Origin of the sequence: Enterovibrio calviensis DSM 14347, assembly GCF_000621165.1 — a bacterium.
GTDB classification, from domain to species: Bacteria; Pseudomonadota; Gammaproteobacteria; order Enterobacterales; family Vibrionaceae; genus Enterovibrio; species Enterovibrio calviensis.
On sequence record NZ_JHZA01000016.1, the window covers coordinates 115,344 to 158,001 of the forward strand.

Here is a 42,658-nt window from a genome sequence, read left to right on the forward strand (position 1 = left end):
AGAGCAAGTGATGAACTTCTTTAAAGGCCTTGCCGAAGAAGTGCGTGAGCTGATGGCAGAGCTTGGCGTTGAGAAACTCACCGATTTGATTGGTCGAACTGACCTACTGGAAGCGGTTGACGGTTTCACGGCCAAGCAGCTTAAACTCGATTTGAGCAGCATCCTTGAATCACCAACACCGGCGGCGGGTAAATCCGTTTATTGGACAGAACCAAACCCACCGTTTGATAAAGCCTTGCTGAACCAAACACTCATGGGCACGTTTGCCGATTCCATCGAAAAACGTCAGCCCGCGAGTACGTACCTCAACGTGAAAAACACCGACCGCTCCATCGGCGCGACCTTGTCCGGTGCCATCGCGAAACGTTACGGCAACCAAGGTATGGCGGGCACACCGCTCAATATCCAGTTGCAGGGCACTGCGGGACAATCCCTCGGCGTTTGGAATGCGGGTGGCGTGCACATCACGCTCACGGGCGATGCCAATGACTATGTCGGTAAAGGCATGGCAGGCGGCAGGATCATCATCAAGCCGCCAGTGGGTTCCGCGTTCCGTTCACACGAATCTACCATCATCGGTAACACCTGTTTGTATGGCGCAACGGGCGGTAAATTGTTTGCTGCTGGCACGGCGGGTGAACGTTTTGCGGTGCGTAACTCCGGCTCTTTAGCCCTGGTGGAAGGCGCTGGTGACAATGCCTGCGAATACATGACAGGTGGCATCGTTGCCATCCTCGGTCATTGCGGCGTCAACTTCGGTGCAGGCATGACGGGCGGTTTTGCCTACGTGCTGGATGAAACAGGTGATTTTGCAGGCCGTGTAAACCCTGAACTGGTGGAAGCGCTGTCACTCGATGACTTAACGATTCATCAAGAACACCTCCGTGGTCTCATTGATCAACATCTGGAACTCACCGGTTCCAGCCGTGCGCAGGAAATCCTCGCCGACTTTGAACAATGGATCAGTAAATTCTATCTGGTGAAACCTAAAGCCGCAGACGTTCGCTCTCTGCTTGGTCACCAAAGCCGAAGCGCAGCAGAGCTGCGTGTTCAGGCGCAGTAACGGAGGACCTTATGAGCCAGAACGTTTACCAATTTATCGACGTGCAACGTATCGACCCACGTAAGAAGCCGATCAAGACACGTAAAACAGAGTTCGTTGAAATTTACGAACCCTTCACGGGTACACAAGCATCTGCGCAGTCTGATCGCTGTTTGGACTGTGGTAACCCTTACTGTGAATGGAAATGTCCCGTTCACAACTACATTCCTCAGTGGCTTAAGCTGGCGAATGAAGGCCGTATCATTGAAGCAGTGGAGCTTTCTCACCAGACCAACAGCTTGCCTGAAGTGTGTGGTCGCGTGTGTCCTCAAGACCGCTTGTGCGAAGGTTCATGTACGCTGAATGACGATTTCGGTGCCGTGACCATCGGTAATGTCGAGAAGTACATCACCGACAAAGCCTTCGAAATGGGCTGGAAGCCAGATATGTCTGGCGTGGAATGGACAGATAAGAAAGTCGCCATCATTGGTGCGGGCCCAGCGGGTCTTGCCTGTGCAGACGTGCTCGTTCGCAATGGCGTGAAGCCTGTCGTGTTCGACCGCTACCCAGAGATTGGTGGCTTGCTGACCTTTGGTATTCCCTCGTTCAAATTGGAAAAAGACATCATGCGCAATCGTCAGCGCGTCTTTACTGAGATGGGCGTGGAATTCCAGCTCAACACAGAGGTCGGTTCCGACATCACCATGGAAACCCTGCTGAAAGAATATGATTCGGTGTTCCTTGGTGTTGGCACGTATAAGTCAATGCGAGCAGGCCTTGAAAACGAAGATGCGCCGGGTGTTTACGATGCCCTGCCGTTTTTGATTGCCAACACTTACCGTGTGATGGAACTGGAAGGCGATGCCCCTGAGTTTATCGACATGGCTGGCAAGCAAGTTGTTGTGCTCGGCGGCGGTGATACCGCAATGGACTGTGTTCGCACCTCAATTCGCCACGGCGCGAAAAACGTGGTGTGTGCCTACCGTCGTGACGAAGCCAACATGCCCGGCTCTCGCCGTGAGGTGAAGAATGCCAAAGAAGAAGGCGTGAACTTCATGTTCAACCTTCAACCTCTTGGTCTTGAAGTGGATAGCAGCGGCAACGTCACTGGCGTCAATGTGGTGAAAACCCAACTGGGCGAACCTGATGACGCAGGTCGTCGCCGTCCTGAGCCTGTTGAAGGCAGTGAGCATGTGTTACCCGCCGATGCGGTTATCATGGCCTTTGGCTTCCAACCGCATCAAATGTCTTGGCTCGAACCATTCGACGTTGATTTAGACCAATGGGGACGCATTCAAGCACCAGAAAAAGGCGCGTTCGCGTATCAAACCACCAACGAGAAAATCTTCGCGGGCGGTGATGCCGTTCGCGGTTCAGATTTGGTGGTCACCGCGATTGATGAAGGCCGAAAAGCGGCAGATGGCATATTGGATTACCTCGACGTGTAAACCACTTTGCTTGCTTCAAACATCACGAAATTAAGTGCCTGCAAGGGCACTTTTTTTTCGCGCGAATTTTCCGCCATGATACACTTATTTTCATTAACGAAAATCGTATGAGAACAAACATGAAAATCGGTATTATCGGTGCGATGGAGCAGGAAGTTGCCCTGCTTAAGAACAAGATCAATAACTGCCAACTACAAGAAATTGCAGGCAGCAAATTCTACACAGGTGACATGAATGGCGTTGACGTTGTTCTTCTGCAATCAGGCATTGGCAAAGTTGCTGCTGCACTAAGCACGTCAATTTTGCTTGATCGCTTTAAAGTTACTGAAGTGATCAATACAGGTTCTGCGGGCGGTTTTGACCCTTCACTAAACCTTGGCGATGTTGTCGTGTCGACTGACGTGGCATACCACGATGCTGACGTAACGGCATTTGGTTACACTATGGGTCAAATGGCAGGCCAGCCAGCCACCTTTACATCAAACGAAAAACTGATGGACGTTGCAGAGCAAGCGCTCGCAGCTATGGACCCTGCTCCTCATGCGGTTCGCGGTTTGATCTGTACCGGTGATGCCTTTGTTTGCACCGCCGAGCGCCAAAACTACATTCGTGAACACTTCCCGAACGTGATTGCGGTAGAAATGGAAGCCGCTGCGATTGCGCAAGCATGCCACCAGTTCAACGTACCTTTCGTTGTTGTTCGCGCCATCTCTGATGTTGCCGACAAAGAATCACCGATGACGTTTGACGAGTTCCTGCCACTGGCAGCAAAAAGCTCAAGCGCCATGGTTGAAAAAATGGTCGAACTGCTGAAAGCATAATGAACGAGCTCCTCACACCACTAGACGCTTTGCTGGGCCATTCCACCTTGCTCGCGATGTGGGGAGCTTTGCTATTGCATTGGTTCTTCCCCGTCCCAGCCGAACTCAATCCGCTTTCCTTATGGCGTCAAGTTGCTCACGCCATCGCAGACAAAGTCAATCATGCGGAAGATGCACCTTCCCAGCAACGCCTAGCGGGCGGTCTCGCACTGAGCGTAATGTGGCTGACGTTGGCCGTGTTACTTATCGCACTGAGCCAAATTGTTTGGGTTCCTTGGTTATTTGACCTCCTCTTACTTTGGTTCTCATTGAGCTGGAAACCCCTGACGCAAAGCATGCTGGCGCTAGAAGCTTTCTTAGTGCGCGAAGACAAGCCCGCAGCACGAACGCTTTTGGCACGAACACTCAACCGCGACACTTCTTCACTATCACCCGTCGGCATCGCCAAAGCAGGGTGTGAAACCCTATTGATAGGTTATGCTCGCGGCCTGATCGGCATTCTTTTCTGGTACGCCATTGGTGGTGGCATTGCCGCCTTCCTCTACACACTCATTGTTCAACTGTCACGTTGCTGGCCGACAAGGCGTGAAGAGTTCGTCGAGTTTGGTCTACCCGTATCGGCCGTGTTGAGCGCTGTTGACGCCCTACCATCGCGATTGTTTGCGCTTCTTATTGCAACCGGACACCGCTTCGAACCCGCTCTTAGCGCCATCAAGGAACAAGGCCGAGAGTGGTCTTTTAACGGTGCAGGTTGGATACTCGCAGCGTCAGGTGCAAAATTTCAACTCGCTTTGGGTGGCCCAGCCATCTATGACGATGAAAAAGTCTCCCGTCCACGTATTGGCGGTGAAATTGCGCCATCACCCTTGCACCTCGCCCTCCTGAATCAACAATTGCGGCAAAAAGCCTTACTTTGGATCCTGATCCAAAGCTTCTTAATGTGGTTTGCACACGGATTTCTATGAAGTATCTACACCTGCTTATTATTCTTTGCCTACCCAATATGGTGCTGGCGGAGCCTCTTCGCGTTATTAGTCTTTCACCTCATACCACAGAGCTCGCCTTTGAAGCCGGCCTCGGCGGCAACCTTATTGCCGTCAGCGCACACAGTGACTACCCGCCAGAAGCGTTAGCACTCGAACAAGTGGCGAATTTCAGAGGGATTAATATCGAACGGGTTGTCACACTAAAGCCAGATCTCGTGCTTGCTTGGAAAGGCGGCAACCCTGATCGCGAACTGGCTAAGCTTGAGCGCTTAGGTATTGAGATATTTTATTCCAACCCACACTCGCTCTATGACGCTGCTGATAACATCGAAAAACTCGGCCAATGGTCAGCCGATCCGGCCAAAGCCAAAGCGCGTGCCGACATCGTTCGTCATGAATTGGCTAACATTGAAGCGGCGCAGAAGGGCAAGCGTAAAATTCCTTATTTCTATCAGCTAAGTGACTCACCGTTAATGACAAACAACGGCGAACATTGGCCTCAACCGCTATTTTCATTGTGTGGAGGTGAAAATATTTTCGCCAACAGTGTCGCGCCCTATCCACAAATCAGCATGGAACAAGTGATTGTAAGAACACCGCAAGCTATCTTTTATCCATCAGTAAAAGCGGCACCGTCCAAGGAATGGGCTAAGTGGGCTGAGTTCATTCCGGCAGTGAAGAACAACGATATTTTTGCGATAAGTGGGGATTGGTTAAGTCGACCGACACCACGCGCGTTGAAGGCGGTAAAACATATATGCAGTGCCTTTGATAAAGTAAGAAGCGATCTCGATCACTAATTCAAACATGGTCGCCAGCCCCTATAAACATCGGATTGCTCGATAACGTATTTCACGTACAATCGCGCACGTTTTTGTTGGCGTAATGCCACAGATATTAGGCCTACCGCGCATCGCGATGTGCCTTTCTTTGGGAATGGAACTGCGTACCATGCTTTTATATATATTGGACATATTTGGAACCGCAGTATTTGCGATTTCTGGCGTTTTGTTGGCAGGTAAGCTTCGGATGGATCCCTTTGGCGTGGTAGTACTCGCCATGGTAACCGCCATTGGTGGTGGCACGATTCGAGACATGGCATTAGGCGCAACCCCCGTGTTTTGGGTCAACAGTCCTGAATACCTTTGGGTCATCCTCATCATCTGTATGCTGTCTTTGTTACTGATCCGCCATCCACGTCGTCTTCCTTGGTATTTTTTACCCGTTGCTGACGCCATTGGTCTCGCAGTTTTTGTCGCGATTGGCGTGGATAAGGCACTAAGTTACGGTGCTTCACCTTTAGTTGCAGTGATCATGGGTGTGATCACTGGATGTGGCGGCGGTATTATCCGCGACGTATTGGCAAGAGAAGTGCCGATGGTATTGCGAACCGAAGTGTACGCCACGGCATGTATTGCTGGCGGCGCAATTCATACCCTCGCATTGGCAGCCAATGCCGATGTTGAGTTAGCGTCAATATCAGGCATGATAACCACATTATTGATCCGCCTTGCTGCCATTCGTTGGCACCTGTCTCTACCAACGTTTGCCATCAGCAAATAGAGATAGTCCTCCTCAACACACTAAGAAAGACTCAAAAAACGCACGTTACTCGACGTGCGTTTTTTTATGTCACTCGCAATTAAATAAAGCAAAAACTTTACATATCTAGCTCATTGCCTATTATATAAACAAATAAGTTTACTTAAACACGTAAGACAACAGGAGAGCATCATGAGTAGTTATGTTGAACATGCCAATATCACCGTTACTGATCTCAATCGCACCATCGCCTTCTTACAAACAGCGATGCCTGATTTTTTCGTGCGTGGCGGAGGAAAAGACGAGCTTTCCGCTTGGTGTCATATTGGATCAGAGACGTCTTATATCGCACTTGAGGAAGAGTTGATTGATAAGCCCGTTGATCGAATATCACATTCCCAATTAGGTGTTAACCACATTGGTTTTGTCGTTGAGGATGCGACGCGAGTGGCCGAGAACCTCAAAGCGGCTGGATTCAAGCAAGTGTCTTTTGACGAAAGCCACCCTAGCCGCAAGCGCGCGTATTTCTACGACACCGATGGTATTCAATGGGAGTTTATCGAATACCTTACCGATGATTTTGGAAGCCGAAACGACTACGTGTTGTAACGACAAGAGCAAAGGAATGCAGCCATGTACCAATCATTCACATCAATAGGCTTTGAGCTGATAAAGAGAAGTCATCGCTTCGGGCCTACTTTCAGTGCCCGCCTATCTAACCATCTACCGATGGCTCTGTCGGCGATGCAAAGACTGGGCGCATCCAGTGACCAGTTGAACGCAGAATATAAGCGGGCATCCGGTCACTTAGCTCCTCTCGGAAACGCATTGGGGGTATCCGCGCCAACACTAGGACAAAGCACGCACAACGTTGATTTTGTAGAATATTACCGCGAGATGTTAAGTCAGATTGGGGCGGAAAAGACCCTAAAACAAGTGCTACCTTCGTTGCTACCAGGGATATCTGCTGGCGCTTTTCATGGTGTCATCCGCCTCGCCTATGCCGTTGAGCTAGGAGATATTGACGAAACTAGTCACGCACTTGCCTACTGGTCTTCAGGCCACACGCCGCTAGGCGAGCTTTCGTTTCAACAAAATCTCAGCGCAGAAGAGGATTTAAACCAAGCCCTTTCGATATTTCATGATCAAACTTACCACGAAGGGATCATCATCGATCACGTGGAGGAACTGATCACACTGCAAAAGTATCAAACCATCGCGAGTCAGCCGAGTTCGTTGTCACTAGAAGAAGTCGCTCGCATCGTGCTATCCCAGTATTCGGCCAGCAACGATTTTACCTTGCTACATGGCGTTACAGGTTTTCAAGCGCTCGTTTCTCTCTTTCCTTTCATTGAGAATCACGATCTTGCCCTGCACTATTTCTGGCAGGCTTATGTCGCTGCATCATGCACTGCTGCATACCGTGAACCCTTTCAGCGCCCAGTTCAGGTGCACGCTCCCAGAGATATTCTTGATTGGTCACATTGGTTCGAACAGGCATTAGAAACTGAAAATGACCACACCATCAAACTCACTTATAGCTGCGCACGCCTTTATGATCACCTGCGCCTCCCTGAAGCCCTATCCGCCATAAAATATCGACTGGAGACCTCATCATGAAGAACATTGCTATCATCTATTTTTCCAACACAGGAAGTACAGAGAACATGGCGCTGGCCATTGCTGAAGGCGCAAAACAACAAGGCGCTAAGGTATTGACTCACGCAATTTCCGGCACGGAGATCGCTGAGGGGCGCTTTAAAAACGATGCCTTGTTTGAAAAACTCGAAAATATGGATGCCATTATTTTTGGCTCACCAACCTATATGGGTGGCCCAGCAGCACAGTTTAAAGCCTTTGTAGATGCAAGTAGCGAGACATGGTCAAATCAGCTATGGCACAACAAGCTGGCAGCAGGATTTACGGTGGGCGGCAGTCCGTGCGGTGAAGTGCAAAGCACAATTGAGAGCTTTTATATGTTCGCCACGCAGCACAGTATGTTGTGGGTAGGTATCGATGCCCCAGAAGGCACATCATCAAGAACATTCAATCGCCTCAATTCATCGCTCGGTGCCATCGGCTTGGTGGATGAAAAAGGCCAACTGGATGACATTGATATAAAAACGGCGATGCGGCTTGGCGAGCGGGTGGCAGAGCTGGTTCGCTAGAGTCTGTTGACCTGATTTATGACGGGACATTAGGCACAAAAAAGGCGCTTTTCAGCGCCTTTTCATTTTGGGTCACATAGCTCAGTAGTAAAAGCTAAGTGCTAAAGCTCAGCAGTAAATTACGCTAACGTGATACGTGCGAATTTACGTTTACCCACTTGGTAAACAGAAGTACCTGCCGCAGGAACCAGTTTCGTATCTTCGACTTTTTCGCCGTCAATCTTCACTGCACCTTGGCGAATCATACGCATCGCATCTGAGGTAGAGCCAACTAGGTCAGCGTCTTTCAGAAGGTTCGCAATCGCGACGCCTTGCTCAAAAGAGAATTCAGCCATTTCTTCTGGCATCGCACCTTTTTGGAAACGATTGATGAATTCAGCTTCAGCGGCTTCTGCATCAGTTTCAGAGTGGAAACGCGCAATGATTTCTTTTGCCAGCAAGATCTTCACATCACGTGGGTTCTTACCGCCTTCGATGTCTGCTTTAAATTGTGCAATTTCTTCCAATGGACGGAATGACAGCAATTCAAAGTAGTTCCACATCAAATCATCAGAGATAGACATGATTTTGCCGAACATCTCGTTAGGCACATCGCTGATACCAATGTAGTTGTGAGCAGACTTTGACATCTTCTTCACGCCGTCCAGGCCCACCAGCAAAGGCATGGTGATCACAACTTGTTGAGACTGACCGTTTTGCTTTTGTAGCTCACGACCCATCAACAAGTTGAATTTCTGATCCGTACCGCCCAGTTCAACATCCGCTTCAAGCGCAACTGAGTCATAACCTTGCAGAAGCGGGTAAATGAATTCATGGATAGCGATTGGTTGGTTGTTGGTGTAACGCTTTTTAAAATCATCACGCTCAAGCATACGCGCAACGGTAGAGCTTGCCGCCAAACGGATCATGCCGTCTGTGCCTAGCTCACTCAACCAGCTTGAGTTGAACTCAATGCGGGTTTTAGCAGGATCCAAAATTTTGAAGATCTGCTCTTTGTACGTTTCAGCATTGCTAAGCACTTGCTCACGAGTCAGCGGCGGACGCGTTGCGTTCTTGCCACTTGGATCACCCACCATCGCGGTATAATCACCGATCAGGAAGATAACTTCATGGCCCAGCTCTTGAAACGCACGCAATTTATTCATGATCACAGTGTGACCAAGGTGAATATCTGGCGCCGTTGGATCCGCACCCAACTTGATACGAAGAGGACGGTTTTCTTTTAGTTTCGCAATCAGTTCCGCTTCAGGAATCAATTCCTCAACACCACGCTTAATTTCGGCTAGCGCGGCTTCAATGCTCGCCATATTTTATCGCTCCCACAGAATCGGCATTTTTTCGTAAGCCGACATACTACTTGAATAGCGATGGTTTTTGAAACCAGTTAAACTGAAAGCAAGCTAAAACGGATTCACTGGCCATTCTGTATTCACAAAGGGATTTGGCATAAACATGGTGCATTCGAATAAATCCCTTTTTCTAATGATTGTTTCTTAATGCCTGTTAATAAAATTGCTGCGTTACCAAAGTTTCATCAATTGTTGATCATGGCTCTCAGTGCCTTCATTGTGCTACTGGTTGCGATTCCTTCAGAATCACCGGCTCAACATCCCGATGCCAAGTTTGAGGTGGGGAAACTTTACCCAATACCTCTAGAAACCTCTTCTTTATTGCCACCTAAAGGTGAACCGCAACCGAACCAGTCATTTGTTCCGCTCGAGTGGCACAAATTTAGCGTTCAGGCGGGTGATAGCCTTGCTGGTATTTTTGACCGTGTGGGTATTAGCCCAACCACGCTTTACCGACTGATAAACAGCGACAAGGGCACTAAGTCTCTCGCCTCACTCAAAGTGGGCGATGAAATTCGCCTAGGCTTTGATGAAAATGGCCTGTTTACCCAACTGGTTCAGCCTAAAAATGCCAACGAAACGCTAATCGTTAACCGCATTGGAAATGACTTCGTTTCCAAAGTGGAATCCAAGCAAATCGACACACAAGTTAACTATGCATCGGCAACCATTACGTCTAGTTTCTGGAATGCTGGCGTAAGTGGCGGGCTAAGCCCCAATCAAATCATGGAGCTTGCTGGTCTTTTTGGCTGGGATATTGATTTCGCATTAGATATTCGCCAAGGCGACCACTTCTCGGTGCTGTATGAAGAGCAACTTGTTGAAGGTGAGATGATTGGTCGAGGCGATATCCTTGCCGCCACTTTCACCAACCGCGGCGAAACGTTTACCGCCATTCGTTCGAAGACGGGGAAATACTACGACGAAAAAGGACGCGCCATGAAAAAAGCGTTCTTACGTTCACCGGTTAACTTCCGTTACGTCAGCTCTAACTTTAACCCGCGTCGTCTGCACCCTGTCACTGGCAAAGTGAAATCCCACAGAGGTACTGACTATGTTGCACCTGTTGGTACGCCAATATGGGCAGCTGGTGACGGTATCGTCATGAAGTCGGCATATAACCAATTCAACGGTCACTATGTCTTCATCAAACACAGCTCCACCTACATCACCAAGTATTTGCACCTCACCAAACGTAAGGTCAAAACGGGTCAGCGTGTGAAGCAGGGACAAACTATTGGTACGCTGGGCGGAACAGGGCGCGTAACAGGCCCGCATTTGCACTATGAATTTTTGGTACATGGCGTTCACAAGAACCCACGTACTGTGAAACTGCCACAAGCGAAATCACTCTCAGGCAAAGCGAAAACTGAGTTTATTTCTCTGGCACAGCAACGATTAGCTCAACTCAATAAGTTCAGCCAACTGCTTGCATCAATAGGTACCCTAGAGCGCAATAACGCCTCTTAATGATTCACCACCACAGTCTGTGAGACATAAAAAAAGCAGCGCCATGGCGCTGCTTTTTCTTTGTTGGTTGCTAAGTAGCTAGACAGCTAACCTCAATATTGAGGCTCAACGCTAGATTGTGGCTTTGGGAGTGGAGGTGTTTCCTCCTTTTGTTGCTCATCAGACAGCTGAGTTTCAAAATCCAACGCTACTTTTTTCACCTTGGGTTCACGCGCTAACATCAATAAGCACGGTGTTAACACCAGGGTCAGCACGGTTGAAAACGCCAAACCACCCGCAACTGCCGTCGCCAGTTGAGACCACCACTGAGTACTCGGTGCGCCAAACTCGACACCCTGATTCACCAAATCCACGTTCATTTCTAACACCATTGGCATCAAACCAAGAATGGTCGTCACCGTGGTGAGCATGACAGGACGAAGACGTTGCGCTCCCGTTTGTAAGATGGCATCCACTTTCGCCAATCCGCGTCGACGGAGGACATTATAGGTATCAATCAAGACGATATTGTTGTTCACCACAATACCCGCCAAGGTGATCACCCCTACGCCTGACATAATAATACCGAACGGTCGCTGGAAAATAAGCAACCCAAGGAAAACACCCACGGTTGAAAACAGCACCGCACTTAAAATCAAAAATGCTTGGTAGAAGCTGTTGAACTGCGTGATAAGAATAATTGCCATTGCGCCTAGCGCCGCGAGAAACGCCATCATCAAAAATGCTTGGCTTTCATCTTGCTCCTCGTTTTGGCCACGCAGCGAAACGCTGACGCCATCGGGTAATGCCATAGCATCAAGTTGTTCCGTCAAACCAGGCAGCTCTAAACTGAGGTTATAACCTTCAGCCATGTCAGCCATTACTTTGATCACGCGCTTGCCATCCACCCGATCAATATTGCCTTGTTTTTGCTCCGGCGTGATTTTCGCAAAGTTAGTGATAGGGACTAAGCCATATGGCGTTTTCACTCTTAGCTCATCGAAGCGGCCAATATCCCGTTTGTCTTCTGGGTAGCGCACCAAGATATCCACTTCTTCGGTAGAATCGTCAGGTAGATAGTCACCAATTTTCAAACCATTGGTGACAAACTGAACCGTATTCCCAACCACTGTGGCGTCTGCGCCAAAGCGTGCTGCATCCGTGCGATTGATATCTATTGACCAATCAATGCCGGGCTTCGTCAGGGTATCGCTAAAGTTAGTAAACGCGGTGTTTTGTGCAAGTAGGTCTCGTACCTGCTTTGCCGCAGATTCGATGTCAGCACTATTGCTTGCCGTTACCTCAATAGAAAGATCGTGTTCACTCGGCGGCCCTGCGTCGGGCTTTTTGAACTCAAGCTCCAAGCCAGACAGATCGTCTGTTTTCTCGCGCAGCTCTTCGATGATCTCTTTCACCTTACGGCGGTTTTGCCACTCAACTGGCTTCATCTGAATAACGCCGATTTCGTCTTGCCCACCGGTACGGGTGTAAACACTGTCAATTTCATCCATACCCAAAACGCGCTGCTCGACTTCTTTCATCAACGCATCTTGCTCATAAATAGACAAATCACCGTGTGACCGCACTTTGATGTTAAAAAATGCCGGGTCGACATCAGGGAAGAACTCAGTCCCGAGCCCTGACTTGTTGTAGGCAAAGCCAACCGCAAACGCGACGATAAATGCGGCACACAAAATTTTGATTGGATGCTTAATGGCAACCGATAGCGTCGAGATATAGGCGCGAGTTAGCCCTTTCGCTTTAGAGAAGTCACCATTTTCAAGCGCCTGCATTCTGTTTTTCTGTTCCGTTGTCAGTGGCAACGGTTTACCCATCAAACTGCCAAGAACAGGAACAAACAGCAGTGCCATCACCAACGACGCGGACAAGGTCGCAATCAAGGTTAATGGCATAAACTTCATAAACTCGCCAGTGATGCCCGGCCAGAATAATAGGGGTGCAAACGCCGCTAAGGTTGTGGCTGTGGATGCGATAATCGGCCATGCCATGCGATGAGCCGCTTCACGATACGCTTGTTTTCGGCTAATGCCTTCACGCATTCGGCGATCTGCATATTCAGTGACAACAATCGCACCATCCACCAGCAAACCCACCGCCATAATCAATGCAAAAAGCACAACGATGTTGATGGTCAAGCCACTCAGAGCAAGCACAACTAACCCAGTCAAAAACGAACCTGGGATAGAAACACCCACCAAGAAAGCAGTACGCGCACCGAGAATGGCAATGATGACAATCACCACCAACAAAACGGCAGAAAGAATGTTATTTTGCAGATCGGTGAGCATTGAACGGACATCTTCAGAGCCGTCCCATGTGTATTTTACTTGCAATGCTGCGGGCCACTGAGAGGAGGTTTGCGCCTTAGCAAGCACCGCTTTCACCAACTCCACGGTTTCAATGATGTTCTCTCCTGCGCGCTTTTTGACATCCAGCACGACAGCAGGCTTACCATCGAGGCGAGCAAAGCTTTCTGGATCTTTAAAACTACGACGCACAGTCGCCACATCGGCGACAGTCACTACCTGAGAGCCATCAATTTTGATGGGAAGCTGCAATACATCTTGCACCGATTCGAAAACCGAAGGCACTTTCACGGAAAAACGACCGTAGCCCGTGTCAACATAGCCTGCAGCTACCACACGGTTACTTTTGGTAACCAAATCGAAGATATCGGCTTGATCAAGCCCGTAGCTTTCTAGCAGCAAAGGTTCGACGATGATCTCTACTACATCATCACGATCGCCTGCCACATCCACTTCAAGGACTTGCTTAAAACCTTCGAGTGTTTCTTGCAGCTCACGCGCTATCTTAACGGTGGCACGTTCAGACACATCACCATATAAAGCAACAGATAAGACGGGTTGCTGGTTGGCGAACGTGACTTCGTTCACTGTGGGTTCATCGCTGTCGTCAGGCAAACGAGGTTTGACCAAATCAACCGCTTCACGCACATCGGTCATTGCCAAATCGAGGTCGACACCGACGTTAAACTCCATCGTCACTGACGCATGGCCTTCGGATGCAATCGCTGTCATCTCTTTGATGCCTTCAATGGAGCGTAACTCTTGCTCTATTGGGCGAACAAGCAAACGCTCAGCATCTTCTGGCGAGATCCCTTCGTGGCTCACGGACACGTAGATGACAGGTATGGTGATGTCGGGATCAGATTCTTTAGGAATCGTTTGATAGGTATAAACGCCTGCTACAAAGAGAAATAGTAGCAGTGTGACCATGGTACGCGTCCGCGCTAGCGACGCATCAATCAAGGTTCTCATGCGGCGATCTCCTTATTGAGGTTGTGTTTGACGCACGGCGTCAACCACATCACCGTCGCGCACAAAACCTTGTCCCTTGGTGATGACATCCACTTGCTCACCCAGACCAGACAACCAAACACCGTCTTCTTCTGCTTTCACAATACGAGCGGCAACGAACGCCGCTTTGTTGCCCTGAAGTGTTTTGACGCCAAGATTACCTTGTTCGTCCAACGCTAAAACAGAGGGGCTCAGTTTCACAGCACGCTGCAAATCCAACGCAAGATCGACTTCAGCACTGATCCCTGCAGGAATCGCTTGTTTAGGATTTGGAATTTCGAGTTCTATCGCAAAAGTATTTGTGGTTGGAGATGCAAGGCTGGATTGGTAACGAAGCCTTCCTTCTTTCTTTTCGCCATTAACCAGCAAAACGCGCGCTGGCAATGACCCGTCAATATGGCTGATGTGCTTTTCAGACACATCGGCAGTGACGATCAACGGGTCTAGGTCAATCAGGGTCGCCATAGGATCGCCTATCCCTAGATAATCCCCAACTTCAACCATCACATCATCAACAATGCCATCAAATGGCGCACGAACCTGCGTATGTGATAACGCTAATTCGATGTTTTCAACATTGGCCTTCGCTTCAACAAGGTTTGCTTCCGCCAACGAAAATGCGACTTCGCCTTGTAAGCCTTTCTTCTTGAGTGATTTCGCAGCATTGAACTCTTTTTGACGAACAAGCAGCAACGACTTTGAACGATTAAGCTGCGCTTCACGATCGCCTTTATCGATAAAGATAAGCAGATCACCTTTCTTAACCGCGGCGCCTTTTCTGACATTCACTTTGGTCACTCGGCCATCCGCTTCAGCCGAGATCGTTGCATCGCGATCAGGCGCAGTGCGACCGTATAGAGAAATCGAACGGGTAACAGGCTCAGAGAAATACGTATCTACCGCCACTTTAGTCAGCGGAGCTTTGGGTTGTTCACTTTGCTCAGGAGAGGGATTCGCACTGCTTGAGCCACTGCCGACCCAGAACACTAATGCGATAAGAAGAACCAAAGAGATGATCCAAGGTCGCTGTGATAAGTAAGACGCTTTTACGCCTGCATTCGCCATAATAGTCCTTCCCGACGTGGTTACTGCAGTAAATGAAAACGGACGCTGATCCTTCCGGCCCGAAGACAAAAACAGCCTGAACGGCAGGCTGTTTTTGAACTAATGATGTGCTGTATCTCTTAGCTAGGTAGACCCCTAACTCTGAGAGTGTCTCATAGTTTATACACTGAACGAGGCACCGCAACCACATGTTGTGGTGGCATTCGGGTTGTTGATAAAGAAACGTGATCCCTCTAACCCTTCTGTGTAATCGACTTCTCCGCCAATAAGGTATTGCAAGCTCATTGGATCAACCACCAAAGTAACGCCGCATTTTTCAATCGTCATGTCGCCATCATTGACGTTTTCATCAAACGTGAAACCGTACTGGAAGCCGCTACAACCGCCGCCAGTAATATACACACGCAGTTTCAGGTTCGGGTTTTCTTCTTCCTGAATCAGCGTCTTTACCTTAGTCGCAGCTGTGTCAGTAAATTGCAGCGGCAAATTGGTATCGCTCATTTCGACCTCACATTACTTCTTTTATATTGAACGCATTATCTAATACCTGACTAATTCGTTCAAGTATTGGTCGCAGCTAGAAACTATATGCAGCAATATACACCAAGTTTAATCTGTATGTGATGCTTACCTCATCATCAGACTCGCCAGTTTTTCACACTTCCCTTACAATACGGCCCAGGTAAAACTTAACGATCATATGGCCTAGGAAAGAACCCATGACCAAATCAGCCGAATTGTTCCAACAAGCACGCAAAACCATTCCTGGTGGCGTCAATTCGCCAGTACGCGCATTCGCAGGCGTGGGCGGTGACCCTATTTTCATTGAACGCGCTGACGGTGCTTACATCTATGATGCCGATGGCAAAGCGTACATTGATTATGTCGGCTCATGGGGCCCAATGATCTTAGGCCACAACCACCCTGCGATTCGTGACGCAGTCATTGAAGCGGCGCAACATGGCCTGAGTTTTGGTGCGCCTACTGCACGTGAAATCACGCTTGCTGAGCTGGTTAGCCAACTGGTTCCATCAATGGAAATGGTGCGTATGGTGAGCTCTGGTACGGAAGCAACCATGAGCGCCATTCGTCTGGCTCGTGGCTTCACCCGTCGTGATAAGTTCATCAAATTTGAAGGCTGTTACCACGGCCACGCTGACTGCTTGCTGGTTAAAGCAGGATCTGGCGCGCTGACGCTGGGTGAGCCAACATCACCAGGCGTTCCTGCTGATTTCGCCAAACACACTCTGACCTGCACGTTTAACGATCTTGATTCTGTTCGCGCGGCGTTTGAACAATACCCAGAAGACATTTCCTGCATCATTGTTGAGCCAGTAGCCGGCAACATGAACTGCATTCCACCGCAAGCTGGCTTCCTAGAAGGCCTTCGCGCTTTGTGTGATGAGTTTGGTGCATTGTTGATTTTTGATGAAGTGATGACAGGATTCCGTGTTGCACTTGGCGGTGCCCAAGCGCACTACAACATCAAACCTGACCTGACAACGTTGGGTAAAGTAATTGGTGGCGGCATGCCAGTGGGTGCATTCGGTGGTCGTCGTGACGTGATGGAATACATCGCGCCAACAGGCCCTGTATATCAAGCAGGTACGCTTTCTGGAAACCCAGTGGCGATGGCGGCAGGTGAAGCAGCATTAACGACATTACGCCAAGAAGGCAATGAAGCACAATTGGCTGACGTCACTCAACGTCTTGCGGAAGGCTTCAAAGCCGCAGCACAAAAACATGGTGTTGCGCTGGCCACCAACCAAGTGGGTGGAATGTTCGGTTTCTTCTTTACTGAGCAAGAGAGCATCACTTGTTTTGCTGACGTTCAGCAGTGTGATATCGAGAAATTTAAGCGCTTTTTCCACCTTATGCTTGAAGAAGGTATTTACTTGGCGCCTTCTGCCTTTGAAGCAAGCTTCACCTCTTTGGCTCATGGCGAACAAGAGCTTGAAGCAACATTGGCTGCCGCAGATCGCGCATTTGCCAAACTCGCTGCAGAATAAATGACAAAGCGATTAACCATTAAAAAGCGAAGCCTCAGTGCTTCGCTTTTTTTATTGCCAATACACTACCACCAAAACGACGAGCAAAACGCAAACAATCAGTGGAAGACTTACCTTACGGCTCTTTTTTGCATGACATTGCTGATCGCAACACCCCATATCCTCTCCATTCGCCATCTAAAGATGCGTTTTAATGTTGCAACTGTGTTCCATTCGAAGACACCGATTTATCGCAAAAAACTTAACAGTTTGATTAATTAATATTTAACGCTTTTTCGTTAATTGGTCACAACGTATCATACTCTTCACACTACACTGTTCACCAGACTGACTGGCGCGACACAAAGGAGCCTACAAGTGGCATCATCTTTCAAGATAGAACCCAGACATTGGACACTCATTGGCGCATTGGCTCTTGCCGCATATGCGTGTTACGTCCTCATCGCCCCTTACGTTGGCTCAATTGTTCTCGCCTTCATTGTTTCGCTGCTTTTTTTTCCCTTACATGACCGCATTGATCACAAGCTGAAATCTTACCCAAACCTTTCCGCTGCGCTGTCTTGCACAATTCTGACGGTAATGATCATCATTCCAATGATCTTTGTTGCTGGCGCGATCTTACGCCAAGGCATTACCTTCTTTACTGGTGCCTATGAATGGCTAAGTGCTGGCGGAGCGAAAGACATCCTTTCCATGCCTTTCGTACAAACAAGTCTGCAATCCTTAGATAAATGGCTACCGTTCGATTCCATCGACCCTCAAGACATTATTTCACGCGTTGCGTCGACCGTGTCAGCGTTAAGTTCCGAGATGATTGGCATGAGCTCGCAAATCCTTGGCGACGTCACCGGCATGTTTGTTAACTTCCTATTGATGCTGTTCGTATTGTTTTTCCTGCTACGCGATCACGACAAAATCATCCAGTTGCTCCGCCACGTCAGCCCCCTCTCTCGTAGCCAAGAAGACACCTTGCTTGATGAAGTCGAGAAAGTGGCAAAATCTGCGGTAATGGGTTCATTCCTCACCGCGTTAGCACAGGGTTTAGTGGGTGGTTTTGCGATGTGGATGGCAGGGTTTGCTGGCCTATTTTGGGGCACAATGATGGGCTTTGCATCCTTCATCCCTGTTGTAGGCACTGCGTTGATATGGCTACCCGCCGCTGGCTACCTTCTTATTGTTGGGCAATGGGAATGGGCCGCGTTTTTGGTTGGCTGGGGAGTGATCGTCGTCGGTTCGGTCGACAATATTCTTCGACCATTACTAATGCAAGGTAACTCAGGGATGAATACCCTGTTGATCTTCTTCTCGCTCATTGGTGGTTTACAAGTTTACGGTTTGATGGGGCTAATTTACGGGCCGATCATCTTCTCAGTGACACTGGTACTATTTCGTATGTACGAAGCAGAATTTCACAACTTTCTCGAAAAGCAGGATAACTCATAGCGTTTCTAGTCATCGGTGTTAGCGCCTACTCACATAGTTTCCCGCGCGCTTGGCACAATGATGTATAGAGTTAAGACATTTAAGCCTCCCATAAAGCACGGTTATTTTCACGAGCCGCGCTTTGTGGGAGAATCCGCGCTCTATTTTGTTGCAACCCCTGAGGCAGCCATGTCATACAGCACCCCTAGCCAAGTAGTGGCTCGTCAATTGGCATACTTTGAAGGCAAGCATGTTTTGCTTGCTGGAGAACTCGAAGATACCTTCGCAACGGAACTACTAGGTAGTGCTGAGAGCGTCAGCATCTTTACCACAAACCTTGCCTACGCCAATCAAATGCGTCGTTACGATGCCATCAATGTTCAGTTTGGTGAGAGCTACTCCGCCATGCCTAACGTCGATATGGTGCTGCTGTACTGGCCTAAAGCGAAAGCGGAAGCCGAGTTTTTGCTATCCATGCTCATGGCCTCACTGGGTCAAGATACTGAAATTGTCGTGGTTGGTGAAAATCGAAGCGGTGTAAGAAGTATCGAGAAGATGTTTACCCCCTATGGCACGGTGACAAAATTCGATTCTGCAAGGCGATGCGGGTTCTACTGGGGCCAGTGCACTAACGAGCCAACGCCATTTAACCTCGACGACTGGTACAAGAGTTACCCACTTCACCTTGGTGAGCACACACTAACCATTCGCTCTTTGCCTGGCGTATTTAGTCACGGTGAACTGGATGTGGGCAGTAAACTGCTGCTTGATACACTGCCTTCACTCAGCGGCGAAGTGTTTGATTTTGGCTGTGGTGCTGGCGTCATTGGCGCTGCAATTAAGCTTCTATATCCAACAGCGAACATCACCATGGTCGATATTAGTGCGTTAGCCGTGGCATCAGCCCGTGAGACGTTGCGTTTTAACGAGCTTGACGGAACGGTACTTGCCTCTGATGTTTATAGTGAAGTGTCATCTAAATTTGATCACATCGTGAGTAATCCGCCCTTTCATGCAGGGCTAAAAACGCACTATGCGGCGACAGAAACCTTCTTACAACGCGCTCCTGAGTTTTTAAATCGCCAAGGTCAATTGACCGTTGTGGCAAACAGCTTTTTACGCTACCCGCCATTTATTGAAAGCGCGTTTGGCCACTGTGATACGCCGGCAAAAAACAACAAATTCGCCATCTATCATGCCGTCAAAACCGCTTAAATCTCGCAGGGGTTGATCTCCAACCCCTCGTTAAAAACGTTAAATTTGTGTCTTCACACGTACTTCATTGACAACTTACTTGCCAACAATAATTAAGTCCGTATAAGAGCTGACAATAGATTCCATTCATATGCACTCGGTCGAAAAAACGTCAATTTCGACAAAATCGAGGTCATATAGCATTTTTGATTTTCTATCTTGTCAGGCAGAGACATGCAAAAAAAACAGAAGTTCAAGCGCCTTCAGCACACGCTGATGTTAGCGTTTCTTGTGCTCAGTATTACGCCTCTCACCCTACTGGCGATGTTCTTCCTTGAATCACACAGCAGTGATTTAGAACAGCAAAGCACAACCCACCTTTCTTTCCTTCGAGATAACAAGAAAGAACAGATCATCAGTTACTTTGATGCGCGTTACTCCGAAGTGAATTCTTTCTCACGCTCAGAGCTCGCCACCGCCAGTGGTGGTCGATTCTATGGCTTAGTCGCCGCATTCCATCAGCTAGGGAAAACCAAAGAAGAAGCGCGAGAAACAGCGAGAATGCGCTACGTCGATACCCCAAGTAAATCTTTGACCGCAAGCGTTGATGACAGTAATTTCGTGGGCAGTGAGCGCTATCGTTTGCTCCATAAACGGTATGACTGGGCGTACAAAGAACATCTCAAGCGTTCAGATTTTTCCGACCTGCTTCTTGTTGATATTGAAGGAAACGTCGTCTATTCAGCGTTAAAAGATGAAACGTTTGGCGCCAATTTACTCGAAGAACAATGGCAAAACACACCGGCAGGAAAAACCTTTACTGACATCAAAAGTCAGGTCACGACATCGATCGGCGACACAGACAAAAATCCTGTCGTATTTACTGATTTTAGCCAGCAATCCAACGGCGAAATCGCGGCTTGGTTTGCTGCGCCCATCACTCAACAAGGCTATTTGCATAGCTATGTGTTGATGAAGCTTCCTAACAAAGCCTTAGTTGATATGCTCAACAAAGCGCCGACTGAAAAAGGCTATATCAACACACTACTCGTCGGCCCAGATCATATTGCACGCAATATTGAAGCTAGCGACCCGCTTGTTGCCATTAATAGTTTAGCAATAGAAAAGGCACTTTCTGGCGCAAGGGATGTTGGTAATTTTGTTGGCACAAGCCATCAACGCGTGCTCGGTGCATACGCGCCCGTTAATATCCAGGATAAGACATGGGCGATCATTCTAGAGTTACCTGAAGAGGAAGCGTTCGCACGCATCTATCAACTAGAAAAAATATTCATCGTTGTCATGGTCGTCGCTATCCTCTTGGTTGTGATCGCTTCGCACTTACTTTCAAACTCCATTACAGCCCCACTGCTTCGCCTCACTTGGGCAGCAGAACAAGTCTCTGCTGGCGATTTAGATCAGAAGATAAACAGCACGGATCGGGAAGATGAGATTGGACGACTCGCCATCAGCTTTGCCCGGATGCAGCGATCTGTTCGCGACAAATTGGCGCTAATTCGTGAGCAGAACAAAGAGCTCGAGCAGAACATCAATCTGATCAAACAAAAGAACGAAGAACTTCAACAAGCTGATCGCATGAAAGATGACTTCTTGGCCACAACGTCTCACGAACTCCGTACGCCGCTTCACGGTATGGTTGGTCTTGCAGAATCCATGCTGGCGGGCGCTGAAGGCCCCATTCCTGAACGCCAAAAGCATCAACTCGAGATGATTATCAACAGTGGAGAGCGCCTTTCAAATTTGGTAGACGATCTCCTTGATTACCACAAAATGCGTTATGGCAGTCTTGAAATCTCTCCACAAGCGGTTGATACCGCCAATGCGCTGCGTTTGGTCATTGAGCTTTCTAGCCACCTGCTTGGCGGTAAACCTGTACGAATCATCAACCAAGTACCTATCGACTTGCCGTTGGTTCGTGCTGACGAACAGCGCCTGGAACAAGTGCTGTACAACTTAATCGGCAATGCCATCAAGTATACCGATGAAGGAAAAATCATCATTTCCGCCACCGTTCTTGAAGGACAGTTGCGCATTCAAGTCGTGGACACTGGACAAGGCATTCCGTCAGATCAACTAGAGTATATTTTTGAGCCCTTAACACAGGCAAAATCAGGAACGGCCGTCTATCGACAAGGTGCAGGTCTTGGTTTATCAATCAGTCGTCAGCTCATTGAAATTATGGGCGGGCAACTCTACGTCAGCAGCCAGCCAATGGTCGGCACAACCTTTAGCTTCACACTGCCAACTGCGACGGAAGAAGACAAAGCAAAAACTCGCTTGTCGAATAGCGTCCATTTCGCAGTGCCTAAAGTGGAATTGGTGCATAACGACTTAGCACAACTGCCGGAAAACCCGAGTGGCCCACTGGTGCTTGTTGTTGATGACGAACCCGTAAACCTGCAAGTCTTGAACAACTTCCTGCGCCTTGAAGGATATCGCGTCAAAGCGGTAGAAAATGGCCGCCAAGCCATAGAGTCTGTTACTCAAGAAAAACCCGTGCTTATGCTACTCGACGTGATGATGCCTGAACTCAGTGGCTATGAGGTATGTACTCACCTTCGCGAGCGCTACTCCCGAGCAGAGCTTCCTATCATCATGCTGTCGGCTTTAGGGCAAGTTCAAGACAAAGTAAAAGGGTTTGACGCGGGCGCGAATGACTACCTAACCAAACCCTTCAACAAAGATGAACTTAGCGCACGCATTCGCGCATATATTAATGCATCTCTGACAGAGCAAGAACGTGAAAACAACCGGAAATTGGTGTCTGAGATCCATTTCCGAGAGCAAGTCGAAGCGGGACTGCGCGAAGTGCAAAACCGTTTGCTGGGCTTACTTGATTCAGCACCAGAAGCCATTGTGTGCGTGCATGAGAACGGCAAGATAAGCTATGCCAATGATTCTTGTAGCTCTGTCTTCAAACTCAGTGCTGAACAGCTAGAGCGCCACCACATCGACGATTTCCTGGCAATGGCCTTGCCTGATGTTGAAACGGGTCGAGGCCATTATAGCGGGCAGCTTCGGTTTAACATTGATGGCGAACTGGTCAGTATTGATTCAGACGTTTTCACCTTACCCGAGACATCGGGGTTGCAAATGATGCTCATATTGAACGCAGGAGAAAAGGCATCCTCTCATCGCGTTCAATTACTTGAGAGTGCGGTTGAAGCCTTGTCTGAATATGCTTTTGATGGCGACCAAAACCAATTGCAGCAACTTCGCGAATTAGGTGGCGAATTCACTAGAATGGCAGACAAGTTCTCTGGCGATAAACCAGATAAAGGCGATGTACTGCGTGAAACCTTAGTGAAAGTCATGCTTGTTACGCTCAGTTACTGGAACAACGCCACCGGGAAGACCAAGTTTGATCTTGCTGAAGAAAGCGGACTCTGGCGTGTCTACCTAGACCGGAGTACGTTGCAAACCCGAACATTAGACAAATATCTTCACGCAGAAACTGTTCCAAAATCACCACGATGGCGCACGGTTATCAATACCATCGACTTTGTACTAGATCGCTGTGGTGATGAAACAAAAGAAAGGCATGAGGTCATTCAACTACGCGACAGGTTGCAATCACTTATCACACGCTAAACACCAAATAAGCCTCGGAAACGGGGCTTTTTACTGTCTTCGTTTTCTACCGCCATACCTCCTTCGAACAACCACATTGATTGTCTCCGTCTCCGTCTCCGTCTCTGTCTCTGTCTCTGTCTCTGTCTCTGTCTCTGTCTCTGTCTCTGTCTCTGTCTCTGTCTCTGTAGAGACTATCTGTGCCATCCAATATCGACATCAAGCACATTGACTGCGCTTAGGAAACCGAAAACTCAATGACCCACCTTATTGGCTTATTCCTAAGCCCCATCATTGCCATAAACTCATAACATAGTCAGCGTGTACTTATTTCACGTCACGAAATACACAAAAGTGACGGACTTGATAAGGTGTCACTCTACTCATTTTTGATGCAAAAAAGTGGTCAATATTCGTTCGCAACGAAAAACGCAACCACGTAATTTCTGTTTCTGAGAAGATAATCACAACAAACCAATCACTGAAATTTTCAGCAAAAAATTAACCCAACTTCGAAATAGAGATCGTGATCACGCCAATAATCATAACGATCAATGACCAATGAAAATGAGGCCTGAAAGGTTAGTATCCACTATCATAAACGTAAAACCAGTGGCCAAAAAGTGCGGTATTTGACCTGCATCAAACGTAAAACCGCACCGTCAAAAACGTTAGTTTTAACGTTTTTGACGCGCCCCCTTTAACTTTTAACGTTTTTAACGGGCATTGCGATTGACCCAAAACTGGAACCGGAGTTTCCTTACATTGCACTGAGCCTGCACGGCCATGTGAATAACTAAGTTCACTTGTTTGGTTATTCATAGCGGGGTCCGGCCTGACCACATTGAAAGGGTCAGAATAAAGTGAAACAAAGCAACTAGTAAGGAACAGCTATGCTTGCCAATCTAAAGAAAAAACATCTAGCAGTTGCCATCGTCGCGGCCGCAGCGTCTGTATTGACAGTACCAACTGTCAGCGCTGCTGACAGAACGGAACTGACTATCGTACCTGACTTCTACCCACAACTTACTCGTAACTTCAACCCGTTCCTACAGAACAACTTGAAGACCACTCTTGATTTTGTGTACGAGCCATTGGTTATCTTTAACCAATTAGACGGTAACACTCCAGTTATGCGTCTGGCGAAGGACTACACCATTTCGGATGACCTTAAAACGGTTACTTTTGAAATCCGTGACGGTGTTAAATGGTCTGACGGTACGCCTTTCACAGCTCAAGATGTTGAATTTACTTACAACCTTATCCGTGAAAATGCAGCAATTGACCTTGCAGGTAACGCAGCGCTTATCGCTGACGTTGCAGTAAAAGGCAACAGCGTAGCAATCACTTTGAACGAAGCTAACTCATCAGCTCCTTTCAAACTGGTTCAAACGCCAATCGTTGCTAAGCACATCTGGAGCAAGATTGATAAGCCAGAAGCGTTTGCAAACGAAAACCCTGTAGGTACTGGTCCTTTCACTGAAGTTGATACGTTCACTAGCAACTTGTACGTGCAGTGCCAAAACCCTAACTACTGGGATGCTGCAAACCTAGAAGTTGATTGTCTACGTATGCCTCTGATCACCAACAATGACGGTCTTCTGTCTAAAATTGTTGCTTCAGAGCTAGACTGGACTTCTTCGTTCATTCCTGACATCGACGCTGTTTATGCATCTGTAAACAAAAACCACAAATACTGGCCAGCACCAGTAGGTAGTTCAGTAAACCTTTTGGTTAACTTTGAACACCCAGATGCAGCGAAAAACGAAGCACTGACTAACATCGACTTCCGTCGCGCAATGTCTACTGCTATCGACCGTCAATCAATCATCGATATCGCGTTCTATGGTGCAGGTACTCCTAACCATTCGGCTGCTGGTATTGCTGCGCTTTACCAAAGCTGGTCTGACGTTGACACCTTCGAAAACGCGAAAGTGTACAACACCTACAACGTTGAAAAATCAAAAGCAATGCTGAAAAAAGCAGGCTTTAAAGATACCAACGGTGACGGTTTTGTTGAGACTCCAACAGGTAAGAGCTTTGAGCTAGAAGTTCAAACTCCTTCTGGCTGGACTGACTGGAACAACACTGCACAACTAGCAGCAGAAAACCTATCTGATGCTGGTATCAAAGTGAAAGCTGTTACTCCAGACTTCTCTGTATACAACGAGCAGATGGCTGGCGGTACTTTTGATGTGGCTCTAACGAACTACTTCACTGGTCCAGATCCACACCAAACTTGGGACACTGGTTTCCACTCACGTTTCATGGGCAAACAAGGTAACCCACGTTTCGCGATGCACCGTTTCCAGAGTGCGGAAGTTGATCAACTGCTAGAAAGTTTCTACGCAACAGCTGACAAGTCTGAGCAATTGGAAGTTGCACACAAGATTGAAAAGATCCTTTCTGACAATCAAGTGGTAATCCCAGTTCTGTCTGCTGCATCAATGTACCAGTTCAATGAAACTCGTTTCACTGGATTCTGGGATGCAGAAAACGCTAAAGGCCGTCCAATGATTTGGCAAGGTATCCCTGAGCGTCTGCTGCATATCCTTGACCTAGAAGCTAAATAGTAACACTCAAAATCTGGCGGTGCGTTCGCACCGCCTCTTTCCAAAGTTAGGCTATCAGTACTTTTGACCTCGGAGTTTCTATTTCTTTGGTCACGGCTTTGCCGTGCCACTTAAGGTGTGAGTTATGGGATTTTTTCTTAATAGATTAATGTTTTATTTTGGCGCATTGCTTATCGCAATCACGCTGAACTTTATTTTACCGCGAGCAATGCCTGGCGACCCAGTGACCATGATGTTCGCGAATGCGAGCGTCCAAGTAACACCAGAGCGTATTGCCGCCATGCGCGAGCTATTAGGCTTTGTTGACGGTCCAATTTACATCCAGTTCCTGACTTACTTGCAAAGTATCTTCACATGGGAACTCGGTATCTCGACCCAATTCTATCCGATGACGGTTAATGAGCTGATTGCTAAATCACTTGGTTGGACACTCTTCTTGGCAGGTAGCTCTGTTGTGCTCGCTTTCTGTATCGGCTCAGTGCTCGGTATCTTTGCAGCATGGCGACGTGGCAGCCGATTCGATTCATTCGTATCACCAGGGTTCATGGCACTCCAAGCAGTCCCCCCTGTTGTTATTGGTATGATGGTTCTGTTTATCTTTGGTATCAGCCTTAAATGGTTCCCTACATCATACGGTATGCCTGAAGGCGCAATTCTAGACTGGACAAGTTGGGATACCTACCAAGGTATTCTGTACCACGCAGTACTTCCATTGATCTGTGCAACTGTCGCCCAAATCGGTGGTTTCCTAATCAATATGCGTAACAACATGATCAACCTGCTGAGTGAAGACTACATCACGATGGCAAAAGGCAAAGGCCTTTCTGAGAATCGTGTTGTCTTCAACTACGCAGCACGCAACGCAATGCTACCAACCGTTACCGCGCTTTCGATGGCGCTTGGCATGGCAGTCGGTGGTCAGCTCGTCGTAGAAATGATTTTCCAATATCCAGGCCTTGGCACAACCATGCTGAATGCCGTTAACGGACGTGACTACCAGGTACTACAAGGCCTATTGATCATCTTGACCCTTGTCATGCTGTTCTTCAATTTCTTGGCCGACGTTCTTATTGTTTTGCTTGACCCACGTCTGCGTAAGGGAGGCAAATAATCATGAAAGATGTATTCAAAATTATTCGCGGAAACACGAAAGCATTTGTTGGTGTTATTCTGATTGTGACTTTCTTGTTGATGGCGCTCTTTGCACCTGTTCTATCACAATATGACCCACAAAAACGTTCTGGTAACCCGCACGAATATCCTTCTGTACTCGTCAAAATGGCACAAGCCAGTCCTGACGGCTGGGTGGCTGAAAATGTTACTGACAACGCGCGACGCCTTCGTATCTCTAAAGATGCGGATCACGTACTGGGCACCACACGCTTAGGTCGTGACATCTGGTCACAAGTTGCATATGGCGCGCGCACCTCTCTATTGGTTGGCTTTACTGCCGGTATTTTCGTGTGTGTCGTTGCCACCGTCATGGGTATTTCTGCTGGCTACTTCGGTGGCAGAGTCGACAACATCTTGTCCGGTGCCATGAACGTCATGCTCGTTGTACCGCAACTTCCCGTCATTATGGTAATCGCTGCATTCGTGGGACAGGCAGGCCCACTCACCATTGCCTTGGTAATAGCGTTCACCTCCTGGGCTTGGGGCGCCAGGGTAATCCGTTCCCAAACCTTAGCCATTCGTGAAAAAGAGTTTGTAAAAGCAGCTGAAGTGCTCGGCGAATCAAAACTACGCATCCTTTTTGTTGAGATTCTGCCAAACCTGATCCCTCTTGTAGGCGCAAGCTTCATCGGCTCGGTCATGTACGCAATTCTCGCTGAATCAGTGCTCTCATTCATTGGTATGGGCAGTGCAAGTACCGTCAGCTGGGGCAGCATGCTCTACAACGTACGTACTTCATCCGCCATGCAGCTCGGCATTTGGTGGGAAGTATTAGCACCATGTATTGCTCTAACACTACTTTCACTGTCGCTGGCTTTGGTTAACTTCGCAGTTGATGAAATTGCCAACCCACAGCTACGTGCACAAAAAGGCATGAAGCGTTGGAAGAAAGTGCAGGAAGACGAAAAGAAAGCCCGCGAACAGGCTGACGTTGTTCCACAAACTGCAGTATTGAGCGGAGAAAAATAATGAGTGATGCACAACTATCAATCCGCAACCTTTGTGTTGACTATATTACCGATGCGGGCGATGTCCGCGCGGTAAACGATGTAAGTTTCGATATTGGTAAAGGCGAAGTATTTGGTCTGGCTGGTGAGTCTGGCTGCGGTAAATCAACCGTCGCTTTCTCTCTGATGCGTCTTCACAAGCCACCTGCTTATATCAGCGGTGGTCAGGTCTACTTCAACGGCGAAGACATCATGAAATACAGCGACGAGCGCATGAGCCGCTTCCGCTGGAAAGAAGTGTCAATGGTGTTCCAGTCTGCAATGAACGCCTTGAACCCTGTTCTTACTATGGAAGAGCAGTTTTGTGACGTGATTATGCGCCACACCAACATGACTCGCGCACAAGCAAAGAGCCGTGCTGAAGGTCTGTTGGAGATTGTTGATATTCACCCAAGTCGTTTAAGCGATTACCCGCACCAATTCTCTGGCGGCATGCGTCAGCGTTTGGTTATCGCGATTGCTCTGGCTCTGAATCCAAAAATGATCATTATGGATGAGCCAACAACAGCGCTCGACGTGGTGGTACAACGTGAGATCCTGCAAAAGATCCACGCGCTGAAAGAAGAGTTTGGCTTTTCGATTCTGTTCATCACGCATGACCTATCATTGATGGTCGAATTCACCGACCGCATCGGCATCATGTATGCCGGTCAGCTGATTGAAGTCGCGCCGTCAAAAGAGATCCTAAAAACACCATACCATCCATATACCGAAGGTTTGGCTAGCTCTTTCCCTGCACTTACTGGTCCGAAAACGCACCTAAAAGGCATTCCGGGTAACCCATTGAACCTGCTCGAAATACCGCAAGGTTGTCGCTTCCAAGCTCGCTGTAGCAAAGCGACGGACAAGTGTTTCAACGTAGCAAACACTTTGACTCAGATCGAGCCGTCTCGTTTCACCAACTGCCACCTGTTCACAGGTAAGTAATTCGGCTATTTGCGACTTGTAGGAGTGAGCATGACTAAAGAATTAGGCCAACCAATTGTTGAAGGGAAAAACCTAGTAAAGGATTTCCCTATTAGCAGCAACGCGCTAAACAAGCCTTTGATGCGCGCACTGAATGACGTGTCATTCAAACTGTATAAAAGCCGCGGTCTATCTGTGGTTGGTGAATCCGGTTCCGGTAAATCGACCACAGCAAAAATGATTGCAAAGATGTATGCGCCAACATCAGGAAGTATTGAGTACAAAGGCCGCGACATCAGCACCATTACAAAAAGCCGCGATCTGATGACCTACCGCGAAGGCATCCAGATGGTTTGGCAAGACCCGTTCGGCTCTTTGAACCCAACGCAGAATATCTTTCACCATATTGAGCGCCCGTTAAAGATCCACAAGAAAGCGAGCAGCAATCCGAAAGAATTGGAAGAACAAGTGTATGACCTACTGAATCAAGTCGGTCTAACACCACCAAAAGAAACCGCACAGAAGTACCCTCACCAACTTTCTGGTGGTCAGCGTCAACGTGTAAACCTTGCACGTAACCTAGCGGTTGGCGCAGAAGTGGTATTGGCTGACGAACCAACGTCAATGCTCGACGTTTCTATCCGCGCAGGTGTTTTGAACCTGATGGAAGAAATGAAATTCGAGAAAGAAATGGCGCTACTTTACATCACGCACGACATCGCAACCGCTCGCTACATCGCGGAAGATCTTGCTGTTATGTACGTTGGCCACATGGTTGAGTGGGGCGACTGTGAAGAGATCATTCACCGTCCTCAACACCCATACACAAGACTTCTTGTCTCAGCGGTGCCAGATCCATCTAAGTCGATCCACCAGCAACTGGAAGGTAACAAAGGGGAAATCCCACTTTGGACGCCTGACTCAGTTGGCTGTCCGTTTGCGGGTCGATGCCTACATGCGACAGAGAAGTGTCGTGAGAAATTGCCAAGCGTTACCAAGCTGGCAGACAACCACTTTGTGCGCTGCTACCTGTACGAATAATTTATTCGAGCACATGTTTTAGGAGGTAAAATGCAGCTGTTGACCAACCATATCGGCTATGAGCGTTTAGGCAGTAAAATGGCGCTTGTTCTTGCGACACACGATGTTATCGCAACGCATGCCGATATTGTGGATGACCAAACAGGTCAATCCGTGATGCAGCTGCCTGTCTGTGCTTGTGGTTCTGTAGACCAGTGGCATACCGGCGACGTATATCAGTTGGATTTCACCGCTCTGGAGCAGAGCGGTGAGTTCCACATCAAGGTTGGAGATACCCAATCTCCAGCCTTTACGATTGCTGACGGTATACTTTTTGATCGCACGTTTTCCGATGTGATCCACTACTTCAAATCCCAGCGTTGTACAGGCACTTTTGATCAATATGATCGTCAAGCTCCTATTTTAGGAACGGATCGTCATGTTGATGTTCGTGGCGGTTGGTATGACGCGTCAGGCGACGTCAGTAAATACTTCAGCCACCTTTCCTATGGAAACTATTTAAACCCTCAGCAAATTCCCATGGTTGTTTGGAATATGCTGACGTCAATTAACACCTTATCATCCGAATTAGCCCCATTTACTAAAACACGACTGCATGACGAAGCCTTGTTTGGCGCGGATTTTCTTGTTCGCATGCATGATGCAGACGGATATTTCTATCTCACCGTGTTCGACAAATGGAGCAAAGACACCGCTCAGCGTGAAATCTGTGCCTATGAAACGCAGCTAGGCAACAAAACTTCAGCGTATCAGGCTGGTTTTCGACAAGGCGCTGGCGTTGCCATCGCAGCCCTCGCGGCAGCCGCTCGTTTAGGTATCAACGGTGATTTTGATGTCGCCACCTACCAATCAACAGCTGAAGCAGGTTACCTGCATCTTAAAGAAAACAATGCAGCCTATTTGGATGATGGATGTGAAAACACCATCGATTTCTATTGCGCATTGCTGGCGGCGACAGAGCTATTTAAGCTAACAAACAACGCTACCTACCTCGAAGAAGCCCGATATTGGGCAGCTCGTTTAGCTGAGCAACAGCAAAGTGATGAACAAGTTTCCCATTTTTGGTCGGCGAATGGTGATGGCTCTCGCCCTTACTTCCATGCGGCTGAAGCAGGGTTACCAGCGATCGCGCTGATGCAGTACTTGGCCATTGAGTCTGACGTCGAACTTAAAGATAAATTCCAACAAGTCGTTGTTAATGCAATTAATTTCGAATTAAGCATTACCAGTGAGGTCAACAACCCTTTCGGTTATCCTCGCCAATATATTAAGAACACTGATGCTGACAAGCGTACGAGCTTTTTCATCGCACAGCGCAATGAAACAGGGTATTGGTGGCAAGGCGAGAATGCCCGTTTGGGCTCTCTCGCGACGATGGCATACATGGCGACTGGTGTAGTTTCCGATAAAGAGCTAAAAAAACAACTTCGTCAGTATGGTCAGCAAGCACTTAACTGGATTTTGGGTCTCAACCCTTACGACATGTGCATGCTAGATGGTCACGGTCGAAACAACCCTGACTACCTGCCTCATCTTGGCTTCATCAACGCAAAAGGTGGTGTTTGCAATGGCATCACTGCGGGCTTCGAGAATGAGCGTGATATCGCGTTCAACCCTCAAGGTCAAAAGGATGACATGCTTCAAAACTGGCGTTGGGGTGAGCAATGGATCCCACATGCAGCTTGGTATCTACTCGCCGTGGCTATGCAGAAAAAGGACATCGTTGATGCCTAAGTACTTCTGTGGAGTCGACGGAGGCGGCACATCTTGTCGCGCCCGCATCGTTGATGAAAATGGTCAGCTTCTGGGTGAAGCCAAAACAGGTTCTGCCAACATTCTTTTAGGTGTTGAACTTGCCATGGACAACATCCAGAGCGCGATTGCTTTAGCTGCAGAACAAGCAGGTATTAGCGATTTATCCACCCTTTCCGTTGGTATGGCGTTAGCTGCTGCCGAGCAAAAGTCCGCATGGATGGCCTTCATGGCGCTTCCTCACCCCTATTATCACGTGACCTTAAATACAGACGGTTACGGCGCTTGCATGGGTGCGTTTAGCGGTGAAAACGGCGCCATTGTCATTGCTGGCACGGGCTCGGTGGGTATCTATCTAGAGAACGGTCAACAGCATATTCTGGGTGGCCGCGAGTTTCCTATTTCCGATCAAGGTGGTGGTGCCGTTATGGGCCTCCGCCTTATCCAACAAACCTTGCTTGCACATGATGGGCTGCGCCCTGCTTCTGCTTTATCTCAGCATGTGCTTGCTCACTTTGACCACGATCTCGATGCCATTGTTAGCTGGTCTAAGACAGCTAAACCCCGTGACTATGGGCAGTTCAGCCCTACCGTTTTCGAATTGGCAATGCAGCGAGATGAACTTGCCATGGAGTTACTGCAAGGCTCAGCAGACGATGTTGAACGCTTGATTCTCGGTCTAAACCGAAAAGGCGCCTCACAAGTCGCACTCATGGGCAGCATCGGTGAACGTATTGTTCCCTGGTTAACACCAGCTACCCAAGCTTTGTTGGTTCAACCCAAGGCGGATGCCATGACCGGAGCCATTTTAATGGCCCACGGCGACCACAACCTTTATCCGTTTCCGAGGTAAGCCATGAACTTTCGCTTAGATCTCAATGTTATCGACGTTCAGCCAAACGAAAGCCGCTTCGCTCTCGTGCTGCACAATTTGTCTGAATACAACATTGAAAATTGGCAACTCACTTTTAGTGTCAGCCGATACGTCATCCCTACGAGTGTGTCTCATGGCACATTGAAGCAGGTGGGTAGCTTGTGCGTCTTCGAAACAGGCGCTCCACTCAATGCGAATGATCATTTGTATCTCGAGTTCAGCCACACCACTAAGCCGTTCTCTATGCACGATGAAGGGATTGGCGACGCATGTCTGATGATCACCACAGACAAAGGCATTACAGCAACACCGGTGGAGACAACACTCATCAACCTAGGGGTGCAATCGCCAGAGCGTACACCGCTAACACTGCCAGAACCAAAAGCTATCAATCTGATCCCTCAGCCAAAAGCATTGGTTGTCACACAGGGACAATTCGCGCTTACTGACGAGAGTGCTGTCGTCAGTGACTGTGATGCAGGTCAGCTTGCAGCAACATGGCTTGCCCAAGAGCTCTCTGCTCATTTGCGTAGTGATGTTACGGTGAAAGCGGATGGTGCTATTCGTCTAAAACAAGACACAAAACTGGCACCTTCCCATTACCGAGTGAGTGTGAAGCCCCAAGGAATCACTATCAGCGCATCGGATGAGGGCGGTTTTTCGCACGGTGTCGCGACAGTGCTGCAATTGGTTCCAAGCCAAGTGTCTCACCGTCACCATGCTGCTTACACCTTGCCGTGTGTTGAGATTGAAGATCACCCACGTTTTGGCTATCGCGGCATGATGTTGGATTGTGCTCGCCACTTCCATCCAGTACGTCGTGTCAAAGATCTCATCAACCAATTGGCTCGTTACAAATTTAACTGCTTCCATTGGCATTTGACCGACGATGAAGGCTGGCGCATTCAAATTGATGCGTTTCCTGAGCTTACTGAGATCGGCGCATGGCGTGGACCTTTTGAAACGCTGGAGCCTCAATACACGTCGCTTTCAAAGATCCACGGCGGATTCTATTCCAAAGACGAAATTCGCGACGTTGTGGCCTATGCCGCACAGCGTGGCATTACTGTGATCCCTGAAATCGATATTCCAGGTCACTGCCGTGCAGCCATCAAATCCCTACCTCATATGTTGGTAGAAGATGCCGATGCTTCCGCGTATCGCAGTATTCAAAACTACACAGACAATGTACTAAATCCAGGATTGAAAGGAACTTACACATTCCTAGAAACCGTGTTAGCGGAAGTTTGTGAGCTATTCCCCGGCCCATTCGTTCACATTGGTGCCGATGAAGTACCCGAGAATGTCTGGACAGACAGCCCTTCATGCCAAGCATTGATGAAAACATGCGGCTATTCCGACACCAAAGAACTTCAAGGCCACGTTTTACGTTATGCCGAAAACTTCTTAAGCACCAAAGGCAAACAAATGTTTGGTTGGGAAGAAGCGGTGTTTGGCGACAAAGTCAGTAAAGACACCGTTATTTTCTCTTGGGTTAGCGAACAATCGGGCATTGACTGTATTCGTAATGGCTACGATGTGGTTCTGCAGCCAGGACAAGAAACGTATCTCGATATGGCACAAGACTTTTCTACGGATGAACCGGGAACAGATTGGGCCTGTAAAGTACCACTTGAAAAAGCCTATCACTATGAACCCTTTGCTAGCTCGGACGTCACTCCCAGTGAGTTTGAGAAAATCAAAGGCATTCAATGCGCACTTTGGTGCGAAGTGACCAATACCCAAAGCCGCTTTGAGTACATGATCTTCCCTCGCCTTCTCGCGATTGCAGAAGTGTGCTGGAGCGCCAAGGAACAAAGAGATTGGGCAGACTTCCAAGCCCGTCTCAGCGGACAACTGCAGTACCTAGATCGTCTAGGTATTAACTATCGTCGGTAATAACTTTAATTTATAAGATTTGTAGAGGAAACACGCCATGAAATACGGCTATTTTGACAATGATAACCGGGAATATGTCATTACCCGCCCTGACGTACCGGCGCCATGGACAAACTATTTAGGCACAGAAAAATTCTGTACCGTGATTTCACACAACGCAGGTGGCTACTCGTTCTACAACAGCCCTGAGTACAATCGTGTGACTAAATTCCGTCCAAACGGCACATTCGACCGTCCTGGGCACTATGTATATCTGCGTGATGACGAAACCGGTGATTACTGGTCAATCTCTTGGCAACCTGTAGCGAAGAGTCTTGAAGAAGCTTCATACGAAGTTCGTCACGGTCTGTCTTACTCTAAGTTCAAGTGTGAGTACAACGGTATCACCGCTGAGAAAACACTGTTCGTTCCTAAGGGTGAAGACGCGCAAGTTTGGGATGTGAAAATCAAGAACGACGGCGACAAGCCGCGTACCATTAGTGCATTCTCGTTCGTTGAGTTCTCATTCAGCCACATCCAGTCAGACAACCAGAACCACCAGATGAGCCTTTACTCAGCTGGCACGTCATACAACGATGGGGTTCTTGAGTACGACTTGTACTACAACACCAACGATTACGAAGGTTTCTACTACATGGCTTCAAGCTTCGATCCTGATAGCTTCGATGGTCAGCGTGATAGCTTCCTTGGTATGTACCGCGACGAAGCTAACCCAATTGCGGTTGAAAAGGGTCGCTGTTCTAACCATGTTCAAACTTGCTACAACCACTGTGGTTCTCTGCACAAGCAGTTCGTTATCCAGCCGGGTGAAGAAGTTCGTTTCGTATTCATTCTAGGTATCGGCAAAGGTGAAGGTCAGCGTTTGCGTACTAAGTACCAAGACTTCACTAACGTCGATGCTGCATTTGCAGACATCAAAGGTCACTGGGACAGCCGTTGTAACAAGTTCCAAGTGAAGTCACCAAATGAAGGCCTAGACACCATGATCAATGCTTGGACACTTTACCAAGCTGAAACATGTGTTGTTTGGTCTCGTTTTGCCTCGTTCATCGAAGTCGGTGGCCGTACTGGTCTTGGCTACCGTGACACCGCGCAAGACGCGATTTCTGTTCCGCATTCAAACCCTGAAATGACACGTAAGCGTCTTGTCGACTTGCTACGCGGCCAAGTAAAAGCGGGGTACGGTCTGCACCTATTTGATCCAGATTGGTTCGATCCAGCAAAAGCAGACGTTAAACCTTCTAAGTCACCAACCGTTGTTCCAACGCCAAGTGACGAAGACAAGATCCACGGCATCGACGACACCTGTTCAGATGATCACCTGTGGATCGTACCAACCATCATCAAGTACGTCACCGAAACGGGTGAAGAAAGCTTCCTTGATGAAGTGATCCCATATGCAGACGGCGGCAACGCAACCGTATATGAGCACATGAAAGCGGCATTGAATTTCTCTGCAGAATACGTTGGTCAAACCGGTATCTGTAAAGGTCTACGCGCTGACTGGAATGACTGTCTAAACCTAGGTGGCGGTGAGTCATCCATGGTTTCATTCCTTCACTTCTGGGCACTGCAAGAGTTCATCACTCTAGCGAAACACAAAGGCCAAGATGCTGACGTTCAGGCATACACTGAAATGGCAGCAAACGTGCGCGAAGCATGTGAAAAACACCTTTGGGATGACGAGGGGGGCTGGTACATCCGTGGTCTAACCAAAGATGGCGACAAAATCGGTACAGCTCAACAAACCGAAGGTCGTATTCACCTTGAGTCAAACACACTGGCTGTTCTTTCTGGTATGGCATCGCAAGATCGTGGCGAGAAGGCCATGGATGCAGTTGATGAGAACTTGTTCTCTGAATACGGCTTGCACCTAAACTCACCGTCTTTCTCAACACCTAACGACGACATCGGTTTCGTCACCCGCGTTTACCAAGGCGTGAAAGAAAACGGCGCAATCTTCTCGCATCCAAACCCATGGGCTTGGGTTGCTGAAGCGAAACTGGGTCGTGGTGACCGTGCAATGAAGTTCTACGATGCACTTAACCCGTACAACCAAAATGACATGATCGAAAAACGTGTTGCTGAACCTTATTCATACGTTCAGTTCATCATGGGTCGTGACCATGAAAACCATGGCCGTGCTAACCACCCTTGGTTAACAGGCACATCTGGTTGGGCTTACTTTGCTGTCACCAACTTCATTCTTGGCGTACAAGTAGGCTTTGACGGCCTAAGCGTTAACCCTTGTATTCCTACTGAGTGGCCAGGATTTGAAGTGAACCGCGAATGGCGCGGTGCGACTTACCAAATCAAGGTAGAAAACCCGAACGGCGTAAGCAAAGGCGTGAAAACCATCACCTTAAACGGTGAAGAAGTTACTGGTGCCATCCCAGCGCAAGCTGAAGGTTCAGTAAACGTTGTTAGCGTAGTAATGGGCTAATACAAAAAAAGGAGGGCACTTTGCCCTCCTTTTTTATTCCTGTTTTGAAAGGAGCTCTACCATGATTCAATTTGGTACAGGCGGATGGCGAGCCTTCATTGGTGAAGAGTTCACCAAAGACAACGTACGCTTAGTGGCGCAATCTCTTGCCAACATAATGATTAATGAAAACGCATGCGAGCCTGGCTTCATCATCGGCTACGACCGTCGTTTTCTTTCAGACAAAGCCGCAGCATGGTTTGCAGAAGTGCTAGCTGCAAACGGTATTACTGTCAGCTTCATCGACAAATACGTGCCAACACCTGTCGTCATGTTCAAAGCGAAGCAAATGGAAACGCATTACTCTGCGTGTATCACTGCTTCCCATAACCCTGCGGATTACAACGGCATCAAAGTCTTTATCCAAGGCGGCCGCGACGCAGATGAAATCATTACGGCAAAAATCGAAGAGCAAGTCGGCAAGCTAAAAGCCACTGATGTGAAATCGATGGATTTTGAAGACGCACAAGCCCAAGGGCTGGTTAAGATCATCAACCCAATGAACGAATTCGTTGATTCGATCATTGATTTCATTGATATCGACGCCATTAAAGCCGCTAACCTTCGCGTACTGATCGATCCAATGTTTGGTGTCGCAAAGAATGCCCTTCAAACCGTTCTGATTTCTGGTCGTTGTGATGTCGACGTGATCAACGATGGCGAAAACCCAGGATTTGGTGGCACCATGCCTTCACCAAGCGCTGCGACACTTTACCGCTTGAAACACATGGTTGCCCATGAAGGCTATGACATTGGTATCGGTACCGATGGTGATGCTGACCGTCTAGGCATCATCGATGAAAAAGGTAACTTCATACACCCGAACGAAGTATTGCTGCTGCTTTATTACTACATGTTGGAATACAAGGGCTTGAAAGGCTCTGTGGTGCGCAATATCGCCACCACACACCTACTTGATAGAGTTGCGGCAGACCATAATGAAAACAGCTTTGAAGTACCTGTTGGCTTCAAACACATCAGTTCTCAAATGGAAGCGGATGATTCTCTGATCGGCGGTGAAAGCTCTGGCGGTCTAACGATTCGCGGTCACATCAAAGGCAAAGATGGCGTATTCGCCTCAAGCCTCTTGGTTGAGATGATCAGTGTTACGGGCAAGAAATTGTCTGAAATGCTTGATGAAATCTACGGCAAATATGGCTATGCCTATACTGCTGAGGGCGACTGCACCTTCAAGGCATCTCAACGCGACAGTCTTTACAATCGTATCTACGTTGATAAAGAACTCCCTGAGTTTGCATATGAAATCGAAAAAGTCAGCTACGCCGACGGTCTAAAAGTCTACTTCAAGAACGGAGGATGGGCGTTAGCTCGCTTCTCTGGTACTGAACCACTACTTCGTATCTTCGTTGAGTGGGAAGACAAAGAAACTGCTGAAGCGCTAGTTCAACAAATCAAAGAGTTTCTATACGTATAACCCATTACATCGAATAGCTGAATTCATGAGAATGGATCACATGCCAGTTCAGCCTTTTGGGTCATACCGTTCAAAAAGGGTAGCGTTGCTGCCCTTTTTCATTTCCCGCAACGGATGAATACTCATCTCTGCTAAACACTATCTTCATCTATTTTCTACCAGCACCAACATGCTCTCATTGGCGTTTCGATTACGCTTTATCTGCAATACTCAGACTCTCATTATTGTACGGACATAGAGCGAATGCGCGGACGAAATGATTCATTATCATCAAGCCGAACAGTGTTAAGTCTGCGATGCTCATGGATTCAATTGAGTTCTCACTTATTTTATTGCGTTCGTACTTATTTTTTCACTGCAATTTGTATCAATACTCCTTCCCACACACAAAAAACACTGGGGAAATAACGATAAGTAACTCGAAACTATTACTTTAAACACAACGCAGTTTCACCAACCAACAAGATTTCCTTCCCATAAATAAAGCCCGATATTTCAATGCGTAATTTGTCAGCAGCCTCATCTCCTACGCTTCAATGGATTTATTTCGATGAGTGAATTTAAGGAGCTACAGATGTTAAAACGCGTTTTACTCGCCACGGCAATTTCTGGTGCATTGGCATCACCAAGCTATGCCATTTCTTCGCAAGCATTATCACAATTGGGAGATGGCATTGATCTGACATACGCGGTTTTAGACAACCAACAGAACGAATGGCGTACATTTAAAGGCCAAATCACGTTACAAAACACCAGTTCAGTCGCGCTGCCTGCTTCAGGTTGGTCTATCTACTTCAGCCATATTCGCATGATGCAGCCACTGGCAAATAATGATTTGACCGTCAGTCACGTGAATGGCGATATTTTTAAAATAGAGCCGACAGAGAACTTCAAAGCCTTAGAAGCAGGAAAAACACTAACCATCGAGTTTGAATCAGAGTTTTGGCAGATAGCGAAAACCGACATCATGCCTAACTGGTACTTAGTGTCTGATAGCGGCGAGACTGCCTTAATTGAAAGCACAAGTAATAGTATTGATGGTGAAGTTCCAACAAAACCCGGTGAGGAGCTCCCCTTCGTTTCAGATTTTGACAACGAACTGAAGTGGAAGCGCTATGGTGGCAGCATAACGGATTTTTACGACCCATTTACCGCGGCTAATCGTTACGCAAAAAACAGCGACCTAAACAAATTAGAAAACGTAAAAGGGGTCATTCCTACACCAGCCTCTATTGTCTTGGGTGACGGCGACGTTGCCATCGACCCTTCTTGGGTGGTGGTTTTTGACAATGGTTACCAACATCAAGCCGAATTTATCGCTAAGCAGTTTGGGCTAACTGCTGTGCCTTGGACACCTAACCAATCTAAAGTCATTCGCGTTGGATGGGGACAGGTCAACATTGATGGTAAACCAAAGTGGGAGGAAGCATACAGTCTTACAGTGTCGCCCTCCGCAGAGAAAATCAACATTGATGCCGTCGATCAAGCAGGTGCATTGTATGCCGCTCAATCACTTCTTCAGTTAACAGAAGGCAATATCATCCCCGAGGTAAATATCTCTGACGCACCACGTTTCGCTTACCGCGGGCTTTCAATTGATGCTGCGCGAAACTTTAGAACCAAAGACTCAATTCTAGAGCTGATTGACCAAATGTCGGCTGTAAAACTCAACAAACTGCACCTTCGCCTTAGCGACGATGAAGCGTGGCGTATCGAAATCCCAGCCTTGCCTGAATTAGCCACCGTTGGCTCTCAGCGTTGCCATGATCTCAGCGAAACAGCATGTGTGCTCCCTTTCCTTGGCGCAGGTCCAGACGGTACAGCCGAATCAAACGGTTATTACACCCAAGCTGACTACAAAGAGATTCTTGAAGCGGCTAACGCTCTGAACATCGAAGTCATTCCAGAAGTAGACATGCCAGGCCATGCACACGCAGCCATTAAAGCCATGGAAGCTCGCTATGAGAGACTCGCGGCAGAAGGCGATATGACAGCAGCCAATGAGTACCTATTGAGCGATCCGGATGACACCACTGAATACCTTTCAGTTCAGATGTTTACCGACAATGCAATGAACGTTTGTATGGATTCAACCTACAACTTTGTTGATACCGTCGTGAGTTCACTGATTCAGCTTCATCAAGATATTCAGCCGCTGAAAACATTCCACTTCGGCGGTGATGAAATTGCAGGTGCTTGGACAGATTCACCAATTTGTCAGTCGTTCCTAGCAAACAATAGCGCAGGCATTACAACAGTAGATGAGCTCAGCCAGTACTTTGTCGAACGAATCTCTGCAATCACCGCCAACCACAATCTAAATCTAGGTGGGTGGGAAGATGGCTTGATGCATAACAACGTTGTTTACCCACGTGGCGAGCTTGCCAACACAAAAGTCAGTGGCAATGCGTGGCAAAATATTTGGGAATGGGGCGTAGCCGATCGCGCCTTTAACCTAGCGAACAATGGCTATGGTGTAGTTTACAACCAAGCGACGCATTTCTATTTCGATCACCCTTATGAGCCGGATCCAGAAGAGCGCGGCTACTACTGGGCTCCTCGCTTTACCGATACACGTAAATCATTTGGCTTCATGCCTGACGATCTATACGCAAATGCTGACTTTACCCGTGCTGGGGCCCCGATCACTAAAGAAGAAGTGTTAAATGCAGCAAGTGTAAAAACGCTAGAGCGTCCTGAAAACGTGCTTGGTCTTCAGGGCTCAGTATGGACTGAAACCATTCGTACCGAAGCGCAATTTGAAGGAATGACCTTCCCACGCGCAATCGCTTTGGCTGAGCGTGCTTGGCACACAGCGTCCTGGGAAGCGCATGATGCGAACGGAAAGCTGGTTGATGATGCAGCCCGCGCAGCAGACTACAACACGTTTGCAAATCTAGTGGCGAAAAAAGTCATGCCGAACCTTGAAGCGAATGGCATTGCTTTTAACCTGCCGGTTCCTGGTGGGATCATTGATGGTGGTGTACTGAAAGCAAACAGTGCTTTCCCTGGCCTCATGATCGAATACTCTGTAGACAATGGTCAAAGTTGGGAGATCTATAACGCGGCTCAAGCGCCGTCTGTCTCCAACGCATTGATCCGCACAGTATCCGGTGAAAGATCTAGCCGAGTATCGATAGTTAAGTAAAAAAAGAAATCAAGCGTTTAAAGCCCTAATCATATGATTAGGGCTTTCATCTAGATTCAAGTTGGTAAACAGACAAAGTATTTGAGTATGTCGATGCGATGCCCACCTATTCACCACCCCAAAATACTATTTTTGGGCTGCTGGAAGCACTCATTTAACCAATAAGCACTCTCGTAAAGTGTTATCGCCCCATACCAACATGGCTTCATCAGCTTTGGTATAAAGCCCAAATTGCTTATCTTCAGACTCCCATTGCGCGCCGGACGCAGATCGAATCCGCGGAAGAGTTAACTCGTCATCATTAAAACGTACAACTGCCGAGTCTGACGTCACCATGGCATCAAAGGTTTGCTCTCCTTCACATACATACTGATGTGGTAGAGATGTACTGCACGCGGCTATAAAAAACGAAGCTAACAAGACACTGAACAGTTTCTTCATATAACCCCCTCAAAATTGATTTCATCGATATCATTTCACGCAACTCAATAGTTGGCTGTCTGAGTGATCACATAGCGAGCAACTTTACAGAATAGAATATCAAAAACAGACAGTTATATTGATTCAGTAAATAAGCAAACCAGATCAGATTCGTTCAGAAGGGATTAATTTAACGCAAATGCAAAAAAGCCCTGACCGTCAGGTCAGGGCTTTTTGTTTTTTTGCCTTCATCTTTTTCTGAAAAAGATGAAAACGAATTTGAAGCCTGGCGATGTCCTACTCTCACATGGGGAGACCCCACACTACCATCGGCGCTGTTACGTTTCACTACTGAGTTCGGCATGGAATCAGGTGGGTCCATAACGCTATGGTCGCCAAGCAAATTTTGTTGTGTTTCCCGCATCCGCGAAAAACTAAAATCTGGGAAAATTCTGACTAGCTTCTCTTACACACATTCAATGTTCTTATCTGAGTCCGCTAAAACCCCTTGGGTGTTGTATGGT

Annotated in this window: 30 protein-coding genes and 1 rRNA gene (1 of these 31 running past the window's edge); 25 read left to right on the forward strand and 6 right to left on the reverse strand. The window is 47.9% G+C overall.

Going from position 1 to position 42,658, the window contains the following annotated elements:
* The 9 genes from gltB to Q365_RS0113820 form a co-directional block, all read left to right on the forward strand.
* On the forward strand, nucleotides 1-1,063 hold the end of the coding sequence (gltB, locus tag Q365_RS0113780; protein ID WP_028023891.1) for a glutamate synthase large subunit. 3,404 nt of this gene lie to the left of the window's left edge; only the last 1,063 of its 4,467 coding nucleotides appear in the window; its start codon lies beyond the left edge, outside the window; the stop codon is at nucleotides 1,061-1,063.
* 11 nt (nucleotides 1,064-1,074) lie between these two features.
* Nucleotides 1,075-2,490, forward strand: coding sequence for an FAD-dependent oxidoreductase (locus tag Q365_RS0113785; RefSeq protein ID WP_028023892.1), 1,416 nt, complete (start codon nucleotides 1,075-1,077; stop codon nucleotides 2,488-2,490).
* Nucleotides 2,491-2,609: 119 nt separating this feature from the next.
* Entirely contained in the window at nucleotides 2,610-3,311 is a 702-nt protein-coding gene (gene mtnN / locus Q365_RS0113790; protein WP_028023893.1) for a 5'-methylthioadenosine/S-adenosylhomocysteine nucleosidase, read from the forward strand.
* The gene (locus tag Q365_RS0113795; RefSeq protein ID WP_028023894.1) at nucleotides 3,311-4,276 is read left to right on the forward strand and encodes a cobalamin biosynthesis family protein; all 966 of its coding nucleotides are present in this window, start codon (nucleotides 3,311-3,313) and stop codon (nucleotides 4,274-4,276) included. The genes mtnN and Q365_RS0113795 overlap by 1 nt, the downstream gene beginning before the upstream one ends.
* Nucleotides 4,273-5,097, forward strand: coding sequence for a vitamin B12 ABC transporter substrate-binding protein BtuF (btuF, locus tag Q365_RS0113800; RefSeq protein WP_028023895.1), 825 nt, complete (start codon nucleotides 4,273-4,275; stop codon nucleotides 5,095-5,097). Before Q365_RS0113795 ends, btuF begins: the two co-directional genes overlap by 4 nt.
* 151 nt (nucleotides 5,098-5,248) lie before the next feature.
* Nucleotides 5,249-5,860, forward strand: a complete 612-nt coding sequence (locus Q365_RS0113805) for a TRIC cation channel family protein (protein WP_035025025.1) — start codon at nucleotides 5,249-5,251, stop codon at nucleotides 5,858-5,860.
* 171 nt (nucleotides 5,861-6,031) lie between these two features.
* Complete coding sequence (locus tag Q365_RS0113810; protein WP_028023897.1) at nucleotides 6,032-6,448, forward strand: VOC family protein; 417 nt, start codon at nucleotides 6,032-6,034, stop codon at nucleotides 6,446-6,448.
* Between the two features lie 24 nt (nucleotides 6,449-6,472).
* Nucleotides 6,473-7,459, forward strand: coding sequence for a questin oxidase family protein (locus tag Q365_RS0113815; protein ID WP_028023898.1), 987 nt, complete (start codon nucleotides 6,473-6,475; stop codon nucleotides 7,457-7,459).
* Entirely contained in the window at nucleotides 7,456-8,007 is a 552-nt protein-coding gene (locus Q365_RS0113820; protein WP_028023899.1) for a flavodoxin family protein, read from the forward strand. Before Q365_RS0113815 ends, Q365_RS0113820 begins: the two co-directional genes overlap by 4 nt.
* Before the next feature lie 119 nt (nucleotides 8,008-8,126).
* Here the strand turns inward: Q365_RS0113820 and tyrS are convergent, their stop codons facing one another.
* On the reverse strand, nucleotides 8,127-9,314 hold the full coding sequence (gene tyrS, locus Q365_RS0113825; RefSeq protein ID WP_028023900.1) for a tyrosine--tRNA ligase: 1,188 nt from the start codon (nucleotides 9,312-9,314) through the stop codon (nucleotides 8,127-8,129).
* A gap of 189 nt (nucleotides 9,315-9,503) precedes the next feature.
* Between tyrS and Q365_RS0113830 the strand changes: the two genes are divergently transcribed.
* The gene (locus Q365_RS0113830) at nucleotides 9,504-10,826 is read left to right on the forward strand and encodes a peptidoglycan DD-metalloendopeptidase family protein (RefSeq protein WP_028023901.1); all 1,323 of its coding nucleotides are present in this window, start codon (nucleotides 9,504-9,506) and stop codon (nucleotides 10,824-10,826) included.
* A gap of 92 nt (nucleotides 10,827-10,918) precedes the next feature.
* Here the strand turns inward: Q365_RS0113830 and Q365_RS0113835 are convergent, their stop codons facing one another.
* From Q365_RS0113835 to erpA, 3 genes are all read right to left on the reverse strand, one after another.
* A complete protein-coding gene (locus Q365_RS0113835; RefSeq protein ID WP_028023902.1) occupies nucleotides 10,919-14,104 on the reverse strand; it encodes an efflux RND transporter permease subunit in 3,186 nt (1,061 codons plus the stop codon).
* A gap of 12 nt (nucleotides 14,105-14,116) precedes the next feature.
* A complete protein-coding gene (locus tag Q365_RS0113840; RefSeq protein WP_028023903.1) occupies nucleotides 14,117-15,208 on the reverse strand; it encodes an efflux RND transporter periplasmic adaptor subunit in 1,092 nt (363 codons plus the stop codon).
* Nucleotides 15,209-15,367: 159 nt separating this feature from the next.
* Nucleotides 15,368-15,709 carry an iron-sulfur cluster insertion protein ErpA gene (erpA, locus tag Q365_RS0113845; protein ID WP_028023904.1) on the reverse strand — a complete coding sequence of 114 codons (342 nt, stop codon included), beginning with the start codon at nucleotides 15,707-15,709 and terminating at the stop codon, nucleotides 15,368-15,370.
* Nucleotides 15,710-15,927: 218 nt separating this feature from the next.
* On the opposite strand from erpA, the gene hemL reads away from it, so the two are divergent.
* From hemL to Q365_RS0113925, 15 genes are all read left to right on the forward strand, one after another.
* Nucleotides 15,928-17,217 (forward strand): glutamate-1-semialdehyde 2,1-aminomutase, encoded by a 1,290-nt coding sequence (gene hemL / locus Q365_RS0113850; protein ID WP_028023905.1) that lies wholly within the window; start codon nucleotides 15,928-15,930, stop codon nucleotides 17,215-17,217.
* A gap of 357 nt (nucleotides 17,218-17,574) precedes the next feature.
* A complete protein-coding gene (locus tag Q365_RS0113855) occupies nucleotides 17,575-18,660 on the forward strand; it encodes an AI-2E family transporter (RefSeq protein WP_028023906.1) in 1,086 nt (361 codons plus the stop codon).
* A gap of 168 nt (nucleotides 18,661-18,828) precedes the next feature.
* On the forward strand, nucleotides 18,829-19,854 hold the full coding sequence (gene rsmC, locus Q365_RS0113860) for a 16S rRNA (guanine(1207)-N(2))-methyltransferase RsmC (protein ID WP_028023907.1): 1,026 nt from the start codon (nucleotides 18,829-18,831) through the stop codon (nucleotides 19,852-19,854).
* A 213-nt stretch (nucleotides 19,855-20,067) separates the two neighbouring features.
* Nucleotides 20,068-23,445 carry a hybrid sensor histidine kinase/response regulator gene (locus tag Q365_RS0113865; RefSeq protein WP_028023908.1) on the forward strand — a complete coding sequence of 1,126 codons (3,378 nt, stop codon included), beginning with the start codon at nucleotides 20,068-20,070 and terminating at the stop codon, nucleotides 23,443-23,445.
* A gap of 872 nt (nucleotides 23,446-24,317) precedes the next feature.
* Nucleotides 24,318-25,997, forward strand: coding sequence for an ABC transporter substrate-binding protein (locus tag Q365_RS0113875; protein ID WP_028023909.1), 1,680 nt, complete (start codon nucleotides 24,318-24,320; stop codon nucleotides 25,995-25,997).
* A gap of 124 nt (nucleotides 25,998-26,121) precedes the next feature.
* Nucleotides 26,122-27,108, forward strand: a complete 987-nt coding sequence (locus Q365_RS0113880) for an ABC transporter permease (RefSeq protein ID WP_028023910.1) — start codon at nucleotides 26,122-26,124, stop codon at nucleotides 27,106-27,108.
* 2 nt (nucleotides 27,109-27,110) lie between these two features.
* Nucleotides 27,111-28,139 carry an ABC transporter permease gene (locus Q365_RS0113885; RefSeq protein WP_028023911.1) on the forward strand — a complete coding sequence of 343 codons (1,029 nt, stop codon included), beginning with the start codon at nucleotides 27,111-27,113 and terminating at the stop codon, nucleotides 28,137-28,139.
* Nucleotides 28,139-29,104, forward strand: a complete 966-nt coding sequence (locus tag Q365_RS0113890; RefSeq protein WP_028023912.1) for an ABC transporter ATP-binding protein — start codon at nucleotides 28,139-28,141, stop codon at nucleotides 29,102-29,104. The genes Q365_RS0113885 and Q365_RS0113890 overlap by 1 nt, the downstream gene beginning before the upstream one ends.
* Nucleotides 29,105-29,134: 30 nt before the next feature.
* Nucleotides 29,135-30,124: an ABC transporter ATP-binding protein gene (locus Q365_RS0113895; protein WP_028023913.1), complete on the forward strand. Its 990-nt coding sequence runs from the start codon at nucleotides 29,135-29,137 to the stop codon at nucleotides 30,122-30,124.
* Between the two features lie 30 nt (nucleotides 30,125-30,154).
* Nucleotides 30,155-31,858, forward strand: coding sequence for a glycoside hydrolase family 9 protein (locus Q365_RS0113900; protein WP_028023914.1), 1,704 nt, complete (start codon nucleotides 30,155-30,157; stop codon nucleotides 31,856-31,858).
* Nucleotides 31,851-32,729 carry a BadF/BadG/BcrA/BcrD ATPase family protein gene (locus Q365_RS0113905; protein WP_028023915.1) on the forward strand — a complete coding sequence of 293 codons (879 nt, stop codon included), beginning with the start codon at nucleotides 31,851-31,853 and terminating at the stop codon, nucleotides 32,727-32,729. Before Q365_RS0113900 ends, Q365_RS0113905 begins: the two co-directional genes overlap by 8 nt.
* A gap of 3 nt (nucleotides 32,730-32,732) precedes the next feature.
* Entirely contained in the window at nucleotides 32,733-34,649 is a 1,917-nt protein-coding gene (locus tag Q365_RS0113910) for a beta-N-acetylhexosaminidase (RefSeq protein WP_028023916.1), read from the forward strand.
* Nucleotides 34,650-34,686: 37 nt separating this feature from the next.
* A complete protein-coding gene (locus tag Q365_RS0113915) occupies nucleotides 34,687-37,092 on the forward strand; it encodes a GH36-type glycosyl hydrolase domain-containing protein (protein ID WP_028023917.1) in 2,406 nt (801 codons plus the stop codon).
* Nucleotides 37,093-37,153: 61 nt separating this feature from the next.
* Nucleotides 37,154-38,566: a phosphoglucomutase/phosphomannomutase family protein gene (locus Q365_RS0113920; RefSeq protein ID WP_028023918.1), complete on the forward strand. Its 1,413-nt coding sequence runs from the start codon at nucleotides 37,154-37,156 to the stop codon at nucleotides 38,564-38,566.
* 574 nt (nucleotides 38,567-39,140) lie between these two features.
* Nucleotides 39,141-41,714, forward strand: coding sequence for a family 20 glycosylhydrolase (locus Q365_RS0113925; protein WP_028023919.1), 2,574 nt, complete (start codon nucleotides 39,141-39,143; stop codon nucleotides 41,712-41,714).
* 150 nt (nucleotides 41,715-41,864) lie between these two features.
* On the opposite strand, the gene Q365_RS0113930 is transcribed toward Q365_RS0113925, so the two are convergent.
* Together Q365_RS0113930 and rrf are read right to left on the reverse strand one after the other, a co-directional pair.
* Nucleotides 41,865-42,155 carry an MliC family protein gene (locus Q365_RS0113930; RefSeq protein ID WP_028023920.1) on the reverse strand — a complete coding sequence of 97 codons (291 nt, stop codon included), beginning with the start codon at nucleotides 42,153-42,155 and terminating at the stop codon, nucleotides 41,865-41,867.
* Nucleotides 42,156-42,418: 263 nt separating this feature from the next.
* Nucleotides 42,419-42,534, reverse strand: a 5S ribosomal RNA gene (rrf, locus tag Q365_RS0113935).
* Nucleotides 42,535-42,658 lie beyond the last annotated feature (124 nt).

Excerpts from the sequence above, each read along its gene's own strand:
- Q365_RS0113930 (WP_028023920.1), bottom strand. The coding sequence starts at position 42,155 with ATGAAGAAACTGTTCAGTGTCTTGTTAGCTTCGTTTTTTATAGCCGCG.
- Q365_RS0113905 (WP_028023915.1), top strand. The coding sequence starts at position 31,851 with ATGCCTAAGTACTTCTGTGGAGTCGACGGAGGCGGCACATCTTGTCGC.
- Q365_RS0113910 (WP_028023916.1), top strand. The coding sequence starts at position 32,733 with ATGAACTTTCGCTTAGATCTCAATGTTATCGACGTTCAGCCAAACGAA.
- Q365_RS0113920 (WP_028023918.1), top strand. The coding sequence starts at position 37,154 with ATGATTCAATTTGGTACAGGCGGATGGCGAGCCTTCATTGGTGAAGAG.
- Q365_RS0113925 (WP_028023919.1), top strand. The coding sequence starts at position 39,141 with ATGTTAAAACGCGTTTTACTCGCCACGGCAATTTCTGGTGCATTGGCA.
- erpA (WP_028023904.1), bottom strand. The coding sequence starts at position 15,709 with ATGAGCGATACCAATTTGCCGCTGCAATTTACTGACACAGCTGCGACT.
- Q365_RS0113785 (WP_028023892.1), top strand. The coding sequence starts at position 1,075 with ATGAGCCAGAACGTTTACCAATTTATCGACGTGCAACGTATCGACCCA.
- Q365_RS0113880 (WP_028023910.1), top strand. The coding sequence starts at position 26,122 with ATGGGATTTTTTCTTAATAGATTAATGTTTTATTTTGGCGCATTGCTT.
- Q365_RS0113805 (WP_035025025.1), top strand. The coding sequence starts at position 5,249 with ATGCTTTTATATATATTGGACATATTTGGAACCGCAGTATTTGCGATT.
- Q365_RS0113875 (WP_028023909.1), top strand. The coding sequence starts at position 24,318 with ATGCTTGCCAATCTAAAGAAAAAACATCTAGCAGTTGCCATCGTCGCG.
- rsmC (WP_028023907.1), top strand. The coding sequence starts at position 18,829 with ATGTCATACAGCACCCCTAGCCAAGTAGTGGCTCGTCAATTGGCATAC.
- btuF (WP_028023895.1), top strand. The coding sequence starts at position 4,273 with ATGAAGTATCTACACCTGCTTATTATTCTTTGCCTACCCAATATGGTG.
- tyrS (WP_028023900.1), bottom strand. The coding sequence starts at position 9,314 with ATGGCGAGCATTGAAGCCGCGCTAGCCGAAATTAAGCGTGGTGTTGAG.
- Q365_RS0113895 (WP_028023913.1), top strand. The coding sequence starts at position 29,135 with ATGACTAAAGAATTAGGCCAACCAATTGTTGAAGGGAAAAACCTAGTA.
- Q365_RS0113810 (WP_028023897.1), top strand. The coding sequence starts at position 6,032 with ATGAGTAGTTATGTTGAACATGCCAATATCACCGTTACTGATCTCAAT.
- Q365_RS0113900 (WP_028023914.1), top strand. The coding sequence starts at position 30,155 with ATGCAGCTGTTGACCAACCATATCGGCTATGAGCGTTTAGGCAGTAAA.
- Q365_RS0113835 (WP_028023902.1), bottom strand. The coding sequence starts at position 14,104 with ATGAGAACCTTGATTGATGCGTCGCTAGCGCGGACGCGTACCATGGTC.
- Q365_RS0113795 (WP_028023894.1), top strand. The coding sequence starts at position 3,311 with ATGAACGAGCTCCTCACACCACTAGACGCTTTGCTGGGCCATTCCACC.
- Q365_RS0113915 (WP_028023917.1), top strand. The coding sequence starts at position 34,687 with ATGAAATACGGCTATTTTGACAATGATAACCGGGAATATGTCATTACC.
- mtnN (WP_028023893.1), top strand. The coding sequence starts at position 2,610 with ATGAAAATCGGTATTATCGGTGCGATGGAGCAGGAAGTTGCCCTGCTT.
- Q365_RS0113885 (WP_028023911.1), top strand. The coding sequence starts at position 27,111 with ATGAAAGATGTATTCAAAATTATTCGCGGAAACACGAAAGCATTTGTT.
- Q365_RS0113815 (WP_028023898.1), top strand. The coding sequence starts at position 6,473 with ATGTACCAATCATTCACATCAATAGGCTTTGAGCTGATAAAGAGAAGT.
- Q365_RS0113820 (WP_028023899.1), top strand. The coding sequence starts at position 7,456 with ATGAAGAACATTGCTATCATCTATTTTTCCAACACAGGAAGTACAGAG.
- hemL (WP_028023905.1), top strand. The coding sequence starts at position 15,928 with ATGACCAAATCAGCCGAATTGTTCCAACAAGCACGCAAAACCATTCCT.
- Q365_RS0113830 (WP_028023901.1), top strand. The coding sequence starts at position 9,504 with ATGCCTGTTAATAAAATTGCTGCGTTACCAAAGTTTCATCAATTGTTG.
- Q365_RS0113865 (WP_028023908.1), top strand. The coding sequence starts at position 20,068 with ATGCAAAAAAAACAGAAGTTCAAGCGCCTTCAGCACACGCTGATGTTA.
- Q365_RS0113890 (WP_028023912.1), top strand. The coding sequence starts at position 28,139 with ATGAGTGATGCACAACTATCAATCCGCAACCTTTGTGTTGACTATATT.
- Q365_RS0113840 (WP_028023903.1), bottom strand. The coding sequence starts at position 15,208 with ATGGCGAATGCAGGCGTAAAAGCGTCTTACTTATCACAGCGACCTTGG.